Annotated in this window: 56 protein-coding genes, 2 tRNA genes and 1 riboswitch (2 of these 59 running past the window's edge); of the genes, 39 read left to right on the forward strand and 19 right to left on the reverse strand. The window is 65.9% G+C overall.

Going from position 1 to position 56144, the window contains the following annotated elements:
* The 3 genes in view from ACZYZF_RS27925 to ACZYZF_RS27935 are tightly spaced (at most 35 nt apart) and all read left to right on the forward strand, a layout consistent with a single transcriptional unit that may run on beyond the window.
* Window positions 1-544, forward strand: the final stretch of a protein-coding gene (locus ACZYZF_RS27925; RefSeq protein WP_463747303.1) for a fatty acid synthase subunit beta domain-containing protein. It extends 8708 nt beyond the left edge of the window; 544 of the gene's 9252 nt are visible here — the last part of the coding sequence; its start codon lies beyond the left edge, outside the window; the stop codon is at window positions 542-544.
* A 35-nt stretch (window positions 545-579) separates the two neighbouring features.
* Entirely contained in the window at window positions 580-972 is a 393-nt protein-coding gene (gene acpS / locus ACZYZF_RS27930) for a holo-ACP synthase AcpS (RefSeq protein WP_044522422.1), read from the forward strand.
* Window positions 973-1004: 32 nt separating this feature from the next.
* Window positions 1005-2348, forward strand: coding sequence for a M20/M25/M40 family metallo-hydrolase (locus ACZYZF_RS27935; RefSeq protein ID WP_463747302.1), 1344 nt, complete (start codon window positions 1005-1007; stop codon window positions 2346-2348).
* On the opposite strand, the gene bcp is transcribed toward ACZYZF_RS27935, so the two are convergent.
* Entirely contained in the window at window positions 2345-2818 is a 474-nt protein-coding gene (gene bcp / locus ACZYZF_RS27940; protein WP_463747500.1) for a thioredoxin-dependent thiol peroxidase, read from the reverse strand. The genes ACZYZF_RS27935 and bcp overlap by 4 nt on opposite strands.
* A 105-nt stretch (window positions 2819-2923) precedes the next feature.
* Between bcp and ACZYZF_RS27945 the strand changes: the two genes are divergently transcribed.
* Both ACZYZF_RS27945 and ACZYZF_RS27950 read left to right on the forward strand, forming a co-directional pair.
* Window positions 2924-3151 carry a DUF3618 domain-containing protein gene (locus ACZYZF_RS27945; RefSeq protein WP_463747301.1) on the forward strand — a complete coding sequence of 76 codons (228 nt, stop codon included), beginning with the start codon at window positions 2924-2926 and terminating at the stop codon, window positions 3149-3151.
* 1052 nt (window positions 3152-4203) lie between these two features.
* On the forward strand, window positions 4204-4383 hold the full coding sequence (locus ACZYZF_RS27950) for a hypothetical protein (protein ID WP_463747300.1): 180 nt from the start codon (window positions 4204-4206) through the stop codon (window positions 4381-4383).
* A gap of 68 nt (window positions 4384-4451) precedes the next feature.
* On the opposite strand, the gene ACZYZF_RS27955 is transcribed toward ACZYZF_RS27950, so the two are convergent.
* A tRNA-Lys gene (locus tag ACZYZF_RS27955) sits at window positions 4452-4527 on the reverse strand.
* A gap of 146 nt (window positions 4528-4673) precedes the next feature.
* Here ACZYZF_RS27955 and ACZYZF_RS27960 point away from each other — a divergent pair.
* Together ACZYZF_RS27960 and ACZYZF_RS27965 are read left to right on the forward strand one after the other, a co-directional pair.
* Window positions 4674-5894 carry a L,D-transpeptidase gene (locus ACZYZF_RS27960; protein WP_463747299.1) on the forward strand — a complete coding sequence of 407 codons (1221 nt, stop codon included), beginning with the start codon at window positions 4674-4676 and terminating at the stop codon, window positions 5892-5894.
* A gap of 85 nt (window positions 5895-5979) precedes the next feature.
* A complete protein-coding gene (locus tag ACZYZF_RS27965; protein WP_463837412.1) occupies window positions 5980-6387 on the forward strand; it encodes a nuclear transport factor 2 family protein in 408 nt (135 codons plus the stop codon).
* On the opposite strand, the gene ACZYZF_RS27970 is transcribed toward ACZYZF_RS27965, so the two are convergent.
* Together ACZYZF_RS27970 and ACZYZF_RS27975 are read right to left on the reverse strand one after the other, a co-directional pair.
* Window positions 6344-6823, reverse strand: coding sequence for an SRPBCC family protein (locus tag ACZYZF_RS27970; RefSeq protein ID WP_463747297.1), 480 nt, complete (start codon window positions 6821-6823; stop codon window positions 6344-6346). The two genes, ACZYZF_RS27965 and ACZYZF_RS27970, sit on opposite strands and share 44 nt — an antisense overlap.
* Window positions 6823-7506 (reverse strand): DUF899 domain-containing protein, encoded by a 684-nt coding sequence (locus ACZYZF_RS27975; protein WP_463837461.1) that lies wholly within the window; start codon window positions 7504-7506, stop codon window positions 6823-6825. The genes ACZYZF_RS27970 and ACZYZF_RS27975 overlap by 1 nt, the downstream gene beginning before the upstream one ends.
* Before the next feature lie 155 nt (window positions 7507-7661).
* Here ACZYZF_RS27975 and ACZYZF_RS27980 point away from each other — a divergent pair, with 155 nt between their 5' ends.
* Together ACZYZF_RS27980 and ACZYZF_RS27985 are read left to right on the forward strand one after the other, a co-directional pair.
* Window positions 7662-8435, forward strand: coding sequence for an SDR family oxidoreductase (locus tag ACZYZF_RS27980; protein WP_463747296.1), 774 nt, complete (start codon window positions 7662-7664; stop codon window positions 8433-8435).
* 334 nt (window positions 8436-8769) lie between these two features.
* Window positions 8770-10293 (forward strand): PPE domain-containing protein, encoded by a 1524-nt coding sequence (locus ACZYZF_RS27985; protein WP_463837414.1) that lies wholly within the window; start codon window positions 8770-8772, stop codon window positions 10291-10293.
* A 59-nt stretch (window positions 10294-10352) separates the two neighbouring features.
* Here ACZYZF_RS27985 and ACZYZF_RS27990 read toward each other — a convergent pair whose 3' ends face one another.
* Window positions 10353-10835 carry a MarR family winged helix-turn-helix transcriptional regulator gene (locus ACZYZF_RS27990; protein ID WP_463747294.1) on the reverse strand — a complete coding sequence of 161 codons (483 nt, stop codon included), beginning with the start codon at window positions 10833-10835 and terminating at the stop codon, window positions 10353-10355.
* 98 nt (window positions 10836-10933) lie between these two features.
* Here ACZYZF_RS27990 and ACZYZF_RS27995 point away from each other — a divergent pair, with 98 nt between their 5' ends.
* Entirely contained in the window at window positions 10934-11566 is a 633-nt protein-coding gene (locus tag ACZYZF_RS27995) for an NADPH-dependent F420 reductase (protein WP_463747293.1), read from the forward strand.
* 34 nt (window positions 11567-11600) lie between these two features.
* The gene (locus ACZYZF_RS28000; protein ID WP_463747292.1) at window positions 11601-12545 is read left to right on the forward strand and encodes an SDR family oxidoreductase; all 945 of its coding nucleotides are present in this window, start codon (window positions 11601-11603) and stop codon (window positions 12543-12545) included.
* Window positions 12546-12796: 251 nt separating this feature from the next.
* Here ACZYZF_RS28000 and ACZYZF_RS28005 read toward each other — a convergent pair whose 3' ends face one another.
* The gene (locus ACZYZF_RS28005; RefSeq protein WP_463747291.1) at window positions 12797-13399 is read right to left on the reverse strand and encodes a TetR/AcrR family transcriptional regulator; all 603 of its coding nucleotides are present in this window, start codon (window positions 13397-13399) and stop codon (window positions 12797-12799) included.
* Window positions 13400-13525: 126 nt separating this feature from the next.
* Here ACZYZF_RS28005 and ACZYZF_RS28010 point away from each other — a divergent pair, with 126 nt between their 5' ends.
* From ACZYZF_RS28010 to ACZYZF_RS28020, 3 genes are all read left to right on the forward strand, one after another.
* Complete coding sequence (locus ACZYZF_RS28010) at window positions 13526-14260, forward strand: SDR family NAD(P)-dependent oxidoreductase (protein WP_463747290.1); 735 nt, start codon at window positions 13526-13528, stop codon at window positions 14258-14260.
* An 11-nt stretch (window positions 14261-14271) separates the two neighbouring features.
* A complete protein-coding gene (locus tag ACZYZF_RS28015; protein ID WP_463837415.1) occupies window positions 14272-14697 on the forward strand; it encodes a nuclear transport factor 2 family protein in 426 nt (141 codons plus the stop codon).
* A gap of 135 nt (window positions 14698-14832) precedes the next feature.
* The gene (locus tag ACZYZF_RS28020) at window positions 14833-15459 is read left to right on the forward strand and encodes an NADPH-dependent F420 reductase (protein WP_463837416.1); all 627 of its coding nucleotides are present in this window, start codon (window positions 14833-14835) and stop codon (window positions 15457-15459) included.
* 30 nt (window positions 15460-15489) lie between these two features.
* On the opposite strand, the gene ACZYZF_RS28025 is transcribed toward ACZYZF_RS28020, so the two are convergent.
* From ACZYZF_RS28025 to orn, 3 genes are all read right to left on the reverse strand, one after another.
* Complete coding sequence (locus ACZYZF_RS28025; protein WP_463837417.1) at window positions 15490-15888, reverse strand: DUF7715 family protein; 399 nt, start codon at window positions 15886-15888, stop codon at window positions 15490-15492.
* 118 nt (window positions 15889-16006) lie between these two features.
* Window positions 16007-16079 (reverse strand) — tRNA-His (locus ACZYZF_RS28030).
* Window positions 16080-16119: 40 nt separating this feature from the next.
* Complete coding sequence (gene orn, locus ACZYZF_RS28035) at window positions 16120-16767, reverse strand: oligoribonuclease (protein WP_463837418.1); 648 nt, start codon at window positions 16765-16767, stop codon at window positions 16120-16122.
* A 118-nt stretch (window positions 16768-16885) separates the two neighbouring features.
* Here orn and ACZYZF_RS28040 point away from each other — a divergent pair, with 118 nt between their 5' ends.
* Window positions 16886-18457 (forward strand): helicase HerA-like domain-containing protein, encoded by a 1572-nt coding sequence (locus ACZYZF_RS28040; protein ID WP_463747285.1) that lies wholly within the window; start codon window positions 16886-16888, stop codon window positions 18455-18457.
* Between the two features lie 145 nt (window positions 18458-18602).
* Here the strand turns inward: ACZYZF_RS28040 and cmrA are convergent, their stop codons facing one another.
* Complete coding sequence (gene cmrA, locus ACZYZF_RS28045) at window positions 18603-19409, reverse strand: mycolate reductase (RefSeq protein WP_454791102.1); 807 nt, start codon at window positions 19407-19409, stop codon at window positions 18603-18605.
* 43 nt (window positions 19410-19452) lie between these two features.
* Between cmrA and ACZYZF_RS28050 the strand changes: the two genes are divergently transcribed.
* Window positions 19453-20751, forward strand: coding sequence for an MFS transporter (locus tag ACZYZF_RS28050; protein ID WP_463747284.1), 1299 nt, complete (start codon window positions 19453-19455; stop codon window positions 20749-20751).
* A gap of 20 nt (window positions 20752-20771) precedes the next feature.
* On the opposite strand, the gene ACZYZF_RS28055 is transcribed toward ACZYZF_RS28050, so the two are convergent.
* Complete coding sequence (locus ACZYZF_RS28055; protein ID WP_463837419.1) at window positions 20772-21527, reverse strand: MmpS family transport accessory protein; 756 nt, start codon at window positions 21525-21527, stop codon at window positions 20772-20774.
* Between the two features lie 104 nt (window positions 21528-21631).
* Between ACZYZF_RS28055 and ACZYZF_RS28060 the strand changes: the two genes are divergently transcribed.
* The gene (locus ACZYZF_RS28060) at window positions 21632-23509 is read left to right on the forward strand and encodes an alpha/beta hydrolase family protein (protein WP_463747282.1); all 1878 of its coding nucleotides are present in this window, start codon (window positions 21632-21634) and stop codon (window positions 23507-23509) included.
* On the opposite strand, the gene ACZYZF_RS28065 is transcribed toward ACZYZF_RS28060, so the two are convergent.
* Window positions 23506-24099 carry an SACE_7040 family transcriptional regulator gene (locus ACZYZF_RS28065; RefSeq protein WP_463747281.1) on the reverse strand — a complete coding sequence of 198 codons (594 nt, stop codon included), beginning with the start codon at window positions 24097-24099 and terminating at the stop codon, window positions 23506-23508. The genes ACZYZF_RS28060 and ACZYZF_RS28065 overlap by 4 nt on opposite strands.
* Before the next feature lie 70 nt (window positions 24100-24169).
* Here ACZYZF_RS28065 and ACZYZF_RS28070 point away from each other — a divergent pair, with 70 nt between their 5' ends.
* From ACZYZF_RS28070 to ACZYZF_RS28105, 8 genes are all read left to right on the forward strand, one after another.
* Window positions 24170-25723, forward strand: coding sequence for a carboxyl transferase domain-containing protein (locus ACZYZF_RS28070; RefSeq protein ID WP_463747498.1), 1554 nt, complete (start codon window positions 24170-24172; stop codon window positions 25721-25723).
* A gap of 14 nt (window positions 25724-25737) precedes the next feature.
* On the forward strand, window positions 25738-27735 hold the full coding sequence (locus ACZYZF_RS28075; protein ID WP_463837420.1) for an acetyl/propionyl/methylcrotonyl-CoA carboxylase subunit alpha: 1998 nt from the start codon (window positions 25738-25740) through the stop codon (window positions 27733-27735).
* Window positions 27732-28892 (forward strand): acyl-CoA dehydrogenase family protein, encoded by a 1161-nt coding sequence (locus ACZYZF_RS28080; RefSeq protein WP_463837421.1) that lies wholly within the window; start codon window positions 27732-27734, stop codon window positions 28890-28892. Before ACZYZF_RS28075 ends, ACZYZF_RS28080 begins: the two co-directional genes overlap by 4 nt.
* On the forward strand, window positions 28889-29389 hold the full coding sequence (locus tag ACZYZF_RS28085) for a MaoC family dehydratase (protein ID WP_463837423.1): 501 nt from the start codon (window positions 28889-28891) through the stop codon (window positions 29387-29389). Before ACZYZF_RS28080 ends, ACZYZF_RS28085 begins: the two co-directional genes overlap by 4 nt.
* Entirely contained in the window at window positions 29389-30201 is an 813-nt protein-coding gene (locus tag ACZYZF_RS28090; protein WP_463747277.1) for an HpcH/HpaI aldolase/citrate lyase family protein, read from the forward strand. Before ACZYZF_RS28085 ends, ACZYZF_RS28090 begins: the two co-directional genes overlap by 1 nt.
* 251 nt (window positions 30202-30452) lie before the next feature.
* On the forward strand, window positions 30453-31556 hold the full coding sequence (pdhA, locus tag ACZYZF_RS28095) for a pyruvate dehydrogenase (acetyl-transferring) E1 component subunit alpha (RefSeq protein ID WP_463747276.1): 1104 nt from the start codon (window positions 30453-30455) through the stop codon (window positions 31554-31556).
* A gap of 83 nt (window positions 31557-31639) precedes the next feature.
* Complete coding sequence (locus tag ACZYZF_RS28100) at window positions 31640-32647, forward strand: alpha-ketoacid dehydrogenase subunit beta (RefSeq protein WP_463837462.1); 1008 nt, start codon at window positions 31640-31642, stop codon at window positions 32645-32647.
* Window positions 32644-33831, forward strand: coding sequence for a dihydrolipoamide acetyltransferase family protein (locus ACZYZF_RS28105; protein ID WP_463837424.1), 1188 nt, complete (start codon window positions 32644-32646; stop codon window positions 33829-33831). The genes ACZYZF_RS28100 and ACZYZF_RS28105 overlap by 4 nt, the downstream gene beginning before the upstream one ends.
* Before the next feature lie 8 nt (window positions 33832-33839).
* Here ACZYZF_RS28105 and ACZYZF_RS28110 read toward each other — a convergent pair whose 3' ends face one another.
* The gene (locus ACZYZF_RS28110) at window positions 33840-34592 is read right to left on the reverse strand and encodes an enoyl-CoA hydratase (protein WP_463837425.1); all 753 of its coding nucleotides are present in this window, start codon (window positions 34590-34592) and stop codon (window positions 33840-33842) included.
* A 106-nt stretch (window positions 34593-34698) separates the two neighbouring features.
* Between ACZYZF_RS28110 and ACZYZF_RS28115 the strand changes: the two genes are divergently transcribed.
* Window positions 34699-35244, forward strand: a complete 546-nt coding sequence (locus ACZYZF_RS28115; protein WP_463837426.1) for a signal peptidase II — start codon at window positions 34699-34701, stop codon at window positions 35242-35244.
* On the forward strand, window positions 35231-35629 hold the full coding sequence (locus ACZYZF_RS28120) for a hypothetical protein (RefSeq protein ID WP_463747272.1): 399 nt from the start codon (window positions 35231-35233) through the stop codon (window positions 35627-35629). The genes ACZYZF_RS28115 and ACZYZF_RS28120 overlap by 14 nt, the downstream gene beginning before the upstream one ends.
* Before the next feature lie 72 nt (window positions 35630-35701).
* On the opposite strand, the gene ACZYZF_RS28125 is transcribed toward ACZYZF_RS28120, so the two are convergent.
* The 4 genes from ACZYZF_RS28125 to ACZYZF_RS28140 all read right to left on the reverse strand — a co-directional run bounded on the left by ACZYZF_RS28125 (window position 35702) and on the right by ACZYZF_RS28140 (window position 38459).
* On the reverse strand, window positions 35702-35980 hold the full coding sequence (locus ACZYZF_RS28125) for a hypothetical protein (protein WP_463837427.1): 279 nt from the start codon (window positions 35978-35980) through the stop codon (window positions 35702-35704).
* A gap of 251 nt (window positions 35981-36231) precedes the next feature.
* Window positions 36232-36957: a hypothetical protein gene (locus ACZYZF_RS28130; RefSeq protein WP_463837429.1), complete on the reverse strand. Its 726-nt coding sequence runs from the start codon at window positions 36955-36957 to the stop codon at window positions 36232-36234.
* Between the two features lie 31 nt (window positions 36958-36988).
* Window positions 36989-37675, reverse strand: a complete 687-nt coding sequence (locus tag ACZYZF_RS28135; RefSeq protein WP_463747269.1) for an MspA family porin — start codon at window positions 37673-37675, stop codon at window positions 36989-36991.
* A gap of 91 nt (window positions 37676-37766) precedes the next feature.
* Entirely contained in the window at window positions 37767-38459 is a 693-nt protein-coding gene (locus tag ACZYZF_RS28140; protein ID WP_463837431.1) for an MspA family porin, read from the reverse strand.
* Window positions 38460-38950: 491 nt separating this feature from the next.
* On the opposite strand from ACZYZF_RS28140, the gene ACZYZF_RS28145 reads away from it, so the two are divergent.
* The 3 genes from ACZYZF_RS28145 (at window position 38951) to metE (ending at window position 42887) form a co-directional block, all read left to right on the forward strand.
* Window positions 38951-39472, forward strand: coding sequence for a hypothetical protein (locus ACZYZF_RS28145; protein ID WP_463837432.1), 522 nt, complete (start codon window positions 38951-38953; stop codon window positions 39470-39472).
* A gap of 52 nt (window positions 39473-39524) precedes the next feature.
* Window positions 39525-40205, forward strand: coding sequence for a sensor domain-containing protein (locus tag ACZYZF_RS28150; protein WP_463837434.1), 681 nt, complete (start codon window positions 39525-39527; stop codon window positions 40203-40205).
* Between the two features lie 76 nt (window positions 40206-40281).
* Window positions 40282-40486: riboswitch (cobalamin riboswitch) on the forward strand.
* A 127-nt stretch (window positions 40487-40613) separates the two neighbouring features.
* Window positions 40614-42887, forward strand: coding sequence for a 5-methyltetrahydropteroyltriglutamate--homocysteine S-methyltransferase (gene metE, locus ACZYZF_RS28155; protein WP_463837436.1), 2274 nt, complete (start codon window positions 40614-40616; stop codon window positions 42885-42887).
* A gap of 94 nt (window positions 42888-42981) precedes the next feature.
* Here metE and ACZYZF_RS28160 read toward each other — a convergent pair whose 3' ends face one another.
* Window positions 42982-43791: a class I SAM-dependent methyltransferase gene (locus ACZYZF_RS28160; RefSeq protein ID WP_463837438.1), complete on the reverse strand. Its 810-nt coding sequence runs from the start codon at window positions 43789-43791 to the stop codon at window positions 42982-42984.
* A gap of 191 nt (window positions 43792-43982) precedes the next feature.
* Here ACZYZF_RS28160 and ACZYZF_RS28165 point away from each other — a divergent pair, with 191 nt between their 5' ends.
* From ACZYZF_RS28165 to ACZYZF_RS28200, 8 genes are all read left to right on the forward strand, one after another.
* Window positions 43983-45452 carry a PPE domain-containing protein gene (locus tag ACZYZF_RS28165; protein ID WP_463837440.1) on the forward strand — a complete coding sequence of 490 codons (1470 nt, stop codon included), beginning with the start codon at window positions 43983-43985 and terminating at the stop codon, window positions 45450-45452.
* An 81-nt stretch (window positions 45453-45533) separates the two neighbouring features.
* On the forward strand, window positions 45534-46403 hold the full coding sequence (scoE, locus tag ACZYZF_RS28170) for a (3R)-3-[(carboxymethyl)amino]fatty acid oxygenase/decarboxylase (protein ID WP_463747262.1): 870 nt from the start codon (window positions 45534-45536) through the stop codon (window positions 46401-46403).
* Between the two features lie 2 nt (window positions 46404-46405).
* On the forward strand, window positions 46406-46960 hold the full coding sequence (locus ACZYZF_RS28175) for an FcoT family thioesterase (RefSeq protein WP_463747261.1): 555 nt from the start codon (window positions 46406-46408) through the stop codon (window positions 46958-46960).
* Between the two features lie 18 nt (window positions 46961-46978).
* Entirely contained in the window at window positions 46979-48553 is a 1575-nt protein-coding gene (fadD10, locus tag ACZYZF_RS28180) for a fatty acid--CoA ligase FadD10 (protein ID WP_463747260.1), read from the forward strand.
* A gap of 4 nt (window positions 48554-48557) precedes the next feature.
* Entirely contained in the window at window positions 48558-48791 is a 234-nt protein-coding gene (locus ACZYZF_RS28185) for an acyl carrier protein (RefSeq protein ID WP_463747496.1), read from the forward strand.
* Complete coding sequence (locus tag ACZYZF_RS28190) at window positions 48778-53013, forward strand: AMP-binding protein (protein WP_463747259.1); 4236 nt, start codon at window positions 48778-48780, stop codon at window positions 53011-53013. Before ACZYZF_RS28185 ends, ACZYZF_RS28190 begins: the two co-directional genes overlap by 14 nt.
* Entirely contained in the window at window positions 53004-53363 is a 360-nt protein-coding gene (locus tag ACZYZF_RS28195) for a cation transporter (protein WP_463837442.1), read from the forward strand. The genes ACZYZF_RS28190 and ACZYZF_RS28195 overlap by 10 nt, the downstream gene beginning before the upstream one ends.
* Before the next feature lie 80 nt (window positions 53364-53443).
* Window positions 53444-54910 carry a PepSY-associated TM helix domain-containing protein gene (locus ACZYZF_RS28200; RefSeq protein ID WP_463837444.1) on the forward strand — a complete coding sequence of 489 codons (1467 nt, stop codon included), beginning with the start codon at window positions 53444-53446 and terminating at the stop codon, window positions 54908-54910.
* Here ACZYZF_RS28200 and sigC read toward each other — a convergent pair.
* Window positions 54907-55473 carry an RNA polymerase sigma factor SigC gene (gene sigC, locus ACZYZF_RS28205; RefSeq protein WP_463747256.1) on the reverse strand — a complete coding sequence of 189 codons (567 nt, stop codon included), beginning with the start codon at window positions 55471-55473 and terminating at the stop codon, window positions 54907-54909. The genes ACZYZF_RS28200 and sigC overlap by 4 nt on opposite strands.
* Window positions 55474-55583: 110 nt before the next feature.
* Between sigC and ACZYZF_RS28210 the strand changes: the two genes are divergently transcribed.
* A protein-coding gene (locus ACZYZF_RS28210; RefSeq protein WP_463747255.1) for a heavy metal translocating P-type ATPase crosses the window boundary here: on the forward strand, window positions 55584-56144 show its start. 1728 nt of this gene lie beyond the right edge of the window; 561 of the gene's 2289 nt are visible here — the first part of the coding sequence; the start codon lies at window positions 55584-55586; its stop codon lies beyond the right edge, outside the window.

A 56144-nucleotide genomic window follows, 5' to 3' on the forward strand; every position in this document is an offset into this window, starting at 1 on the left:
GCTGGCGGACTCGATGGGCCGCTCGCAGGGCGCGCCGCTCTTCATCGTCAGCCAGAAGACGCTGACCGGTCACGCCAAGGGTGGCGCGGCGGTGTTCCAGATGATGGGCCTGTGCCAGATCCTGCGCGACGGCGTCATCCCGCCGAACCGCAGCCTGGACTGCGTGGACGACGAGCTGGCCACCTCAGGCCACTTCGTCTGGGTGCGCGAGGCTCTCGACCTGCGCGGGAAGTTCCCGCTCAAGGCCGGTCTGGTCACCAGCCTCGGGTTCGGCCACGTGTCGGGTCTGGTTGCCCTGGTGCACCCGGAGGCGTTCATCGCGGCGCTGGATCCGGCCGAGCGCGACGATTACCGCAAGCGTGCCGAGCAGCGCACGCTGGCTGGTCAGCGCCGGTTGGCCGGGGCGATCGCCGGTGGGCGTCCGATGTACGAGAAGCCCGCCGATCGCCGGTTCGACCACGATGTACCGGAGAAGCGTCAGGAAGCCGCGATGTTGCTGAATGCCGACGCCCGACTCGGTGACGACGATCTGTATGTGCGGTGACGGCGTGCACGGAGAGGTGAGCTAGGTTCGCTTGCATGGCGATTGTGGGAGTAGGCATCGATCTGGTTTCCATACCCGATTTCGCCGAGCAGGTGGACCGGCCGGGAACTGTATTCGCCGAGACGTTCACGCCTGGTGAGCGCCGGGACGCCGCGGACAAGAGTTCGTCGGCGGCCCGGCACCTGGCGGCCCGGTGGGCAGCCAAGGAGGCTGTGATCAAGGCCTGGTCGAGTTCACGGTTCTCGAAGCGACCGGCCCTGCCGGAGGGGATCCACCGCGACATCGAGGTGGTCACCGACATGTGGGGTCGTCCCAAGGTGCGGCTGTCCGGTGAGATCGCCAAGCACCTTGAGAGCGTGACGATTCACGTGTCGCTCACCCATGAGGCCGACACCGCCGCCGCGGTGGCGATCATCGAGGAGCCCTAACCTTTCTCCGGCGAGCAACTACGCTCGTCAGCATGAGTGACGTGGTGGCGCGGGTGCAGCAGGTGTTGCCGTCGGTACGGTCCGATCTGGAGGATCTGGTCCGCATCCAATCGGTATGGGCCGATCCGGCGCGCCGGGACGAGGTGCACCGCAGCGCCGAGGCGGTCGCAAAGCTGTTGTCCGACGCAGGTTTCCCCGACGTTCGTATCGTCAGCGAGGGCGGTGCGCCTGCCGTCATCGCGCACTACCCGCCCCCTGCAGGGGCGCCGACGGTGCTGCTGTACGCCCACCACGACGTGCAGCCCGAAGGGGATCCAGCCCAGTGGAACTCCGCGCCGTTCGAGCCGACCGAGCGTGACGGCCGGCTCTACGGTCGTGGCACCGCCGACGACAAGGCCGGGATCGCAACACATCTGGCCGCGATACGCGCCTTCGACGGCAAACCGCCGGTGGGCGTGACGGTGTTCGTCGAGGGCGAGGAGGAATCCGGATCGCCGTCGTTGGCAGCACTGCTCGGTGCTCATCATGAGGCGCTGGCGGCCGACGTCATCGTCATCGCCGACTCCGACAACTGGAGCACCGAGATCCCCGCCTTGACCGTGACCCTGCGTGGCCTGGCGGACTGTGTCGTCGAAGTGGCCACCCTGGACCACGGCCTGCATTCGGGCCTGTGGGGCGGGGTGGTGCCGGATGCGTTGAGCGTGTTGGTACGACTGCTCGCGAGCCTGCACGACGACGACGGCAATGTCGCGGTCGCCGGTTTGCACGAGGGTCCGCGGCCGGCCGCCGGGGACAATGGGGCGGACCGCGGTCCCGACTGGGTCCGGCAAGAATCCGGCCTGCTGGACGGCGTGTCCGAAATCGGTTCCGGCTCAGTGGTGCAACGCATGTGGGCCAAACCCGCCGTCACCGTCATCGGCATCGACACCACACCCATCGACAAGTCGTCGAACACCCTTATCCCACGCGCCCGCGCCAAGATCAGCATGCGGGTCGCGCCCGGCGGCGACGCGCACGCGCATCTGGACGCGTTGACCCGTCACCTCGAAGCCCATGCGCCCTGGGGTGCCCAGGTCACCGTCACCCCGGGCGACGTCGGTCAGCCCTATGCGATCGACGCCTCGGGGTCGGTGTACGACGCGGCGCGCACGGCGTTCCGCACCGCCTGGGGCACCGATCCGGTGGACATGGGCATGGGCGGATCGATTCCGTTCATCGCCGAATTCGCCGAAGCCTTCCCGGCCGCGACGATTCTGGTGACCGGTGTCGAGGACCCCGGAACCCAGGCGCACAGCGTGAACGAAAGCCTGCACCTGGGCGTGCTGCACAAAGCGGCGACGGCCGAAGCGCTCCTGCTCGAAGCGCTGGCCCCCTAGACCGAGAGGTCGCGGCGCAACTTGGCGACGTGACCGGTGGCCCGCACGTTGTACTGCGCGACGGCGATCTTGCCCTTCTCGTCGACGAGGAAGGTGGAACGGATCACGCCCTGAACGGTCTTGCCGTACATGGTCTTTTCGCCGAACGCACCCCAGGCTGTCAGTACCTCGCGGGAGGGATCGGACAGCAACGGGAAGGTGAGCTCCTCCTTGTCGCGGAACTTGGCAAGCTTTTCCGGCTTGTCGGGGGAGATGCCCACGACGTCGAGGCCGGCGCCATTGAGTTCGGCGAGGCTGTCACGGAAATCGCACGCCTGCTTGGTGCATCCGGGCGTGGACGCAGCGGGGTAGAAGTACACGATGACCTTGCGGCCCTTGTAGTCGGAGAGTTTGACGACGTTGCCGTCGGCGTCGGGCAGGCTGAAAGCGGGGGCGGTGTCTCCAACCTCGAGGCGCGGGGTTGCCGGCATGTGTAGGTATCCCTTCTTGTCGACCGGTTCCGTCGTCACGGTGCCGGCTGATCTAGGGTAGTGCGGCAGGGCAGCACGACATGGAGCGGCTTGGAGGAGCAAACAGTGGCGAACCGGGACCCGGAGAGCATCAAGCGGGACATCGATCAGGCTCGCGATCAGCTGGCGGTGACTGTCGACTCCCTGGCAGAGCGGGCCAACCCCCAGCGTCTGGCCGACGATTTCAAGTCGGCAGTGGTCGGCTTCATCAAGAAGCCTGCGGTGACGGCGTCATTGGCCGGTGCAGGACTACTGGTGGTGGTCGTCGTCGTGCGACGGATCAAGCGGCGCTGAGCAGATCCGCAGGGCACGTCGTGTGCCCTGCGGTGATTCGCCGCTCAGCGGCTCGCGCTGAATACGCCGCTCAGCGGCTCGCGCTGAATACGCCGCTCAGCGGCGGCGGAACAGGAGCCAGTCCGCCAACGAGAAACTCGGGGGATTGGCGACGCGACCCAGGCGGCTGCAGGTGTACACCATGACGGGCTGGTTCGCAGCAACAAACGCGGCGGTTGATACAGCTGTGAGATCGGCGCCATCTGCGGTAGCCATCAGCTAACACCCCTCATCTTGACGCAATCGTCACGCGGTACCGGATCACAATAAATCAGCTAACTTGAGATTAACACGGTTTCTGCCGTCTGACCAGCGGAAGTGCTGGAGTCTGATACTCAGCAGTAACTTACGACTACGTCAACAATTCAGCCTCGTCAATAATTGCCAAGTTGCGTGACGGCTATCAGCACACCATCGTGATATGTCGTCGACGGGCTGCGGGCTGTTACAGGGACCGCTCACCGCAAATTCGACGGGCGCCGCTGGTGGCGGATGGAAGCGCGCGCGGGTGAAATTCTTTCTTGCAGTGAGAAGTTTGCTGCGTTGTTGGCGTCACGCGACGCGCCGACGGCCTCTCTGCCCTGATCCACGCTGATTTCGTGGGGAAAACGATTGGCAAACACGGGTCCGTCTGGTAATCGCCGGTCCTCTGCGCAACTCGGCGCCGAATGGGCGCGGTAGCTGAAATCTGCTGCATAGCAGGGCGGGAACGGCTCTTTCTCGCCGAACCGGTTGCTAGTGCATAGGTGTCCAGCTAAGGTCGAGGTCGGGTCAGGATCGGGGAGGCGGGCCTGGGTCTCGATCCAGACCGCAACACGGGACGATCGCGTGACAAGGGGGTATTGCGTTGCAGCTAACTTATTTTCCGTTTGCCAGGATTGCTGCATGGGCTATCGCCGGTAGAGCGAATCCCGACGGACTCGTCGTCGGGATTCGCTGATAACACCCGATGGCTCATGTCGAACCTCCAAATGGCGATGTGGGCCGTGGTCACACCGACTGGAGGTAGCCATATGGCGCATGTGAGTGATGAAACCCTGGGAGACCTACGCAGGGAGCTCGACCGATTCAAGAGCGAGCAGTACCGGGATCACGGCTACGCTGCCGCGCATCTGGCGGGTGCCGTGGAGATGTTGTTGGAAGAGGCTGAATCCAGTGTCGGTGACCGGCTGGCCGAGAGGTACCGAGCCTGATAGATGCACGGTCCCAGTAACTCTGAAACGCTGAAACGCAAAAACCCTGCCGAGGCAGGGTTTTTGGTTGGTGCGCCGTCAGGGTTTCGAACCCCGGACCCGCTGATTAAGAGTCAGCTGCTCTACCAACTGAGCTAACGGCGCGCGTGAGAGACAATAACAGGAGTTTCACTCAACAGTGAAATCCGCTGGTGGCGGCCTTGGAGCCAGGTTCAGGTCGGCCCGATCCCGTCGGAACCCTTAGACTATTGCCAAGATTTGCTATCGACCGTTCGAGGGGTGGGACGAACATGGGGCAGGCCCAGACGCTGACCCGTCCGTATCGGGGTGTGTTCCGGCGGGCGGTGGTTGCCATGGTGCCGGCGATGATGTTGGGCCTGACGGCATGCGGGGGCGAAAACCCACAGGGGCCTCCGCCGGTGATCACTGACAAGGGCACGCCTTATGGCGACTTGTTGGTGCCCAGGGTGAATGCGTCGGTGACAGACGGCGCCGTCGGGGTGACCGTCGACGCGCCGGTCACGGTGAGCGCTGAGAACGGCGTGCTCGGTGGGGTCACCATGACCAATGAAGAGGGCGCCAGCGTCGCGGGGAAGTTCAGTGCCGACGGGCTGACGTGGTCGACCACCGATCCGCTCGACTACAACGAGCAGTACACCCTCAACGCGCAGTCACTGGGACTCGGTGGCGTCGCCAACCGCCGGCTGCGGTTCGAGACGCATTCGCCGGCCAATCTGACGATGCCTTACCTCCTGCCGAACGACGGGGAAGTGGTCGGGGTTGGTCAGCCGGTGGCAATCCGCTTCGACGAGAACATCTCCGACCGCCTGGCCGCCCAGCGCGCCGTCACCGTCAAGACCAATCCGCCGGTCGAGGGTGCGTTCTACTGGCTCAACAACCGCGAAGTGCGCTGGCGCCCAGCCAAATATTGGAAGCCCGGCACCTCGGTGGACGTGACTGTCAACACTTACGGCGTCGCGTTGGGTGACGGGCTGTTCGGCCAAGGGAACGTCACGACCCACTTCACGGTCGGCGACGAGGTGATCGCGTCCGCCGACGACACCACCAAGACCCTGACCGTCAGGCGCAACGGCGAGGTCGTCAAGGCGATGCCGATCTCCATGGGCAAGAACAGTTCTCCGACCAACAACGGGGTCTACATCGTCGGTGAGCGCTTCGACCATCTGGTGATGGATTCGTCGACCTACGGGGTGCCGGTCAACTCGCCCAACGGTTATCGCACCGAGGTCGACTTCGCGACCCAGATGTCTTACAGCGGTATCTATGTGCACGGCGCCCCGTGGTCGGTCGGCAGCCAGGGGTACAGCAATGTAAGCCACGGATGTCTGAATGTCAGTACGTCCAACGCCCGCTGGTTCTACGAGAACACCAAACGCGGCGACATCGTCGAGGTCGTCAACACGGTGGGCCCGGTGTTGCCGGGCACCGAGGGCCTGGGGGACTGGAACATCCCGTGGGACCAGTGGCGCACCGGCAACGCCGCCACCTGAGCCGATTACCCCTGCGGTAATCGACACCCCGCCGCGAATCGGTGAATCTGACTGAGTCCCAGTCAATTACCGTGAAAGAGGCGATATGGCCGAGCTCAACGACACCGTTACCGCGTACCTCGACACCTGGAATGCCACCGATTCTGGCCATCGGCGGGCCCTGTTGGAACGGCACTGGTCACAGGGCGTCACGTACACCGATCCGCTGGCCGAGGTGAGTGGACACGACGGGCTTTCCGCTGCCATCGACGCGGTCCACTCCCAGTTCCCGGGATTCGTGTTCTCACTCGTCAGCGGGCCCGACACCCACCACCGGCAGGCGCGATTCCAGTGGGGGCTGGGGCCGAGCGACGCCGATCCCGTGGTCGTCGGATTCGATGTGCTCGCCACTGACGGCGACGGCCGGATCCAGACCGTGCTGGGCTTCCTGGACCAGGTGCCCGCGGAGACTATTCCGCCGCGCGCCCAAGCGCCGCAAGCGATTCAGCGATGAAGTCGGTGCCGAACGGTGGCATCCCGCCGATCTGGTCGCGGAAGCTCTGCGGGGTGTCGGTCCAGTCGTAGGTGATGGTGACGTCGGTCTGTTCGCCGTTCGGGGCCAGGTCGTAGCGCCAGGACCAACCCCCCGGGGCGTGGTGGCCGTCTTCGTCCAGCTGACCGGGCAACCATTCGATGGTGCGATCCCGGTCGAAGACGGTCACCAGGTTGTGCATGACGTAGTGGCCGCCGGCGGCCGGCAGGAACATGTTGATCGCGAAGATCTGGCCGGTCCCGGTGATCGGCTGGGGATCGATCGCGTCGCGCACCCAGTCGCCGGGCTCGGTCTCGCAGTGGCGGGCCGGGTCGGCCAGGACGGCGAACACCTCCGCCGGCGAGGCCGAGATGGTGCGGGTGAGAACGTAGCGCTGTTGGTCGGTGGATGCGGTCATCAGGAGTCCTTTCCATACAGGCGGGCGATGTCAGGGCTGTCCAACCAGCCCGAGTATGTGGGGCGCGACGGCCACCCTTCCGGCGAATCCAGCCATTCCTCTTGGCGGCCGTAGGGCAGCAGGTCGATCAGGGCGAAGGAGTGGCTGAGTTGCTCGGTGCCACGGCCATTTGTGTGCCAGGTGCGATACACGGTCTCCCCGTCGCGCAGAAACACGTTGACGGCGAAACCGTCGTTCGGTGCGGCGTCGACGTCGGTGCCGAACGAACTCTCCGGCGACGAGTACCACTCCATCCGGTTACCCACCTTGTCGCGATAGGTCAGCGCCTCCTCGATCGGACCGTTGGTGACGATCACGAAGCGGGCGTCATAGTTGTCCAGGAAGTCGAGTCGCGTGAACTGCGAGGTGAAGCCCGTGCAACCGCCGCACTGCCATTCCGCGCCGTCGGTCCACATGTGGTGGTAGGTGATCAGCTGCGTGCGGCCGTCGAACACGTCGGCCAGCCGCACCGGGCCGTCCGCGCCGATCAGCGTGTAGTCGGGCAACTCCACCATCGGCAGTCTCCGTCGCGCTGCGGCGATCGCGTCCAACTCCCGGGTGGCGGCCTTCTCCCGGCGCCGCAAGTCGCCGAGCGCGGTCTGCCAGGTCTGCGGGTCGACTATCGGAGGCTTTCCTGTCGTCATCTCGGTCGTCATTGTGGGCTCCTCGACTGGCATCTGGTGAAAACACGGTCTCTCAAGTGGACCCACCGCGCGGCCGGAACTCATCGCACCCGGTAATGTCCGACGAGCGAAGGGTGACCTAACACCTCGAGATGAACCATGGAGGTTGATCCAGAATGAGCGGTCAGCGAGCCGATGCAGCTGGGCTGCGTCTCCTCGTCGTCGGTGCCTCGTCGGGCATCGGCCACGCTGTTGCGGTCAGTGCCACCGAACGCGGTGCCAAGGTTGCCGTGGCCGCGCGACGTATCGACCTGCTGAATTCCCTGGCCGATGCCATCGGTGGCTTCGCCTACGAACTTGACGTCGAGGACTCCGCAGCCATCGGTCGCGTGGTCAACGAGGCGGCGGATGCGCTGGGCGGTCTGGATGCCGTGGTGTTCACCAGCACGGTGATCCCCTTCGCCCACATCGAGGACACCGACGTCGCTACCTGGTTGCACGCATTCAGCGTCAACACCGTCGGTGCCAACAACGTGCTGCGTGCCGCGGAGCCCCGACTGACCGAGAACGGCGTGGTCCTGGTCGCCTCCAGTCATGACGTGGGCCGGCCACGAGCCGGCGTAGCGGCCTACAGCGCGAGCAAGGCCGCTCTCGACGAGATCCTGCATTCCTGGCGCAGTGAGCATCCGGAACTGTCGTTGATTCGGGTGGGCATCGGTCCGACCGACGACACCGAGATCCTGCGTGGCGCCGACCGTGACCTGCTGGATCAACTGCTCAAGACGTGGGTGGCCCAGGGCGCACTGCCGGCCCGGATGTCGGCCCTGCGCGATGTCGCCAACACTTTGGTGTCATTGGTGACCACTGCTTACGAGAATCCGACTGTGGTGCCCGAGATCGTGCAACTCGCCCCGCGGATCAAGAAGGGCACAGGGCGCGCGTCGAAGTAGCGCTCAGCCGGGCTGTCCCGGTATTCGGGCAAACACATTTTGCACTGCCCGACTGTTGGCGGTGAACCGTTGGTGACCGCTGTGGTCGGCCGTATGCCTATCGGGCGAGGCTGACGCCTGGGGGCTCCTTGCCTCACGACTCCGCGTCCATAGCCAGATGCCTTGAACCGCAGCAACTGTCACTGCTCCTTCTGGGTGCGGAGCTGTGGCGATCTCGCAGAATTTGAACCTGCTTCCGGCCGGCGTTTCTATGAGTTTCGCCAGATTCATTGATAATGACAATCATATTCAATAATTTGGACGCTTCGGGTAGACGGTTACAAGGAGGGTTCTGATGGCCGCGGTATGGATGGCGTCGCCGCCGGAGGTGCACTCAGCCTTGCTGACCAGCGGCCCGGGCCCGGGTCCGATATTGGCTGCCGCCGGCGCTTGGTCCTCGTTGAGCGTCGAATATTCCACGGTGGCAACAGAACTCGCCGTGATTCTGGGCGGGGTACAGGCGGGTGCGTGGCAAGGCCCGAGTGCCGAACGATACGTCGCCGCACATTTTCCCTACCTGGCGTGGTTGCGCCAGGCCGGCACCGACACAGCGGCGATCGCCGCCCGGCACGAAACCGCAGCCGCGGCGTACGCCAGCGCATTGGCGACGATGCCCACCCTGGCCGAACTGGCCGCCAATCATGCCCGGCAGGCAGTCCTGTTGTCCACCAACTTCTTTGGTATAAACACGATCCCGATCGCGGTGAACGAGGCCGACTACGTGCGGATGTGGATTCAGGCGGCAACCACGATGACCGTCTATCAAGGGGTGTCAGAAGCGGCGGTGGCATCCACCCCGTCGACGCCGATGGCGCCGCGGATCCTGCACGGCGAGGACGACCACGATCACGACGATCATGACGACCACGACCACGACCACGACCACGACCACGACCACGACCACGACCACGACCACGACCACGACGACGACCATGGGCATGGAGACTTGAGCCCACTCGACCCGCAGTGGTGGCTGGAAGTCGGCCAAGAGCAGATTGAGAACATCCACCTCCTGATCGACAATCTGCTCAACGATCCCGCTGCGCTGCTGACCAATCTGCCGATGGTATTGGCCGACATGGCTTTCCATGCGGCACAGCTGTTGCAGGTCGTTGTTCAATTGTCCCCGGCGCTGATCCAGCCGGCCCTGAGTGTCGTGATTGCCAACCTGGGGTGGGCGATCACCGGTCTGGCCGCAATTCAGCCGCCTGCATCCGGTGTCGCGGAGATTCCGGCCGGCACCGACTCCGGATCCTGGCCGGCGGCCGGGAGCTCATCGACGGTGTCGAGCAGCTCACCGGCTCCGACTGCGCCGACGGCTCCCGCGGCGCCTTCGGCCGGGGTGGCGGCGAACGCAACGGGCGCCGCCGGACCGGCGCCCTCGGCTGCCCCGGGCGGTGGACCAGGTTTCTTCCCGCCCTACTTGATCGGTGCGCCCGGCGTCGGCGTCCCTGCCGCGGCGCGGGCCAACGCCGCGGCCGCCGCCAAGAAGAAAGCCGCAGAACCCGATATCGCTGTGGCGGCGGCCGGCGAATCAGCCCGCGAGGCGCGGGCCCGCCGTCGTCGGCGCGCAGCGATCCGGGAGCGCGGACACGGCAACGAATACATGGACCTCCAAGCCGATCCGCCGGGGGATGCCGCTCCGGACATATCGCCGACGGCCTCGGACCGCGGTGCGGGGCCGGTGGGCTTTTCCGGCGTACTCGACAAGGCGGATGCGACGACGGCGGGATTGACGACGTTGGGCGGTGCCGGGTTTGATGCCGGCTCGGCAGTGCCGCTGTTGCCGTCGACCTGGGATCCAGACCACGAGGACTGAGCGGCAGATCCCCGCCTGAAAGCCTGGGATGGAGCTGACACCCATACTGCTGGCGGAGGTTACGACGGTCCGTCTTCGGCGGGGGAGATGTCGTCTTTGGCCAGGTGGTGCAGGACTCGTTCGTTGAGGGTGGCGAGCGTGTCGAGTTCAGCCGGGGTGAACAGGTCGATGAAGTTCCGGCGGACGTCCTCGACGTGCCTCGGTGCCGCCTTCTTGATGGCGGCGAGGCCGGCCGGCAGCAGGCGGACGACGGTGCTGCGGGCGTCGTCGGGATTGGGCTCACGGCTGACCAGCCCGTCCTTCTGCATGCGCCGCACCTGATGTGAGAGGCGGCTTTTCTCCCAGCCCAGTGCGTTGCACAGGGCGTGGGAGGGTAAGCGGTTTTCGTCGACCGCCGAGAGCGCCGCCAAGACCTCGTAGTCGGTCCCGGACAGGTCCGATTTCTGCAGACGTCGGCTGAGGTGGACCTCGATCTGTTGATGCGCGTGTATGAAGGCCCGCCAGGCGCGGTCCTCGCGGGAGTTCAGCCAGTTCGCTTCCATCGGCCTCCATGCTACCTCGATTGGTTGACGCGTCACCAATAATCGGCATATGGTTGATGTATCAACCTTTCCATTCGTCAGCCAAGACGGGACACCACATGAACAGCATCAGCATCGTCGGCCTGGGAAACATGGCCAGCGCACTGGCCGAGCGAGCACTCGCCGGCGGCAACGCAGTCGAGATCGTCGGTCGCGACCCGGTCAGAGCCAAGGAATTGGCCACCGCGCTCGGTGGCGCCACTTTCGGGACGCTGGGCACCACCCCGGTGGGGGACATCGTCATCCTCGCCGTGCCGTATGCCAACGCGGCGGCGGTGGTCAGTCAGTACGGGGAGGCATTACACGGCAAGGTCGTCGTCGATATCACCAACCCGGTCTCCCCGGATTTCATGGGATTCGTTACCCCCGAGGGTAGTTCCGGCGCGCAGGAGATCGCCAAGGCTGCCCCCAGCGGCGTGCATGTCGTCAAGGCGTTCAACACCCTGTTCGCCAATGTTCTGGCAGCGGGCTCAGGCGAGGGCCACCCATTGGACGTGTTCATCGCCGGCGACGACGCGCAGGTAAAGGCACGGGTGTCGGCGTTCATCGAGAGCCTGGGACTGCGCCCGATGGACGCCGGGCCGCTGCCGATGGCACGGGCACTGGAGAACGCGGGTCTGCTGCAGCTCGGCCTGATGACCCACACGGTCAACCACACCAACTTTGCCCTCGGCGTCAACATTCTCAGCTGAGTAAGCCCCCACCTACCTCCAAAAGGACAGTCACATGCACGTTTTCATCACTGGCGGGACCGGCCATTCCGGTTCATGCATCATCCCCGAGCTCATCGCTGCCGGGCACGAAGTGACCGGCCTGGCCCGCTCGGACGCCTCCGCAGCGGCCTTGTCCACCCTCGGCGCGAGTGTGCGTCGCGGCAGCCTCGAAGATCTCGACGGGCTCAAGGAGGCAGCCCGGGACTCCGACGGCGTCATCCACCTCGCGCACCGGCAGGACCTGCTTCCGTCCGGCGGAATGGACGCCGTGGCCGCCGCGGAACTGCCGATCATGCTTGCCTACGGCGAGGCGCTCGCGGGAACCGGAAAGCCACTGGTTGCGGCGGGCAGCATCGGCTCGCCGGGAAACCTGGGCCGGCCGGCCACCGAGGAAGACCCGGCCCTTCCCGGCGGGGAGGAGCACAAGGGGACGCTGCGGGCTCGTAACATCGTGGAAAGGACGGTAATTGGCCTCGCCGAGCAGGGAGTGCGGTCGTCGATCGTACGGCTTCCGCTCATCGCCCACGACATGACGGACCACGCTGGCTTCCTGCCGGGGCTGATCGGGCTCGCCAAGGAGAAGGGTTTCGCCGGCTACCCCGGAGATGGCATGAATGCGTGGAACGCCGTCCACATTCGCGATGTCGCCTCCCTGTTCCGCCTGGCGTTGGAGAAGGGTCCGGCGGGTAGATATTGGCACGCGGTTCAGGATGGGGCCATCCCATTCCGCGACATCGCCGAGGCCATCGGCAGCCGCCTGGGCCTGCCCGCCGTGAGTGTTCCCGTGGATGTCCTGATGCTGCCGGGATATTTCGGGATGTTCACGAATCTGGTCACGATGGACCTTCCGGTCTCCACTCTGATCACTCGCCAGACCCTCGGCTGGGAACCCATCCAGCCCAACCTTTTTGCTGATTTGGACAACGGCCATTACTTCTCCGGGCAGCTGACGGCCTAGGCGCACCAATCGAATTCACACTACGAAATTCACACTACGAGGAGTAGGCATGGCCATGTTCGCCCCGCACCGCGGCACCTTGGAGTCCTTCGTCGACTGCATCAACAGCGGCGCAGACAAAGACACCCTCACCCGTTTGCTCGCACGCTGCCGTCCGGCGTCGCGCTGCAAAGGAACCTTGCGGATGTAATCGGCATGCAGCCCTGGGAACTTCGTACAGATGGGGAGTGACATGGAAGGCGCATGGCGGATTAGCTCCCGCCTGTGCCGGACAGTGTCGCTGTCGCGGGGATGGCGTTGTCGATGAGGACGGCCGCGATGGCGGCGGCGGTGGCGGTGGCGTAGGTGTCGGCGTCGAGGACTCGGTTGCGGGCCGAGGCGCCGTCGAGGAGCAGTGCCAGTTGTTCGCCGAGCTGTTCGGGGTCGGCGGCGCCGGCCTCGCGCGCGGTCTCGGTGAGTCGTGCGGCAAAGGCCTGCTTGTAGTCGCGGGCGTGTACGCGTGCCGGGTGGTCCGAGTCGTGGAGTTCGACGGCCGCCGCGATGAACGGGCACAGCGGTCCCTGAATGTCGAAGACGGCGAGGAGCCGCTCACGGGGCGTGAGGTCGGTGCAGTCGAACACCTCGGGAAGGACCTCGGGATCGAATCTGCGTAGGTGTTCGGCGATCAGCTCGTCCTTGCTGGAAAAGTGTTGGTAGAACGTGCGTTTGGACACCTGCGCCTCGGCGCAGAGCTGGTCCAGGCCGGTGCTGTTGATGCCCTGATCGCGGAACAGTCGTCGTGAAGCGCCGAGGATGCGCTCGCGCGCGCCCCGGCCGCGGCGCAGGCCTTGCGGCCCCTTCTCCAACTCCGTCATATGTCCAGCGTAGCCCAGTTTGGTACGGATCGGTGTACATAGCTTGCGCATTGCCCGGTCACGGGCTACGTTAAGTACTCAGATCGGTGTGCTTAACATCGACATCAATGAATGAATGGAGCGATCATGGGAAAGCTCGATGGGAAGGTCGCGGTAATCACCGGCGCGACCAGTGGTCTGGCACTGGCAGGTGCCAAGTTGTTCGTTGACGAGGGAGCTCACGTTTTCATCTCGGGTCGACGGAAGGACGCGCTGGACGAAGCCGTCGAACTGATCGGGCGGAACGTCACCGGCGTACAGGGCGATTCAGCCGATCTCGACGATCTGGACCGCTTGTTCGACACCGTCAAGCAGGAAAAAGGCGCGATCGACGTGTTGTGGACAAGCGCCGGGATGGGCAAGCAGGGCAGGCTCGGCGAGATCACCGAGGAGGACTTCGATGCCACCTTCTCGCTGAACGCGCGCGGCACACTGTTCACGGTCCAGAAGGCACTGCCGTTGTTCAACGACGGTGGCTCGATCTTCATGACGGGGTCGAACGCGTCGCTCAAGGGCTACCCCGAGTGGAGTGTGTACGCGGCGAGCAAGGCAGTCCTCCTCGCTTACGCACGGGTGTGGGTATCCGAGTTGAAGGACAGGAACATCCGGGTCAACGTGCTGACCCCCGGCCAGGTCGCCACTCCCATCCAGGAGGAACTGTTCGACGAGGCGACGAAGGCGCAGTTCGAATCCCTGATCCCGCGGGGAAAGATGGGCCGCCCCGAGGAGATCGCGTCGGTCGCGTTGTTCCTCGCCTCGGACGACTCGAGCTATGTCAACGGCATGGAGTTGGTTGTCGACGGCGGCGTCGCGGCGATCTGAAGGAGCCAGCCATGACTACCTTCGCCCCGCACCGCAACACCGTGGAGTCCTTTGTCGACTGCATGCACGGCGGCGCAGACAAAGCCGCTCTTGCCGGAATCCTCGCCGAAGACGTGGTGCTGTACGGCCCGCTCGGCGATGAGCCGCTCACCGGCCGTGAGGCAGTCCTGGAAGCCATCCGGGCGGTCGGCACGGTGGCGACCGACCTCACCTACACAGAAGTCCTGAGCGGCGAAACGCACCACGCCGCGCACTTCCGGCTGCAGATCGAAGACACCGTGGTCAACGGGATGGACTACATCCGGCTCGATGCTGACGGCAAGATCGCCGAGGTGACCATCTGGTGGCGCCCATTGCCGTCCGGCGTCCAGATGCAGGGTCACCTTGCCGGTCTCCTCGGCATGCAGCCCTGGCAACTTCTCACGAACGGGCAGTAACGACGAAGGTCGTGCCCGCCGAGCGTACGGCCCGGTTCCATCGACCTCCACATTGCCGGATTGGTTGATGCACAGACCAATCCGCACATGGCGGAGCCGTCAACCCTTTATTCAAACCAAAACATGGGACACCTTATGAGCAACATCAGCATCATCGGCACCGGGAACATGGCCCGCGCGATCGGCGCGCTGGCCGTAGCGGGCGGCAACACCGTTGAGATCATCGGCCGCGATGAGTCCAAGGCTGCCGACCTGGCCAAAGCGCTCGGCGGCAGCGCCACGACAGGAGAGTTCGGCGCAGTCCCGGCCGGGGACATCGTCATCGTGGCCCTGAGGTACGCCGATGTAGTTCCGGTCGTCACTCGGTACGGAAACGCTTTGGCGGACAAAGTCATCGTCGATATCAGCAACCCCTTCAATGCCGCGGCCGACGGGCTCGCCATTGCCGATGACACCTCGATCGCACAGGAAGTCGCCAAGGCAGCTCCGGCCGGCGCCCGCGTGGTGAAGGCGTTCAACACCGTCTTCGGTCATGTTCTGGAGAAGGGCCGGACGCCGGATGTGTTCTTCGCCGGCGACGATGCGCAGGCCAAGGCACGCGTAGCGGAGTTCATCACGAGTCTCGAGCTGCGCCCGTTGGACGTCGGCGGCTTGAACATGGCGCACTGGCTGGAGGGAACGGGCCTGGTCCTCATGGGTCTCGCCCGTCATGGGGTGGGGAACTTCGACGTCGCCCTCGGCGCCACCGAATTTCCCGACTGAGCCGCACCCCTGGACTGAAGTAGTCGCAGGTCAACCCGGCGGCTGGTAATCCCAGCCGCCGCGGTGCCGGTTGAAACTCATGCGCAACAACGTTCCGGCGGGATGGTGTGTGGCCGCGTCGCACATGTCGGTGACGAGGTCCTCAGCGATGAGGTCCAGTTCAGCAGGTTCATTGACGACCCCGGCCCATGCGCTGGCCGCCAGATGCGTCCGGCAGGCCGTGATCAGGTCGTCTGGTGCGGCCGCGACCTCACGGACGACAGTCAGGGTCGAGTAGCCGTGCGATGTGATGCCCTGGTGGACGATGTCGCATCCGCACGTCACGTCATCGCAGACCAGTGGCGCGACGACGATCTCGCCATCGGTGGCAGACCAGCGGTCGGTCGTGGCCAGGGGGCGTGAGGGACGCTTGGCCACAAGCACTTTCATGTTTGCGACGGTAAGGCTCGGAAGCTCCGTGGGCAACGCCCGGTGCGGGGGAGTACGTCTATGACGGGCCGAAACCAGAAACGCCGCCTGCTTGCGCAGACGGCGTTCCCGATATCGGGGTGGCTGACGGGACTCGAACCCGCGACAGCCAGGATCACAACCTGGTGCTCTACCAACTGAACTACAGCCACCATCGCCGCGCTGCCTTTCGGCATATGCGGCTCGTAGATACTAACTGCTCGGGTGCTGTAGTGCCGAATCGGTTTCGGTCGGGTCGTTGCTCGGCGGGCCGAGCTCGGCGGCGATCGCAGCGATATCGCTGGTAGACGGGCCGGGCTGTGCGACGAACGCCGTCGAGCGGTAGTACTTGAGCTCGCGGATCGACTCGTGGATATCGGCCAGGGCGCGGTGTGCCAGACCCTTCTCCGGCTGGCCGAAGTAGATCCGCGGGTACCAGCGGCGGCACAGCTCCTTGATCGAGCTGACGTCGATCATCCGGTAGTGCAGGTAATCGTCGAGTTTGGGCATGTCGCGGGCGATGAAGCCGCGGTCGGTCGCGATCGAGTTGCCGGCCAGGGGAGCGGACTTGGCGGTCTTGACGTGTTCGCGGATGTAGTCGAGCACCATCTGTTCGGCGGTGGCCACATCGACGGTCGACGCCCGGACTTCTTCTGTCAACCCGGACCGGCTGTGCATCTGTTTGACCACGTCGACCATGGAGGACAGCGCGTCGTCGTCGGTGTGAATGACCACGTCCAGGCCGTCACCGAGGATGTTCAGGTCAGCGTCGGTGACCAGAACCGCGATCTCGATCAGCCGATCGGACTTGAGGTCCAGGCCGGTCATCTCGCAGTCGATCCATACCAGTTCGTCTCGCACGAAGATCCACATTATTCCCATACCGGTCGACGAGCCGCGACACCCACCGCTCGCGCCGCCTGACAAGTAGTGTCAGACCCCGATTGGCTCGTTCGCGCAAACTGGGAGGACCGCGGCAATGACCACCGAATCGACAGCCACCCCCGCGCAGCAGATCGCTGCCGGCTACGCAGTCGAAGGCCAGGCACTGGAATTGGGAACGGTCGTCGTAGACGGCGCTGTCGACCCGACCGCGCAGGTCCGTATCCCGTTGGCCACGGTCAACCGGCACGGGTTGATCGCGGGCGCCACCGGTACCGGCAAGACCAAGACGCTGCAAGTGATCGCCGAGCAGCTCTCGGCTGCCGGCGTTCCAGTGGTGATGGCCGATGTGAAGGGTGACCTGTCGGGGTTGTCGAAGCCCGGCGAGGCCAATGACAAGACCGAGCAGCGCGCCAAGGACACCGGTGACACCTGGACGCCGACGGCGTTCCCGGTGGAGTTCCTGTCACTGGGCACCGAGGGCATCGGTGTTCCGGTGCGGGCCACGATCACCAGCTTCGGCCCGATCTTGCTGTCGAAGGTGTTGGGTCTGAATGCAACCCAGGAGTCCACGCTCGGCCTGATCTTCCACTGGGCCGACCAGAAGGGCCTGCCCCTGCTGGATATCAAGGACCTGCGCTCGGTGATCCAGTTCCTCACCGGCGATGAGGGCAAGCCCGAACTCAAGGCGCTGGGCGCGGTGTCGACCACGACAGCGGGCGTCATCCTTCGCGCCTTGGTCAACCTTGAGGGCGAGGGCGCTGATTCGTTCTTCGGCGAACCGGAGCTGGAGCCCAAGGATCTGCTGCGCACCGACGCCGAGGGGCGCGGCATCATCAGCCTGCTGGAGTTGGGTTCGCAGGCCGCGCGGCCGGTGATGTTCTCGACGTTCCTGATGTGGGTGCTGGCTGATCTGTTCACGTCCCTGCCTGAGGTCGGCGACATCGACAAGCCCAAGTTGGTCTTCATCTTCGACGAGGCTCATCTGCTTTTCACCGATGCGTCCAAGGCGTTCCTGGAACAGGTCGAGCAGACCGTCAAACTGATCCGCTCGAAGGGCGTCGGCGTGTTCTTCTGCACGCAGCTGCCCACCGATGTGCCCAACGCGGTGCTGTCGCAGCTGGGTGCCCGGGTGCAGCATGCGTTGCGCGCGTTCACCCCGGACGACCAGAAGGCGCTGTCGAAGACGGTGCGCACCTACCCGAAGACCGATGTCTACGACCTGGAGAAGGCGTTGACGTCGTTGGGGATCGGCGAGGCTGTGGTCACGGTGCTCTCGGAGAAGGGCGCGCCGACGCCGGTGGCCTGGACGAGGATGCGGGCGCCGCGGTCGTTGATGGACACCATCGGGACCGACGCGATCACCGCGGTCGCCAAGGCCAGCCCGCTGCAGGCGACGTACGGCCAGACCATCGACGGGGATTCGGCCTATGAGCGGCTTGCCGCGAAACTGGCGCCGGCGCCGTCGCCCGAGGACCCAGGTGGTTTCGGCGGCGTCGAGGCCTCGGGTGAGATCGAGGCGATGCCCGCCCCGGCGCAACCGGCAGAACCGGGGATGCTTGAGCAGGTGCTCAAGAGCTCGGCGTTCAAGAGCGCGATGCGCTCGGCGGGCACCGTTCTCGGCCGTGAGATAACCCGCAGTATTTTCGGGACGGGCCGCCGCCGCTGAGCGGCGAATCAGGCTTGCGCCGCTGAGCGACTAGTCCACGAATCCGCCGAAACGGCATTCCGGCAGGGCGTTACTCGATGTTTCGCTGCTGGAATGCCGTTTCGCCGCAGAGGGCCGCAGAGGGCCGCAGATGGGTGCCGAGAAATTAGCCGCCGCCGAGCTTCTTGTAGACGGCGCCCACAATCGGGGTGACGATGGCCCGCGGCGCGTAGCCGCTGGCCATCGACATGGCCTTGGAGGTCACCCCGGGCACCACCCGCATCTTGTTCTTCTCCAGGCCGTCGAGCGACAGCTTGGCGGTGTATTCGGTTGAGATCCACAGGAAGTCGGGGATCAACCGCTCCACCAGGGATTGGTCGGACGTGTCGGGCAGGTCGGTGCGCACCGGTCCCGGCGCCAGCACAGTGACGTGCACGCCTGCGCCCTTGAGCTCGCCGCGCAGCGACTCGCTGAACGTGTTGGCGAACGCCTTGGACGCCGCGTACGTGGAGTTGTTGGGGATCGGTGAGTTGCCTGCCGCCGATCCGGAGGTCAGGATCCCGCCGGATCCGCGTTTGACCATCCCCGGCAGTACGGCCAACACCAGATCGTGCACGCCGAGAACGTTGAGCTGTACCTGTGCCTTCTCGCCGGCCGGATCGAGATCGATGACCGGACCGAACGTGGCGGTGCCCGCGTTGGCGCACAGGATCGAGATCTCGCGCTGGGCCAGTTCGTCGCACAGGACGCCTCTGGCGGTGGGGTCGGTGAGGTCGACGGCGCGCACCTCGACGGTTACGCCGTAGCGCTCGGTGAGGCGCTGGGCCAGTGACGTCAGCACGTCCTCGCGTCGCGCAGTGATGATCAGGTGGTGGCCGCGGGCAGCGAGTTCGGTGGCCAACGCTTCGCCGATGTTCTGTGAGGCGCCGGTCACGACGGCACGGGCATCCGGACTGGGTGCGGGTACTGGCATGCGGCCAATCCTAGAAGGCGCCCGAACCCATAAGGTGTCGGTCATGACTAACCCCCGGCGGGCGAGTGTGCTCGCGTGGGCACTGTGGGACTGCGGCGCGACTGGGCTGAACGCCATCGTCATCACGTTTGTGTTCTCGGTGTATCTGACGAAAGGCGTCGGATCGGACCTGCCCGGCGACACCTCGCCGGCCAGTTGGCTGGGCTGGGCCATGTTCGCCGTCGGTCTCGCGGTGGCTCTGCTGGCGCCCGCCGTCGGGATCTGGGTCGACGCGCCGCAGCGGCGGCGTCGGGTGCTGGCGGTGATGACGGGTGCCGCCGTGGCGTTCACCGCGGCGATGAGCCTGATCCGCGACGATCACCGTTACCTGCTGCCGGGGTTGATCCTGTTGGCCTGCACCGCGGCCTGCAACGAGCTGGCCACCGTGCCCTACAACGCCATGCTGCGACAGCTGTCCACCCCTGAGACGTCAGGGCGGATCTCCGGGCTCGGCCTGGCGATGGGCTACGGGGGCAGCGTCGTGCTGTTGCTGCTGGCCTACGTCGGATTCATGGCCGGTGACGGGGGGGTGCTGGGCATCCAGACCGAAGACGGGCAGAACGTGCGAGCGGTGATGCTGCTCACCGCGGTCTGGTTCGCGTTGTTCGCGCTGCCGATGTTCGTGATGGTGCCGCCGGTGACCGATGCGCCCCCTGTTGAGCGGGTCGGCTTCTTCGGCGCCTACCGCAAGTTGTGGTCCGAGATCCGCAGCGAGTGGCAACGGGACCACAACGTGGTCTACTACCTGCTGGCCAGCGCGGTGTTCCGCGATGGGCTGGCCGGGGTGTTCACCTTCGGCGCGGTGCTGGGGGTCAGCGTCTACGGCATCTCCGAGGCAGACGTGCTGTTGTTCGGTATGAGCGCCTGTGTGATCGCGGCGGTCGGTGCGGTGGTGGGGGGCATGCTCGATGACCGGGTCGGTTCCAAACCCGTCATCGTCGGATCGCTGGTCTCCCTGATCGCGGTGGGGCTGGCCTTGCTGGTGCTGTCAGGACCGGTGGCCTTCTGGGTGTGCGGCCTGTTGCTGTGTCTGTTCATCGGGCCGACGCTGGCCTCGTCCCGCAACCTGATGCTGCGGATCACCGCGGACGGCAAGGAAGGCGTGGCGTTCGGGCTCTACACCACCGTCGGACGCGCAGCGTCCCCCCTGGCGCCGTTGCTGTTCTCCATTTTCATCAATGTGTTCGGCGCCGACCGCGCCGGGATGGGCGGATTGGTGTTGGTGCTGGCGCTGGGATTGGCCGGCATGTTGGCCGTGCGGGTGCCCGCCCGGCATCCCGGTACCGCCGTCACAACGAGCTGACGGCGTCGCGCGTCGTCAGCTCAGGCCGTACCGACGCAGATGGTGATTCCCGAGCCGGTGCGATGTTGGGTCTGTACGCCGTTGACGGTCACGGTGCAGGCCACCTCGGGGCCGAAATTCACGACGCTCACGCTGGCGGTTTCCGTTGCCGGCTGAGCCAGTTCGACCTGCTTGCTCCACGGCAGCATGACGTTGAACTCGGTCTGGAGCATGTTGCCGGTGTCCAGGTAGGTGATGTTGATGGCCCGGCCCTCGCCGGTGACCTCGTAGGTGACGGATTCGGTGGGCCCAGGCGTGTTCTCACCGGGCGGCGCGGTGGTGGGCGGCGGCATCGGCCTCGGTGCGCGCGAGGTGGTGGTGGTGGGCTTCGGCGACGTGCTGAAGCTGGGCTGCGGCGTGATCGGTTGCGGCGCGACCACGGTCTCCTGGCTCGACCCGTTGGCGATCACCAACGCGATGACCAGGCCGAGGGCCACCAGCACCGCCACCGCGGCCAGGACCCACAGCCACAGCCGGGGCCCGTTGCCATCGGGTCCCGGCGGAATGGGTGCGCCCGGCGGATGGCCGGGTGCGCCTGCGTCGTACCCGTGGGGAGGGTAGGGCGGCAGCTGTTGGGTGGGATTCGGGGACGCCTGTGACGTCGAACCGGGCACGGCCGGGTACACGCCCTGATACGGCGGCTGGTTCGAGTACGCCGGATCCGGATAGTCCACGGGGTAGCCGCTACCGAAAGATTGGGTCGGTTCGGACCCGTCGCGGCGTGGTGAATCGGTCATGCCCACCTCATGGCTGCGAGGGTACCTGTGCGGATGCTCAGTCCGCTGCGGCCGAGGTCCCAGCGTTCGAGCGGGAGTGAGAGATGCTTCAGTGGACTGCGGAAGTGACGGGAGGACACGAGGTGGCCGCAGACCGGCATGTGCGGGTGAACTACGGGGCGTCGTTGTCACCGGATGCGACGGCCTTTGCCCACTTGGTCGACGATGGCGGCTATCCGCGCGCGGTGCAGCGCTTCCTGCGCGGATGGCGGGCCAGTTCCTCGCGCGACGTCGAGCTGCCCGTGGTGGGCCCAGTGACGAAGGTCATCCATTCCGCCGACGGCCATTGGCTGGCCTGCGAGGTGGCTCCCGAGGGCAGGACCCGCAGCCAGATCTGGGTGGTGACGACCGATCCCGACGACCGTGATGCGCGTCGGATCGACTATTGGCCGGGCGACGCGGAGGGCACCGCGGAACTGATCAGTTGGGACGGCACCCAGGTCGCGGCGATCCTCACCGGGGAGGACGGCGTCGGCAGCTCCTGTCTGATCGATCCGGCCACCGGGGAGACAGTTGTGCTCGACCGGCGCTCGGGCGGCCGGCTGGTGGACGCATGGGCGGGAGCCTCGCTCGTGCGGGTCGGCCCGCGGGGGTACCAGGAGCTCATCATGCTGTGGGGGCTCACCGAAATCGCGCTGCTGCCATCGGATCCCGGATCGGTCACCGATTTCGGGGTGATCCTCGACGATCACACCCCGCGCCGGCTCCGTAGCGGCTTCGAAGGCGAGACCACGCTGTACCACCCGGCCAGTACATACGGGCCCGGCAGCACCGAAGGCTTTGTGCGGGCATTGATCCGCAGTGACAACGGCGCGGCCCACGCCCGGCTCCTGGAGGTCACGGTCACCGCCGAGGGCGTGACCTATCACGTGGTCGCCGAGCGGGCCGGTTACGAGCTCGACGAGTTCGTGGTCAGTGACGATCTGTCCGCTGTCGCGTTGTTGTGGAACATCGACGGCCGCAGCGAGTTGCAGATCCTGGAGTATGCCGACGAGACGCTGTCCGTGCCGATTCCGCTGCCCGGCCCGGTCGCCGGCGAGCTGAGCATCAGCGCGGGCGGGTCCATGGTGGCGGTGACCGTGCAGGGGCCGTCACTGCCGCGCACCGTCGAACTCGTGGATCCGCGCTCGCTGGAGTGGGAGCGCATCGACCGGGAGCCGAGCCGCGGTCCGCTCACCTCGATGCCGACGCTGGAACGGATCACCGCGCGCGACGGTTTGGAGCTCACCGGGTGGCTGTACCGGCCGCCGGTCGAAGTGGTGGGCGCGGTGATGTTCCTGCACGGCGGGCCCGAGGGGCAGGCGCGGCCCGGATACAACGAGATCTTCCCGGCCCTGCTGGATGCGGGTTTCGCGGTGCTGACGCCGAATGTGCGTGGTTCGGGTGGATTCGGCCGGGCGTTCGTGCACGCCGACAACAAGGAGTTGCGGTTCGCCGCGATCGACGACGTCGCCGATTGTGCGAAGTATCTGGTCGACCGGGGCATTGCGCCGGCCGACCGGCTGGCTTGCACGGGCTGGTCGTACGGTGGCTACCTGACCCAGGCGGCGCTGGCTTTCCATCCGAAGCTGTTCGTGGCCGGCATCAGTATCTGCGGGATGAGCGACCTGAACAGCTTCTATCACACCACTGAGCCGTGGATCGCAGCGGCGTCCTATCCCGAATACGGTCATCCGGTGGCGGATCGTGATCTGCTGGAACAGCTTTCGCCGTTGCCGAAGGCAGATGCGGTGATCGCCCCGTTGCTGCTGGTGCACGGTGGAAACGACACCAACGTGCCGCCCGACGAATCGCGTCAGATGTACGAAGCGCTGGTGGCGCTCGGGCGCACCGTCGAACTGCTGATCTTCGACGATGACGGCCACGAGATCGTCAAACGGGAGAACCGCGCGGTGTTGGTCGATGCCGCGACCCGTTGGCTGTCCAAGGCGTTCGGTGCCTAGTCCGCGGTGAGCGCCGCCAGCGTCATCCGGCGCAGAAGAGCGCGTGAATGTGTTTTGGGGACAGCAGGTCTCACGCTGTAAGGCGTGGAGTTCAGCAGGCCGAATGCGGCGTGTGCCATCACGCGGGCGTCGTCTTCGGACAGATCGGGGTTGAGCTGGGTCAGGACCGCCACCCAGATCTCCACGTACTGCCGCTGAGAACGCCGCACCTGACGCCTGGCGGCGTCCGGCAGATGGGCCAGATCGCGGTCCTGGATGCGGATCAGGTCGGGTTCGCCGAAGACGAAGTCGAGGTGGAAGTCCACCAGGCCGTTCAGGGTGTCTGCGGGCGGGGCGTCCCGGGCGGCGACCTCCTGTGCGCCGGCGAGCAGGCGGGTACTGATCCCGACGAGCAGTTCGACCAGTAGCGCCTCCTTGTTGGGGAAGTGCCGATAGATGGCCGGTCCGGAGATCCCGACAGCCGAGCAGATGTCCTCCAGGCGCACGGCGAGGTAACCGCGTTCGGCCACAAGCCGTTCGGCGGCAGCGATCAGCTGGCTGCGGCGGTCGGACTTGGCCTGACTGCGACGGGTGACGGCGCTGTCGGACATGGCGTCTCCGGGGGTAGACAACTCAGTTAATGGAAACTAACCTACCATGAGTTAGTTGTCATTAACCGAAATGAGGGCTGCCTTGTCATCGCACCGCGACGACCATCTGGCGCTGGTTGGGCAGTTGCGCGCCAAGCTCGCCACCGCTGCCCTCGGCGGCCCCGAGCGGGCCCGTCAACGCCACGTCGACCGGGGTAAATTGCTGCCTCGCGACCGGGTCGACGGCCTGCTGGACCCGGGCAGTCCGTTCCTGGAGATCGCCGCACTGGCCGCCGACGGGATGTACGACGACGAATGTCCCGGCGCCGGGATGATCGCGGGCGTAGGTCGGGTCTCGGGCCGCGAATGTCTGATCATCGCCAACGACGCGACCGTCAAGGGCGGCACCTATTACCCGGTCACCGTCAAGAAGCATCTGCGCGCACAGGAGATCGCGTTGCAGAACAAGCTGCCGTGCATCTACCTCGTGGACTCCGGCGGGGCCTTCCTGCCGCGTCAGGACGAGGTGTTTCCCGACCGTGAGCACTTCGGCCGGATCTTCTACAACCAGGCCACGATGAGTGCGCAGGGGATTGCCCAGATCGCCGCGGTGCTCGGCTCGTGTACCGCCGGCGGGGCCTACGTTCCGGCGATGAGCGACGAGGCGGTCATCGTGCGCAACCAGGGCACGATCTTCCTGGGTGGCCCGCCGCTGGTGAAGGCTGCCACCGGTGAGGTCGTGACCGCCGAGGACCTCGGCGGCGGGGATCTGCATTCCAAGACCTCCGGCGTCACCGACCACCTGGCCCACGACGACCGTGACGCGCTGCGGATCGTGCGCAACATCGTCGCCACCCTGGGGCCGGCCGAAGCCCCGCCGTGGGCTGTGACGCCCACCGTGGACGCCGTCGCCGACCAGAGCGAGCTCTACGACGTGGTTCCGGTCGACGCCCGCGTCCCCTATGACGTGCACGAGGTGATCACCCGTATCGTCGACGGCGGCGAATTCAGCGAATTCAAGGCCGAGTACGGCACCACGCTGGTCACCGGGTTCGCCCGCATCCACGGCCACCCCGTCGGCATCGTCGCGAACAACGGTGTGCTGTTCGGCGAATCCGCGCTCAAGGGAGCACATTTCATCGAGCTGTGCGACAAACGCAAGACGCCGCTGTTGTTCCTGCAGAACATCGCCGGTTTCATGGTCGGCCGCGACTACGAGGCCTCGGGCATCGCCAAGCACGGCGCCAAAATGGTCACTGCGGTGGCCTGCGCCCGGGTGCCGAAGCTGACCGTGGTGATCGGCGGCTCCTATGGCGCGGGCAACTACTCGATGTGCGGTCGCGCGTATTCGCCGCGGTTCCTGTGGATGTGGCCCAACGCCCGCATCTCGGTGATGGGCGGCGAGCAGGCCGCCTCGGTGCTGGCCACCGTGCGCGGCGAGATGAGCGCCGAGGAGGAAGAACAGTTCAAGGCGCCGATCCGCGCCCAGTACGAGCACCAGGGCAACCCGTACTATTCGACCGCCCGGCTCTGGGATGACGGCGTGATCGATCCGGCGGATACCAGAACCGTGCTCGGACTTGCTCTTTCGGTTGTCGGCCAGGCTCCGCTGGAGCCGGTCTCCTACGGCGTATTCCGGATGTGATGATGAGCTCAACGATGTTCGATACAGTCCTCGTCGCCAACCGTGGCGAGATCGCGGTACGGGTCATCCGCACCCTGCGCGCCATGGGCATCCGGTCGGTCGCGATCTTCAGCGATGCCGACGCCGGCGCGCGTCATGTCGCAGAGGCGGACGTGGCGGTCCGTATCGGACCCGCCGCGGCCCGGCAGAGCTACCTCGATATCGGCGCAGTGGTCGCAGCCGCACAGCGCACCGGAGCGCAGGCCGTGCACCCGGGGTACGGATTCCTTTCCGAGAACGCAGAATTCGCCGCCGCGCTACAGGCCGCAGACATCGTGTTCATCGGCCCGCCGGCTACGGCAATCGCCACGATGGGCGACAAGATCGCGGCCAAGGCCGCGGTGTCGGCGTTCGGTGTCCCTGTCGTACCCGGCATCTCGCGTCCGGGTCTGACCGACGAGGACCTGATCGCGGGGGCGCCCGAGGTGGGTTTCCCGGTACTGGTCAAGCCGTCTGCGGGCGGCGGGGGGAAGGGCATGCGGGTGGTCGAGCAGGCCACTGATCTGCCTGCCGCACTGATGAGTGCGCGCCGCGAGGCCGCCTCCGCCTTCGGCGACGACACCCTGTTCCTGGAACGATTTGTGTTGCGGCCCCGCCATATCGAGGTGCAGGTGCTCGCCGACGGACATGGCAATGTGATCCACCTGGGCGAGCGGGAATGCAGCCTGCAGCGCCGGCACCAGAAGGTCATCGAGGAGGCGCCCTCGCCGCTGTTGGACCCGGCCACCCGGGCCCGCATCGGAGCGGCCGCGTGCGATACCGCGCGTAGTGTCGATTACACGGGTGCCGGCACGGTGGAGTTCATCGTGTCCGCCGATGCGCCCGACGAGTTCTTCTTCATGGAGATGAACACCCGGCTTCAGGTGGAACACCCGGTCACCGAGATGGTGACCGGTGTCGACCTGGTGGAACAACAGGTCCGCATCGCGGCCGGGGAGAAGCTCGCGATCGGCCAGGACGACATCGTCATGACCGGGCATGCGGTGGAGGCTCGGGTCTATGCCGAAGATCCCTCCAACGGCTTCCTGCCTACGGGCGGGCCCGTGCTCGGACTGCGTGAGCCCAATGGACCAGGTGTTCGGGTGGATTCCGGTCTGACTACGGGCACGGTCGTCGGCAGCGACTACGACCCGATGTTGTCGAAGGTCATCGCCCACGGCGCCGACCGCGCGGCGGCGCTGCACAAGCTGGACCGGGCGCTGGCCGATACCGCGGTACTGGGCCTGACCACCAATACCGAGTTCCTGCGCTTCCTGCTGGCCGATCCCGATGTGGCCGCGGGACGGCTCGATACCGGCCTGTTGGACCGTCGGGCCCCGGATTTCACACCCCAGGCAATCGACGATGCGGAGTTGATCGCGGCGGCGGCCTACCAGTGGATCAGCAACTGGACGGAGGCTGGCGACGACCTCTGGGCCCGTCCGACGGGATGGCGGGTGGGGGAGCGTGCCCCGGCGGCCTTCCGGCTCCGGGCCGGCGACCGCACCGATCACGTCTACCTCACCGGCACTCCCGACCAGGCCACCGCGGCGGTGGAGAACGGTGAAACCCACACCGTCAGCGCGTCTTTCGTCGCGGATCGGTTCATCCTCACGCTCGACGGAATGCGTGCCGAGTACCTGGTCGCCACCCAGCTGAGCGGTGGGACCGGCCAACTCTGGCTCTCCGGTGCCGGGCGCAGTTACGTCGTCGAGGAGGTACGAGAGGCTCCGGTGCGGCCCGACGACGAGCACAGCGGCGACGCCGAACTGGTCAGCCCCATGCCGGGATCGATTGTCGCCGTGGGTGTTGCGAGCGGCGCCGAGGTGGCTGCCGGAACCATGGTGGTCACCGTGGAGGCGATGAAGATGGAGCATGCCCTGACGGCACCCACCGCGGGTGTGGCCGAACTACTTGTCGCCGTCGGCGACCAGGTCAAGGTGGGCCAGCCGTTGGCCCGGATTACCGCTGCAACACAGGAGAACGAGCAATGACGGACTTTCTGTCCACCGGCACTCTGCCGGATCACTACGCGGAACTGGCCAAGACCGTCCGCGACTTCGCGCAGAGCGTCGTCGCTCCGGTGGCCGCCAAACACGACGAAGAACACTCGTTCCCGTACGAGGTCGTCTCCGGCATGGCCGACATGGGATTGTTCGGCCTGCCGTTTCCCGAAGAATACGGCGGCATGGGCGGCGACTACTTCGCGCTGTGCCTGGCCCTGGAGGAACTCGGCAAGGTCGACCAGAGCGTGGCCATCACCCTGGAGGCCGGGGTTTCGCTGGGCGCCATGCCGATCTACCGCTTCGGAAACGACGCCCAGAAGCAGGAGTGGCTGCCGCTGCTGGCCAGCGGCAAGGCCCTCGGTGCCTTCGGGCTGACCGAGGCGGGCGGTGGCAGCGACGCCGGCGCCACCAAGACCACCGCGAAAATTGATGGGTCGAGCTGGATAATCAACGGCTCCAAGCAGTTCATCACCAACTCCGGCACCGACATCACCAAGCTCGTCACCGTCACCGCGGTCACCGGGGAGGCGGGCGGCAAGAAGGAGATCTCGTCGATCCTGGTGCCGGTTCCCACCGAGGGATTCACCGCCGAACCCGCCTACAACAAGGTCGGCTGGAATGCGTCGGACACCCACCCACTGAGCTTCGACGATGTGCGCGTACCCGCCGAGAACCTGCTCGGTGAGCGGGGACGCGGCTACGCCAACTTCCTGCGCATCCTCGACGAGGGCCGCATCGCCATCGCGGCGCTGTCGGTCGGTGTCGCGCAGGGCTGCGTGGACGAATGTGTCAAGTACGCCAAGGAGCGTCAGGCCTTCGGTGCGGCCATCGGCACCTATCAGGCCATCGCCTTCAAGATCGCCCGCATGGAGGCCCGCGCCCACACGGCCCGCGCCGCCTACTACGACGCGGCCGCGCTGATGCTGTCCGGCAAGCCCTTCAAGAAAGCCGCCTCGGTGGCCAAGCTGGTCTCCAGCGAGGCCGCGATGGACAACGCCCGCGATGCCACCCAGATCTTCGGCGGCTACGGATTCATGAACGAATACCCGGTGGCCCGTCACTACCGCGACAGCAAGATTCTCGAAATCGGCGAGGGGACAACGGAAGTGCAGCTGATGCTGATCGCGCGGGAGGCGGGCCTGTGAGAGGATCAGAACAGTCGGAGAAAGTTGTTGTGCAACGGGGGCTCTGGTTCGAGGAGTTCGAGATCGGGGTGCGCTACCTGCACCGCCCCGGCCGCACCATCACCGAGGCCGACAACGTGCTGTTCACCACGCTGACCATGAACACCCAGGCGCTGCACCTGGATGCGGCGTTCGCCGATGCTTTGCCGCCGTTCAACGCCCGCCTGGTCAACTCGATGTTCACCCTGTCGACGCTCGTCGGTCTGTCGGTGGCGCAGCTGACCCAGGGCACCATCGTCGGTAACCTCGGATTCTCCGACATCGCCTTCCCCAAACCGCTTTTCCACGGTGACACGCTGTACGCCGAAACCGAGATCACCGAGAAGCGGGCGTCGAAGAGCCGGCCGGGTGAGGGCATCGTGACGTTCGCCCACACCGGCCGCAATCAGCACGGCGACATCGTGGCGACGGCCTCGCGCAAGACGATGGTGCGGATGCGCCCGGAGGGGGAAGCCTGATGGCTTTACAGACAACCGGCCCGGGCTGGCTGTTCTGCCCGGCCGACCGCCCCGAGCGGTTCGAAAAGGCCGCGGCGGCAGCCGATGTGGTGATCCTCGACCTCGAGGACGGGTGCGCGGCCAAGGACCGTCCCGCGGCACGGCAGGCCCTGATCGACACCCCGCTCGATCCGGCCCGCACCGTGGTGCGGGTCAACCCGACCGACAGCGCAGATCATGAGCTGGACCTGAAGGCGGTCGCGGCCACCGACTACACCACCGTGATGCTGGCGAAGACCGAACATGCCGACCAGGTACGCGCGCTGGCGCCCCTGGCTGTCGTGGTGCTGATCGAAACGCCGCTGGCCGCACTGAACGTGGTGGAGCTGGCGCAGCCGGCTAACGCCTTCGCGGTGATGTGGGGAGCCGAGGATCTGTTCGCCGTCACCGGTGGCACCGCCAACCGCTGGCCCGACGGCACCTATCGCGACGTCGCTCAGCATGTGCGGTCACAGACCCTGCTGGCGGCCAAGGCCTACGGGAAGCTCGCGCTGGATTCGGTGTATCTCGACATCAAGGATCTCGACGGGTTGCGGGCGGAGTCCGACGACGCTGTCGCCGTCGGTTTCGACGCCAAAGTGGCGATCCACCCGACGCAGGTCGCGGTCATCCGGTCGGCCTATGCGCCGACCGATGAGCAGATCGCCTGGGCGCGCGCGGTGCTCGATCGGGTGGCAGGTGAACGTGGCGTATTCCAGCACGACGGCCTGATGGTCGACGCTCCGGTGCTGCGCCGTGCCGAACGGATCGTCGCCCTGGCTCCACGGGGCTGACCTGGTCCGCGGGCCGGCCGCATCCGACACGCCTCCATTCCGTTATCTGTGATGGCGGTAGCTGCCGCCGGTTCGGGCGCATAATGGCGATATGCCCCAGTGCTGCGACGGGCCGAGCGGATCGTCCGGCTAGCGCCATACCCAGGCACCTAGCCGGAGGCCTCTCACCAGGGGTTTTGCACGTACCGCCGCTGCCCTGAGCACCTCGTGGAATGGCGGCGCAACATGCCGTCACCAGAGAAGGAGGCGGTATGGCTGAGTCATTTGCAGGGCCGGCCCCGGCACATCTCAGTGTCGATCTCGAGCCGGTGTGCTTGGTGGACGCCGACGGGTCACCCACCACAGAGACTCGCTACAGCCGCGATCTGCCTCAGGAGACTCTGGCTTGGCTGTACGAGTCCATGGTGGTCACCCGTGATCTGGACACGGAGTTCATCAACCTGCAACGCCAGGGTGAGCTGGCGTTGTACGCGTCGTGTCGCGGCCAGGAGGCCGCGCAGATCGGGGCGACGGCCTGTCTGCGCAAGACCGACTGGCTGTTCCCGCAGTACCGGGAGATCGGCGCTTTCCTGCTGCGCGGGATCACCCCGGGTCAGATGGGTGCGGTGTGGCGGGGCAAATGGCACGGGGGCGTGGAGTTCGTCAGCCGTTGCGTCGCCCCGATCGCGATTCCGATCGGCACCCACGGGCTGCACGCGGTCGGCGCGGCGATGGCCGCCCAACGCCTCGGTGAGGATTCGGTGACCGTCGCCTTTCTCGGTGACGGCGCAACCAGCGAGGGCGACGCGCACGAAGCGCTCAATCTGGCATCGGTGTTCCACACGCCATGCGTGTTCTTCGTGCAGAACAATCAGTGGGCGATCTCCGTGCCGGTGAGCCGGCAACAGGCCGGCCCGTCGATCGCACATCGGGCGATCGGGTACGGCATGCCGGGGATCCGCGTCGACGGCAACGATGTGCTGGCCTGCTTTGCCGTGATGGCCGAGGCGGCCGAACGGGCGCGCCGCGGCGGCGGTCCCACGCTCATCGAGGCGGTCACCTACCGGATGGGTCCGCACACCACGTCCGACGATCCCACCCGCTATCGGTCGGCGAGCGAGCTCGACGACTGGCTGGCCCGCGATCCGATCGCGCGTTACCGCACCTACCTGCAGACTGTCGGCGTGCTCGACGACCGCCTGGACCAACGTGTGGCGGCGCGGTCACACCGGCTGTGCACCGAGCTCCGCGACACCATCGTCGGTGCCGCCGACGCCGATCCGGCCGAGCTGTTCGACTCCGTTTATGCCGAGATCACCCCGGATTTGGCACGCCAACGCGATCAGTTGTTGGCCGAACTGGCGAAGGAGGCGTGAGACCCATGACTCAGATCATCGATCGTCCTGCCGCTCAGGGTGATTCACCGGAACCGTGGGAGCCTGCCCTGACTCCGCTCAAGATGCCCCCGTCGGCGGGGTCCATGCCGGTGGCCGCCGAACTGACGATGGCCGCCGCGATCAACCGGGCGCTGCGCGACGCCATGGCGGCCGATGAGCATGTGCTGGTGTTCGGCGAGGACGTCGCCACCCTCGGCGGAGTCTTCCGGGTCACCGAGGGACTGGCCGAAACGTTCGGTCCCGACCGGTGCTTCGACACTCCACTGGCCGAATCGGCGATCATCGGTGCCTCCATCGGCCTGGCCATCCGCGGTTTCATCCCGGTGCCGGAGATGCAGTTCGACGGATTCAGCTACCCGGCCTTTGACCAGATCGCCAGCCACCTGGCGAAGTACCACATGCGCACCCACGGCGACGTGAACATGCCGGTGACGGTGCGAATTCCGTCGTTCGGCGGCATCGGTGCAGTTGAGCATCACTCAGAGTCCACCGAGTCGTACTGGCTGCACACCGCCGGCCTCAAGGTGGTCGTGCCGTCCACCCCGTCGGATGCCTACTGGCTGCTGCGGTACGCGATCAGCAGCCCGGATCCGGTGATCTTCCTGGAGCCCAAGCGGCGCTACTGGTCCCGCGAACTCGTCGACACCAGCGCGCCGGCGCCGCCGATCGGCCGGGCCGCTGTGCGGCGCAACGGAGCCGATGTCACGGTGATCACATATGGCGGGCTGGTGGGCACCGCGCTCAACGCCGCGGACCTGGCAGCCGAGCGGGGCTGGAGCCTCGAGGTGGTGGATCTGCGCTCGCTCAACCCGCTCGACTTCGATACCGTCGCGGCCTCGGTGCAGCGCACCGGGCGTGCCGTGGTGATGCACGAGGGGCCTCGGACCTTGGGCTTCGGGTCCGAGCTCGCCGCCCGGATCTCCGAGCAGTGTTTCTACGACCTTGAGGCACCCGTGTTGCGCGCCACCGGGTTTGACACGCCGTACCCGCCGGCCCGGCTGGAGAAGGCGTGGCTGCCCGGCGTCGACCGGTTGCTTGACTGCGTCGAGCGTGCGCTGGAACAGCCGTGAACCGGGAGTTCCTGGTCCCTGATCTCGGCGAGGGGCTGCAGGACGCCACCATCACCAGTTGGAGTGTCGCGGTGGGCGATACGGTCGAGCTCAATCAGACGTTGTGCACCGTCGAGACCAACAAGGCCGAGGTGGAGATCCCCAGCCCGTTCGCCGGGCAGGTGCTCGAACTCGGCGGTGCAGCGGGGGATACCTTGACCGTCGGCTCGCTGCTGGTCCGGATCGAGGCCGGTGAGTCGGCCGCCGTACCCACCGATACCGCGAAAAATGGTGCGACACCACGCAAATCGGTACTGGTCGGGTACGGCGCCGACGACAGCATGGATGCCAGCAGACGCACACCGGCGCCGGGTAGCTCCCGGGCCCGTGCCAAACCACCGGTGCGCAAGCTGGCGGCCGACCTGCACGTGGACCTCGACGCGCTCCCCCCTGGGTCCGGGCCCGAGGGCATCGTCACCCGCGACGACGTCTTGGCCGCCGCGGGCAGTTCGGAGATTCTGGACGTCGGTGGGGTGCAGGCCGCCATGGCGCGGCGGATGTCTCTGTCACACAAGGAAATTCCCGATGCCCACGCCCGTGTAGACGTCGACTGCACCGCATTGTTGGAGCTGCGCGACCGAATCCGGATCGTCGATGCGGAGTTGCCCGTCACGCCGTTCGTCCTGACATTGCGGCTGCTGGTGCTGGCGCTGAGACGGCATCAGCTACTGAACTCCACGTGGCTGGAGACCACGGAAGGCGCTCAGATTCACCGGCATCCGGCCGTGCATCTGGGCTTCGGGGTGGCTGCACCGCGCGGCCTGCTGGTCCCTGTGGTCCGCGACGCGCAAGCGATGACGACCCGGCAGTTGGCCGGCACGGTGGCCGGCCTGGTGGAGCAGGCCAGAGCGGGCACGCTCAGCCCGGCCGAGCTGAGTGGATCGACATTCACCGTGTCGAACTTCGGCGCTCTCGGGCTGGACGACGGTGTGCCGGTGATCAACTATCCGGAGGCGGCGATTCTGGGCATGGGCTCGATCAAACCGCGCCCGGTCGTGGTGGACGGCGCGGTGGTGGCCCGCCCGACCATGTCGTTGACCTGTGTCTTCGACCACCGCGTCGTCGACGGTGCTCAGGCCGCCGCGTTCCTGGGCGACCTGCGCGCGCTGCTCGAAGCGCCCGAGCTGGCCGTGATCGACCTCTGAGGCGGAGGCTACTTGCGCTTGGCGGCAGCCAAACGCGCTGCGAATTCCGGGGATTCGATGGAGCGGGCCTGCGGACCGAGTTCGATGTCGACGGCGGCCCCATGTTGGTCGATGTCGACTGTCCCGGGATTGGTAGTGGCCCGCATCGAAGCTTTCGTGGCGATCACCACGTCGCGTGGAGCGCCGGCAGGGCCTGCGGCAAGCATGCGTGCAGCGCCCACCGGATCCTCGGCGATCGACAACGCCAGCCCGTGGCGCACCGCGGATTCGGCGTCGAAGCGCATCCCGAACAACAGCGCTGCCCGGGCTACCTGCGGACCGACGCCGCGCTGCAGCATCCAGGTGGCGCCGCCGCCGGGATGGATGCCCAGCTTCTGGAATCGTGGATCGAACAATGCCGCCGGGCCGGCGATACGCACATCGGCAGCCAGCGCGAGGTTCAGGCCCGCGCCCACCGCTGCGCCGTTGACCGCGGCGATCGTCGGCAGGGTGCAGTGCGCGACTGCCAGAAACCCGTCGTAGATCTTGCGCAGCCCGTCCTCGGTGGCTTCGCCGAGAGCGGTCAGATCGGCGCCGGCGCAGAACGCCTTGCCGGCGCCCGTGACGATGACCGCGTGCACGTCGGGGTTGGCCTCGGCGGCCTCGACCGCGGCGCGCAGGGCCGCCGACATCTCGAATGTCACCGCGTTGCGGCGATCGGGATCGTTGACGGTGATGACTGCGATGTGATCGTCGACGCTGACCAACACGGAATCCGACACCAGGTCACCCTAGCGCGCCCCTGCCGGGGGTGGTGACCACCGATGTTCATCGAAACGTCAGCCGTGTGGTCCGGCGGTCCGGTCGGTGCGAGTGGACAATGATTCGATGACGGCTGACATTGCCGGTATTTCTGGCGCCCGGTCGACGCAGCCGACGCGGCACCGATTGCTGTTGCTGGCGGCCGGATCGATCTTTGCGGTCGACGTGGGGACCAAGACGCTGGCTGTGGGCCTGCTCGAACCCGGTCGCGCGGTGCCGTTTACCGGCGACTGGTTGACGGTCGAGCTCACCCGCAATTCTGGTGCCGCGTTGTCGATGGCTGCCGACCGTACCGTGATGTTGACCATCGTGGTCCTTGCGGTCGCCGCGGTCATTGCCTGGATCGGCGTGAATGTCCGCTCACCGTGGTGGGCGCTGGGCCTCGGAACGATCCTCGGCGGTGCCGCGGGCAACCTCATCGATCGCTTCTTCCGAGCCCCAGGACCATTGCGCGGTCAGGTGATCGACTTCTTGGCAGTCGGCCCGATGCCGGTGTTCAACGTGGCGGACCTGGCTGTGTTGGCGGGCGTGGTGTGGCTGATCGCGTTGTCGCTGTCTGGTTTTCCGTTCAACGGTGCCGCCCGGACCTCGGGGTCGCATGCCGGACGTTGATCGAGACCACCGGGTCGGTTCAATCGAGGACCCGCCGAGTACGCCGTGGCACGAGACCCCCGCGGCGATGGTCGTTGCGGGCATCGGCGGCGTGGTGGCCGTCGGCGCGTTGGTTTTCGCGATCCTGATGACGTCGCACCACTCGGTACTGCCTCCTCAACCTGATCGACTCACCCCGGTGACACCCCTCAAGCCATCGTCGCGGTCGTTCACAACCAGCACGAGCACTTCGCCACGGACGCCGGTGAGCACCAGCGAAGACATCGGAACATCAAGCGCGCCAACGCCACCGCAGGAAGCTCCGGTGGAGACCACCACACCGGCGACCACGACCATGTCGAATCCCTACGCCACCACCTCGGCGCCCAATGCCGGGGCATTCTGAAGTGAGCCGACCGGATGGCCCGAGGCGAGGTTCAGCCGGATCCGGTTCCGGCCACCGTGACTGGCGGCAGGGTCACGAATTCGAGCTCTCGTCTGGGCATTGCACATCCACGTAGACCGTTACCGCTGACTTGGGCAAGGCCGGTACTCCCCGGTTCGGATTGTGGATCGCATTGACCCGGCATCTGTCCAGCGGCAATGTGCTGGTGCCGCCCACCCAGTTGATCGCGACGGTGTAGCCCTCGGCACTCAGGGCCGAGATGGTCTCGTCGGCCCGCTGACTGCCGGGAGTCGGGTCGGCCGCGGCCAACGGGATGCCCCCCATCCCAATGACGGGGATGAGCACGGCCATACCGGCGGCTTTCGAACATCGAGCATGAGTGAGCATCTCGATCCTCCCGGCGGTCGGATCTCATGCTGTCGCTCTCACCGGTAGCCCCGACCGTCGCCAGTCAGTGTATTCCCGATGTATGCAAAGTTAACGGAAAGTTACGAAAATTCGTCCAACTGGCGGCACCGGGCTCGAGTTCGGCTGACCGGGTGCCGGGTGGGTCAGAAAGCAGACGGGCAGCGTCCGGCATAGCCGGACGCTGCCCGAATGTCTTACGGAGCAGGCGCTGGCGGAACCGGATCCGCCGGGGGGAGCGGTGTTCCCGGTGCCGGCGGCGGAGCTGCCGGATCGGGGAGGTTCTCGCCGAGCCCCTGCGGAATGTTGGTCCCGGGCAGCGGGGCGGTGCCCGGAAGTGGTTCACCCAGTTGCTCTTTGGGCATCTGGCCAAGCGCTGCGCCACGGAGGTTCCCGTTGCGGTACATCGTGTGCATCTGTCGCATCCAGTCGAGCCCGGAGATGTCCGCATTCTCCTGACCCGGTGCGACGCCCACCATGGTGCCCTGTCCGGGCGCCGCCGGCTTCTCGTTCTGCGGGAAGAAGTTTCCGTTGTTGAACGCCCGGAGGTTGGGCGCCTGGGTTGGTGGCGGCCCTCCCGGCGCCGACGGAGCTTCATACTGGCCCAGCAGCGCGCCGGGACTCATGTCAACCCCGTTCGGGACGCCGAGTCTGCCGGGTGCCGTGTCGTTGCCGGTCTGGCCCAGAACCGACAGGCCGCTCGGCCCGAGCGGTGCCCCCATGATGGGTACCGTCGGTCCGGGCGGTGCCGGTTCAGGAGCGGGGGCGGCCACCGTGGGCGCACCTGGAACCTCCGGCGGTGCCGGGTCGGCGGCGGCGGTTGCCGAGCAGGCAACCGCCGCGCCGACCACGAACAATCCGGCTGCGGCGAGGGTGGCCATCGCGTTCTTGACCGCGAATGTGCTGTCCGGGTTCTCGCTCATGCCTTCGTGTTTCGCTCTCACGTCCAGCCCGTCAGACTGCCTTGGTGACGCCGTAGTAAGCCACCACATCGTCGGTGTCGGTGGTGGAGCTCGTCAGCGTCGCGTACGAGCGCAGGAAGGACTGGCCCACGCAGCCGTCGATCTTGATGTGGACGTCCTTCACCGTGACGCGCACCGGTGCCGCCTTGAACGACTTCTTGTTCACCGAGACGTTGGTGACGGTGCCGGGCTTGGCGTGGATCTCGATGGTGCCCGACATCGGCATGCTGACACCGGTCGGAATGATGCCGGCCAGCGTCGAGCCCGATGTACTCAGGCCGATCGAACCGATGAGGCGGACCTGACCGAGTTCGATCCCGCAGCCGATCTGGTAGCCGGTGTCGAGTGTGCCGCCGTTCAGCGACGTCGACCCGCCGCCGGTGACGGTGCCGGTGAACGTGGCCGCGACAAGGTATTCGCGAGACGATGCGGCGGTGGTCAGCGGCGCCACGGGCAGCTGGCTCTCGTCTTTCGCCGAGACCGTGAGTTTCCAGCCGTCCGGGGTGGTGACGACGCCCGGCTCGGCGGAGGCGACGAGTCCGTTGTCCGGCGGTGGGCCGGCATCCACCGGTGCCGCGGGGTCCGGCGGCGGTGGTGGCGGGTCGGCGGACGCCAGCGGCGCCCACGCTACCGGGGCCAACAGGCAGACAGCAGCCAAGGTGGCGAAACGATTCAACATGCGGGAACTTGTGCCTCTCATGGGTTTCGAATCAGAGGGATCGACGTCGTGATCAGTGGGATACATGGTCGGTGTCGTCGCCGGGCCGCGGTCAGACGGCCTTGGTGACGCCGAGGTACGTGATGACGTCGTCGGTGTTGTCGGTGGAGCTGGTCAGGGTCGCGTAGGTGCGAATGAACGACTGCCCCGCGCACTGATCGAACTTGATCCGAACGCCCGTGATGGTCACGCGGGTACCCGTGCCCTTGAACGACTTCTTGTCGATCGGGACGATCGTGACCGTTCCCGGCTTCAGGTACACCTTGCCCTGCAAGCTGATACCGGTGCCGGCGCCGACATCGCCCGCGGACCCGGTGAACGGAATCTTGAGGCTCGGGGAGAAGCTGAGACCGGGGTTGATCTCCGCCTCGTCGCTGATGATGCCGCAACCGATCTGAGCCCCGGCCTCAAGCGTGCCGCCGGTCAGTTTCGTCTTGCCACCGCCGGAGACCTTGCCGTTGAAGGTGCCACCGACGAGATACTCGCGTGACGAGATCGCAGTGGTCAGCGGTGCGACCGGCAGCAGGGTCTCGTTAGAGCCGACCACGGACACGTGCCAGCCGTCCGGGGTGTCCAGGACGCCGGGAGGCGAGGACGGCACCGCGCCGGTGTCCGGTGGGGGTGGGGCAGGCGCGGCGGCAACCGCGGGGTCCGGCGGGGGCGGGGGATCCGCTGATGCAAGGGGCGCAATCGCTACAGGGGCCAACATGCAGACTGCAGCCAGGGGGGCAAAACGACTCAACATGCGTGAACTTGCGCCTCTCGTGGTTCTGGACCCAGTCCTTCTGCGACGCGCCGTGGTCGTCAGAAGCCAATGGGCCCAAGGAATCTGTCGCGACGAATCATTAACCGGTTGCGTTTCGATTCGGTGAACAACGCCCCAACAACTGCCGCCGCGTTTCCGTCCAGCTGAAGTTCTCGAACCTGTGAGGTTGCTGGGAAACGCCCTGCGCCGCAGCGCATTACATATATGAGGCATCGGCGACGGCGGCCGACGCACAATGGACGACCGCCAGGGGGAACGGGTTGGCCGGGTGTTCACCTTTTGGACATGTGAACCCCCGACCGTGTGGTGATCCGGGGGGACGGCAGATGCGTCGATGAGACGCAGACGTCAACTGTGGCGCCCGGCGCCGAACTGCTATCCGACTGACGGAGGAATCGTTGAGGTCGTCTCAGGTGTACGAACGAGGGATTGCATCGCTGCTAGTTGCCTTCAGCATTGGGCTCGGTGCCATGCCCATGGCACTTGCCGAACCTGGTGACGAGGCCGGCACGCCGGGGCCGGCGGCGCCTGGGACGCCCGAGCTACCTCCGGTGACGGCTGGGGCGCCGGTGGCGGGTCCGGTCCCGGTACCGGTTGCGAGCACGGATGACCCCGGCGTGCCTGCGGTTACGGCGTGCTCGACGTTTGCCGACGCTCTCGATTCGGCCTCGACCTTCTACGGCGATTTCGCGGATTCCATCGAAGGTGTGGAGCGCCCCGACTATGGGGATCCGACCATCAGCACCACGAACACGAGCGGCCGGACGGCGCTGCGTGAAGCTGCCTCGTCGGCGATGAATGCCGCGGGCACGCCGGGGCTCTCGCCCGACATTGCCAACCCGATGCGGTCGTGGTCTTTCGGTGCCACGAAGCTGCTGCTGAAGATGGGCCTGCGGACCGGCGGTCAATCGCTCAACGACACGGCCACCCAGCTGAACACCGACGCCAACAACGCTCAGATGGCCTGCGCCGCCGCAGGCACGCACGCCTGACGGAAACTCAATCGTGTTGGAATGCGCGGTGCGCCGTGCCTTCAGTAAAGGAATGCCCGTGATCCGGCTTGTGATCTCGTTGGTTGCGCTCGTGCTCGTGGCAACCAGCTGTACCGGAAACGGTGACGAGGCCCAGGGGCCGCCGAGCGACGTACCCAAGTCGGCACTAGAGGGACTGCTGCTCAGCACTGAAGAGGTCAACACCCTGATGGGGACCGATGGGATGACGGCGCATCCCGCGGTCACCCAGATGAACGACCACCGCAACCTGCTGCCCAATCTGAATTGCCTGGGGGCGTGGCAGGTCGACGAGGCCGCCATCTACGGGGATCACTGGGCCGCGATGCGTCAGGTCTTGCTCAGGGCTCCGGACAACGACAACTGGGACAACCTGCTGGTGCAGTCGGTGGTGATCTTCCCGTCCGCGCAGGACGCCACCGACTTCCTCAATCAGTCGGCCGACCGCTGGTCCAAGTGCACCAACCACCACGTGAACATCACTCTCAACGGGGAACGGCTGCCCAAGTGGACGAGCGGCGATCTCACGAAGACCGAGTCCGAGCTCACGCTGCCGTTCACCCGCGTCGACGGGGATCAGACGCGCGACTGCCAGCGTGCGTTGGCCGTTGCCGCCAATCTCGCCATGGACATCCAGGCGTGCAAGCCGGACGGTTCATCCGTGACCCAGGCCGCTGATGTGGTGGACAAGATCAAGGCCGCGATGCCGCGCTGACCGGTGCCCGCCGGCGTGCTGCGGGTAGTCTCAGGCTCGCAGCTGGTTTGTCGGTGCCGGGGTGTTTGCGGTGCCGACATCGAGCGCCGCAGGCTGGTTCAGATGCGACGTGAGAGGGAACCCGGTGAGAATCCGGGACTGTCCCGCAGCGGTATGCAGGAACGACCGCCGTCATCAGCACTGGCACGCAGGGATCTGCAGCTGGGAAGCGACGGCCAGTAGGTGCACGGTCTCCGTGCGTGCCTGTGAGTCCGAAGACCTGCCAGCCGTACCGGGCGCGCCGCGCCCGGTGGTTCATCGCCTCGCGGAATAGGCAGTGGCCGAAGGCGGGTCACTCGTGTCGGGTGGCTGCGTTCGGTTCGACGTCTCTTGGCGGTGGCCATCCCCCGCACGCTGAAGGACGTCGTCATGAGCACAACCGCAACACCTTTCGTCGCCACGATTCTGGGGTCGCCCCGCATCGGTCCCAACCGGGAACTCAAGCGCGCCGTCGAGAAATACTGGGCCGGACGGATCGATCGCGATGAACTCGAGTCCGTCGCTGCCACGCTGCGCCGCGACACGTGGGCATCGCTGGTCGCGGCCGGGCTGGACTCGGTCCCGGTCAACACCTTCTCGTACTACGACCACGTGCTCGACACCGCAGTGCTGGTCGGTGCACTGCCGTCCCGGGTCCACGGCATCGCCGATGATCTCGAGCGCTATTTCGCTGCCGCGCGTGGAAACGACGACATCGCGCCACTGGAAATGACCAAGTGGTTCGACACCAACTACCACTACCTGGTGCCGGAGATCGGACCGGACGCCAACTTCGCGCTCAACCCGGCGAAAGTGCTCGGCGAGCTGGAAGAAGCTGCAGCCCAGGGTGTCCCGGCTCGACCGGCGATCGTCGGCCCGATCACCTTCCTGGCGCTGGCCAAGGCGGTCGAGGGGGCTGACGCGCCGATCGAACGGTTGGACGAACTCGTCGATGTCTATGCCGAATTGCTGGGACTGCTGGCCGACCACGGAGTGGAGTGGGTCCAATTCGACGAGCCCGTGTTGGTGACCGACATCCTGGACAACGCTGCCGAGCTTGCCGAGCAGACTTACTCGCGACTCGGTGCGCTGAACAAGCGGCCTTCGGTGTTCGTCGCGACCTACTTCGGCGAGCTGACGGACGCGCTGCCTGCCCTGGCCGGGACTCCGGTCGAGGCCATCGGTATCGATCTGGTGGCCGGCACTGCCGAGAGCTTGGCAGCGGTTCCAGAGCTGAAGGACAAGCTCCTCGTGGCCGGTGTGGTCGACGGCCGCAACATCTGGCGCACCGACTTGGCGGGGACGCTGGGAACCCTGGCCACGCTGCGGGAATCAGCCGCGGCGATCGCAGTTTCCACGGCGTGCTCGACGCTGCATGTGCCTTATACGCTTGACGCGGAGTCGGATATCGATGGGGCGCTGCGCAGTTGGCTGGCTTTCGGGTCCGAGAAGGTCGACGAGGTCGTGGCCCTGGCGCGCGGTCTCGGTGAGGGGCAGGACGCGATCGCGGCCGAAGTTGCCGCCTCCGACGCGGCCATCGCTTCACGCAAGTCCGATCCACGACTCGACAACGGAGAAGTCCGGGCGCGGATCTCGGCGATCGTCGCCTCGGGCTCCACACGCGGACCGGCCGACCAGCGTCGTGCTGTACAGCAGGACCGCCTGAAGCTGCCGTCCCTGCCGACCACCACGATCGGGTCCTACCCACAGACCTCGGCCATTCGTATCGCCCGTGCGGACTTTCGATCCGGCAAGATCGATGCCGCCGAATACGAACGCCGGATGAAGTCGGAGATCGCCGATGTCATCGGATTGCAGGAGCAACTGGGCCTCGACGTGCTGGTCCACGGTGAGCCCGAGCGCAACGACATGGTGCAGTACTTCGCCGAACAACTCGACGGGTTCTTCGCCACGCAGAATGGCTGGGTGCAGTCCTACGGCAGTCGCTGCGTGCGCCCGCCGATCCTCTACGGGGATGTGGCACGACCCGAGCCCATGACCGTTGAGTGGATCACCTATGCCCAGTCGTTGACCGACAAGCCGGTCAAGGGAATGCTCACCGGTCCGGTCACCATCTTGGCTTGGTCCTTCGTCCGGGATGATCAACCATTGTCCGACACCGCTTTTCAGGTGTCCCTGGCCATCCGAGACGAGACCGTGGACCTGCAGTCGGCGGGCATCGCCATCATCCAGGTCGACGAGCCCGCGTTGCGCGAACTGCTCCCGCTGCGCACCAAGGACAAGGCGGCGTACCTACGCTGGGCCGTCGATGCGTTCCGGCTGTCCACCTCCGGCGTCACCGACTCCACGCAGATCCACACCCACCTCTGCTACTCGGAGTTCGGTGAGGTGATCGGGGCGATCGCCGACCTGGATGCCGACGTGACCTCCATCGAGGCGGCCCGGTCTCACATGGAGGTGCTCGCCGACCTCAATGCGGCCGGGTTCTCGAACAGCGTCGGTCCGGGTGTCTACGACATCCACTCACCCCGGGTGCCAGGCGTGGAGGAGATTGCCATATCTCTGCGTGAAGCACTCAAAGCGGTTCCTGCCGAACGACTCTGGGTCAACCCCGACTGTGGCTTGAAGACCCGCACCACTGATGAGGTTACTGCGGCGCTCAGGCACGTGGTCAGTGCTGCAGCGGAAGTTCGCGCGGGATAGCGGCGTTCAGATCGCCGAGCGTGGGTCTCATGCGCGCGATGGGTTCGATCCCGTGCGCAAGACCCACGTTCGGTGCCGCCTACTCTTCCGGGTATCAGCCGAACTCGATGACGTTGGTTGGTGCGCGGAAACGTTCGAGTGAGCGCGATCGGTAGACGAGTGCCGCGGCGCGCGACAAGACCTTGCCCCGCCCTCCTGGCATCGCAAGCTCGTGTACCGCGAGAACTCCTGGTAGAGAACGGAGCTCGCCGTACCGGTCGGCGGTGAATGAGAACGGCATCGGCGGAGCGGTGTACTGCTTGCTGAGTCTGATGCCGCGTCTTTGCGAGTACCAGCTCAGAAAGCGGGGAACGCTGTCGAAGATCAGCTGTCCGCCCGGAAATCTGTTGGCGCAGATGGCAATGAGATCGAACACCGCATCGTGGTCGAGGTACTGGAACAGGCCCTCGGCAGTGATGAGCACGCCGTTGGCGGTGTCCACCTGATCCATCCAGGAGTAGTCGAGGGCGGACTGCGCCAGGTGGCGGAGTCTGTCGGGTGCCGGCAGCAATTCTTGACGCAGACGCACAATCGGATCCAGATCCACTGAAAGCCAGTTCATCTCGCCATTGTCGAGACGCCAGAAACTGGTTTGCAGCCCCTCGGCGAGCGCGACCACGGTGGCACGCGGGTGCGTCTGGAGATATCGGCGAGTAGCGTTGTCGAATGCCAGGGACCGCAGGGCGGTGGCTTGATGGGTGCGGCCGAAATGCTGATAGTCGTACCCGAGGCCATCGCGCAACGTGATCGCCATCGGGTCGTCGATGATGCCGCCGCGCCGGGCCGCCTCGGTAGCTCGCTGGTGCAGTGTCAGTAGCGCGGTCTCTGAGATCGCGGTCAGGTGACGAGCGTCGATGACTGGCATGCGCCGACCGTACCCGGCAACGCACAAGCAGCGGCACACGTGCCATGCCGTCGAGAGTCATTGCCCCGGTTGACCGGTCATTGCCGACATCTCGGGAACTTTCCGGCACTCCTGCCCGACTAGCTGAATTACGAGGCAACGCGTACCGGCCTGTGTGGCCGCAATCAACGCTCATGCGAGGAGGTGATGACGTGACCGCACCGCTCTGGTTTGCGGTGCCTCCGGAGGTGCATTCGGCGTTGTTGACTGCCGGACCGGGTCCCGGATCACTGATCGCGGCAGCTGCCGAGTGGCAGGGCTTGAGCGCGCAGTACAGTGCAGCGGCTGCCGAACTCACGCAGATCCTGGCCGAAGTTCAGGCCGGGAGTTGGGAAGGTCCGAGCGCCGCAAGGTATGTGGCAGCCCACGGCCCTTACCTGACGTGGCTCGAGCAGGCCTCGGCCGACAGTGCGGTCACCGCCGCGCAGCATGAGACCGTCGCGGCCGCGTACAGCAGCGCCCTGGCGACCATGCCTACCCTGGCTGAGCTCGCTGCCAACCACGTCACCCAAGGCGTGCTGTTGGCCACCAACTTCTTCGGAATCAACACCATCCCCATCGCACTCAACGAAGCCGATTACGTGCGAATGTGGCTACAGGCCGCCGAAGTGATGATGATCTACGAAGCGGTGGCGGCGAGCGCGTACTCGGTGGTTCCGCCGACCCGGCCGGCTCCGTCGATCCTGGCGCCGGGCGGTGAAGGGCGAAGCGAGCAGCAGGATGCCTCCGGCACAACCTCGGGCAACCTGCAACTGAGCGACATCTGGAAACTGATTTCGGAGCTCATTTCGGGAGCCGGAAATCCCCAGCAGCTCCTCGAGACGTTCCAACAGTTTTTCGGGCAACTGGGATTCAACCCGGCCGAGACCGCCATACTCGCCGCAATCGCGCTGGTGCTCTACGACATGCTCTGGTACCCGTACTACGCCTCGTATTCGCTACTTCTCCTACCGTTCTTCGCGCCGGCGCTCAGTGCTCTCAGCGCGCTCAGCGCACTGGCGCTGCTGCAGAACCAGGTTCCGGCATCTGGGCTGATACCAGGACCCGCCGAGGTCCACGTGGGTCATCGCGCCGGCGGGTCAGCCGATATCGGCGTGCCACCGCCCCTGTCCACTGCCTCGACAGCAGTTCCGCAGACCGGTACGGGGTCAGGTGTGTCCACCCCGAGCAGTCCGGGCGCCGCGGGCGGGCCGCCAGGCCCATCCGTCGTCGGCTACGCCGTACCGGGTTTGGATCCGCCGGCGGTGGCCGCAGGGCCCGGGGCGGGCGCGAAATCCCCTGATGGAATGGCAGATACCGTCACCGCCGTCGCGGCGGCCAGGGCAGCGGTCGTCGCGCGTAGCCGTCGAAAGCAGGCTGGGCGCAACCGAGACCGCGCCAGGAGCTACCGCTACGAATTTCTGGACGACCCCGACCCGGTGGAGCGCACCGAGAGCGGCCGGCCCGCGTCACCGGCATCCAGTGAGCAGGGGACAACCAGTCTCGGGTTCTCCGGGGTCGCTGCGGTCGCCACGAGTGCGCCCGCGGCGGGGATGGTCCAGTGCGCGTCCGACGGCGCCGGGGAATCCGTTCCCATGCTGCCCGCCACCTGGGCGGGCAGTTCGCCGGAGACCCGCGAATAGCGGGAACTTTCAACCGGTTTGATTCGACCAATCCGATAGTCGCACCACCGGCGCTGTGCAGTGCCGAACGAGGGAGAAGAGTTGACGCTGAATGTGTTGGGGGAGGGGCTCGGGGCGCAAGTCACGGGAATCGACCCCAAGAACCTCGGTGACGTCACCAGGGACGAGATCCGCGAGATCGTCTACCAGAACAAGCTGGTGATTCTGAAGGATGTCCATCCGACTCCTGAGGAATTCCTTCGACTGGGCCGCATCGTCGGTGATGTCGTCACGTATTACGAGCCGATCTATCACCACAAAGACCACCCAGAGATCTTCGTCTCCTCGACGGAGGAGGGGCACGGAGTACCCAGGACCGGTGCGTTCTGGCACATCGACTACATGTTCATGCCCGAGCCATTCGCTTTCTCGATGGTGGTGCCACTTGCGGTGCCCGGGAGTGACCGCGGGACTTACTTCATCGACCTCAACAAGGTGTGGGAGTCCCTTCCCGACGCTGTGCGCGACCCGGTGCGTGGCACGTTCGCGACTCATGATCCGCGGCGCCACATCAAGATTCGCCCGCACGATGTGTACAAGCCGATCGGCGAGGTGTGGGACGAGATCTCCGGCACCACGCCTCCGATCGCCTGGCCGACGGTGATCAGACACCCGCAGACCGGGCAGGAGATTCTCTACATCTGCGCGTCGGGCACCACGAAGATCGAGGACGGGAACGGGCGTGTCTTGGATCCCACCGTGCTGCAGGAACTCATGACTGCCACCGGACAACTCGATCCGGATTTCACCTCGCCGTTCATCCATGCCCAGCACTACGAGGTCGGCGATGTCGTGTTGTGGGACAACCGGGTTCTGATGCACCGGGCAAAACACGGCACGACACCAGGCACTGTGACGACACATCGGCTGACCATGCTGGACGGCCTCACAACACCGGGATATGGGGTATGAGCATGAGCACCGCCGAAACACTGTCTGTGGTCACGAGTGGGTACGACATCGCCCGCATGACGCCGATCCCCGAAGATCTGCTGGTGAAGGTGCTGGAGCCGTACTCCTACAAGGGGTGCCGCTATCTTCTCGACGCGGAATACGAGGCTACCGAGAGCTCGGTATCCGCCGTCGGGAACTTCAGCATCAAAGAGCCCGCATACATTCGGGATACCGGCCACTTCAACGCCGCCGAGTGGGTGCTGTGCTTCAACCAACTCGCCTACAGTGCGTTCGCACCGGCCATCCTCAACGAGGTGATACCCGAATTCCGGGGTTGGTCGATCGAGGACTACTTCAACTACCAACTCCCCAGCATGTTGATCAAGACGACCAAATCGCGGTTCAAGCGTCCGATCAAGTCGCAGAGATTCTCGGCGCGGTTGCTGTGCAAGGACTTCGAGGTTGTCGACCGAACGATTCGCTATCTCAAGATTCCGTGCACGGTCGAATTCTGGGATGAGGACGGCGGCGCCGCATCCGGCGAAGTCGAACTGGCAGCCCTCAACATCCCCTGATTCCCGTACAAGAGCGGTATGGCTATGACACCCCCACCATCCACGGTGCTGGAACGTATCGTCGAGCGGGCACGGCAACATCCCGAGACGATCGCCCTACGCCGCTGCGACGGAACCAGTTCCATTCGCTACCGAGACCTCATGGTCGAAGTGGACAGGCTCGCAGCCGATCTCGTCTCCCGATCGGTCGCTCCGGGAAGTCGTGTATTCGTCATCTCGGACAACGGGCCCGAGACGTACCTGGCGGTGCTGGCCTGTGCGGCAGTGGGCGCCGTCGCGGTCATGGTGGACGGCACCCTGCCCGCCGCAACCATTGACCGGTTCGGTGAGATCACGACGCCCAGTGCGATGCTGATCGCGGCGCGCTGCCGGCTGCGCACCGCCGACCTCGGGACTCTCCGGTCGATCCCTGCCATCAACGTCGCCATCACGGCCGGAGCAGCTGTCCGCGCCGACCGTCCGGTCTCAGGACCATTACCCAGCACTCCTGTTGGAGGAGCAGAACACCCGCTGGCAATGATCTTCACCAGTGGTACGACCGGTATGCCGAAAGCCGTCCTGCTCCCGAATCGGACCTTCTACTCCGTTGCCGACATTCTGCGGCGCGAGCAGCTGAACTGGATCGACTGGATCGTCGGCGAGACCACGTACTCGCCGCTGCCCGCGACGCACATCGGTGGGCTGTGGTGGATCCTCAATTGTCTGATGCAGGGCGGGTCGTGCATCACCGGTGGCGAGAACACGTCGTCCATCGCCGAGATCCTCACCGTGAATGAGGTAGCGACAACATGTCTGGTTCCCACGCTACTGACCCGGCTGGTGTCCGAACTGCGGTCCACCGGAACTCCGGTCCCGCCGTCGCTACGCATGGTGGGTTATGGCGGATCTCGCGCGGTCGCCTCCGACGTCAGCTTTGTCGAAGGGGCGGGGGTTCATACCGCGCAGGTCTACGGCCTCAGCGAAACAGGGTGCACCGCACTGTGCCTCCCCACCGATGACGGGTCGATCGCCAGAATTGCGGCGGGTGCGGTGGGACGGCCGTATCCCGGCGTGGAAGTTCACCTGGATGATGACGGCAGCGGCCCGCCGCCTCGGTCCGGCCGTGGTTCGGCTTCCTCGGGCACGCTGTGGATCAAGTCCCCGGCGAACATGTTGGGGTATTGGGGCAATCCCGACCGTACCGCGGAAGCTCTGGTTGACGGGTGGGTGAACACCGGGGATCTTCTCGACCGCCACGACGACGGCTTCTTCTATATCCGGGGAAGATCGTCAGAGATGATCATCTCGGGTGGGGTGAACATCGTGCCCGATGAGGTTGATCGGATCGCGGAGAGTGTCGCCGGCGTCGACGAGGCAGCCTGCTACGAAATCCCCGACGACGAGTTCGGTGCGCTGGTAGGTCTGGCGGTGGTCACGTCGACGATGCGGGATGAGTCAGCGGCAAGGAAGCTCAAACACGCTATTGCGGCACGGTTCCGGCAGGAGTCGGAACCGATCGCCAGGCCCTCGACGATCAGGTTCGTGCAGGAGATTCCGCGAACCAGGTCGGGCAAGGTCATGCGGGCATCACTGGGCGTGACGACCGGTGGATGAGTGTCTGAGGGGCAGACTGCTCGCGGCCCTCTCGGAGGTGCTCTACGTCGATGAATCGGATTTCGTCGACGGCGATGCGACAGACCTGCGAGATCTCGGGCTGGACTCGGTCCGGTTCGTTCTGTTGATGAAGCGGCTCGGCATCGATCGGGAGTCAGACCTACCGCGGCGACTGGCGGAGAACCTGTCGATCACCGGCTGGGTCCAGGAGTTGGAGAAGCTGGGTGAACCTGTCTGAAGGTCCTCAGGCACTGCGTATTCCGCTGAGCCGGTCACAACAGAACATCTACAACGGAGTGTTGCGGGACGATGATCCCCACCTGTACCTGATCGGTAGGCGCTACCGGTTGCGGCCGATGGTGCAAGCCGAATTCCTGGCCGCTCTGCGGAAGACCGTCCTCGCCAACCCCGTTCAGCTGTGTGTTCTGGTGCCGCCCCCCGATGACGGCGGATATCCCGTCCTCGTGCCCCAGTTGGATGTGGATGACATCGTGTACGTGTCGGACGATGACCACAGCACAGCGCTGACCCAGGAGTGGCGATCGGGCATCGTCGCAAAGCCGTTGGCGCGCTACACCGTGCATCTCGACGGCAACGGCCTGGTGTGTGGCCTCGATGCCCAAGCGCATCACCTCCTGCTCGATGGGGGAGCGATCGGCATCATCGAGGCCCACCTCGGGCGCGCGCTCGCGCACGGCGGCCCGGCTGATACCGCCGGTGTCCGTGATGGCCTGACCGGTGTCGCCACCGCGCATCGTCGGGAGTCGAGCCGTATCGACGAATCACTTGAGCGGCTCACCATCGCTGTGCAACAGGAGCTCACCGCGGCCGCAGCGGAGGGTGGCCACGGACATGCGGATGGCGAGGCCCCGGTGTTCGCGACCAGGGGGACCCTCATCGAAACCTCGGTGATCCTCGGCGAAGATTACGACCGGATCCTTGAACTGTCCGACCGCGAGAACATTCCGCTGAACGTGCTCGTCGCGGCGGCGGCAACGGCAGTGGACGCGAGTATTCGTCGCACCACCGAGTGCCTTCTGGTGCACGCGGTGGACAACCGGTTCGGCGACCCCGATCTCGATGTCGCGACGTGCCTGGTCAACTCGGTGGCGCAGCCGGTCCGGTTCCTGCCGTATGCATCGGTGGCGGACGTGGTGCGCGCGGTGGACCGGGGCTACGTCAAGGCCGGTCGGCGCCGCTGGCTGCGCGAAGAGCACTACCGTCGAATGTATCTGGCGATCAATCGGACAACCTCCGTAGGGACGTTGGCGCTCAATTTTCTCCGTGAGCCCTGTGCTTCTGAGCTGGCGCCGTTCTTGTGTGACGCACCCGTGACGTCGGATATCGGCCCGATCGAGGGCGTCACCGTTGCTGCGGTGCTCGATGAGCAACGACGCACGCTCACCCTCAACATCTGGACTCGGCCCGATCTGCCGCGCCTGAATGCTCCGAACGTGGCGTTGCGGGTCGCGGCTGCGCTGAAATCGATGACAGCGATGTGGGATTCCCCGATCGCGATGACGGTCGGGGCATGGCGGCCGATCGCGAGTGACGGGACGCCGCGTCCGATATCGGAAGCGCCAAAGCCGGAGCATCCGGTGCCTCTCGCGTGGTTCCTCGGCCGCGCCGGGGCCGTCGGCGAGTGTCGTCGACAGCGTCTCCATGTCGACTCCTGGATCACCTGGCTGCTCGAAAACGATGTGACACCAGGAGATGTGGTGGTTCTCACCGATGATGGCACCGACAAGACGATCGATCTCTTGATCGCGTGCCACTTGGCGGGCTGCGGCTACAGCGTCTGCGACAGCAAGGATCAGCTGGGAGTGCGGGCTCGTCGGATCGACGAGTACGGCAACGGCATCTCAACGCACATCGTCGATGTCTACTCGGCTCCCGTCCGGCAACTTCTCGACGACGGTCATCGGCGGCGGGTCGAGGCGCGTATCGACGAGGCGACAACTGACCCGCACCTCGCGGCCAGGACTGCATACTTCATGCCCACGTCCGGATCGACCGGGGAACCCAAACTCGTGCAGGTCAGCCATGGTTCGCTGGCGGTGTTCTGCGCTGGAGTGACCCGCTCGTACGGCTGGGGGCCGGATGACACCATCCTTGAATGCGCGCCGCTGACATCCGATATCAGCGTCGAAGAAATCTTCGGTGCAGCTTTCAGCGGCGCGGCAATCGTGCGTTCCGCTGCTCTGAAAGCCGGTGATCTGCAGGCACTCTGCACCGATCTGGTGGCGGCCGGGGCCACCATCGTCGATCTGCCCACCGCGGTGTGGCAGCTATGGTGCGACGACGTCGACGCGATGTCGGTTGTTCGCGAATCTGGTCTGCGACAGATCGTGATCGGCGGTGAGCCCGTCCGTGCGACTGCCGTCGACAAGTGGATCAAGACCGCCGGCGCCGAGAACATCTCACTGGTGTCGAGCTATGGTCCGACAGAAACCACGGTCGTGGTGACCTACCTGCCGATCGTTGAGGGCGGTGAGGTGCTCGCGCACGGTGCGCGACTTCGACTGGGACGACCGCTCGTTCCGAATACGGTGGTGATCGCCTTCGGCGAAGTCGTGGTGATGGGGCAGATGGTGGCCGACGGCTATCTCGGCGTGGACAGTGCCGGTTTCGGATTGGTCACCACGCCCGGCGGGCGGCAGCAGCGTGTCTTTGCGACCGCCGACCGGGTAACGATCGACGGCGACGGATACCCGATCTTCGCGGGCCGTAAGGATGCGCTCGTCAAGATCTCCGGCAAGCGGGTGGACACCGCCGAGATCACCCGACGGATCGTGGCCGACCCGACGGTGGTGGACATCGCCGTTGAGCTTCACAACGGCGGTCTGGGCATCTGGTTCGAGACTCGGCGGACCCGCGATGGTGGCGAAGACCCCGCGGCGGCAGCACGGATCAGGCGCATCCTGGTCGATGCGCGGGTCCCGTCGTTCGCAGTTACCAGCGTCGCCGCCGTTCCGCGAAAGCCCGGTGGGAAGATCGACACCGCAAGGCTGCCGGCATCTGCCGCATCCGGACAAGGAACCCACGCCGACGAACCCGGAGAGTCGGCGGCCGGTCTCGCCACTCTGTGGAGCGTCCGCCTCGACCGGCCCATCACGCCGCACGGTTCGCTCCTGCAGGGAGGCGTCGGGTCGCTGGATCTCGCCCGGATCCTGCCCGATACGCGCAGATATCTCGGCCGGCAGGTGTCGATTTTGGACCTGATCAGCGCCGACACCGCGGCAAACCTGGTGCACGACATGTCGACCACAGACAGCTGGATGGACGCCGACACCGCGGCAGAGATCGAATGTGACGTCACCACACTGTCGATGCGGCGTGCCCGTGCGGTGTCGAACCCACCGCAATCCTCAGCTCATGGAGCTGAGCCAATCCTGGTGGTGGGTGCGTCGGGAGTGCTGGGCACCGGATTCGCCGAGGCGATTCTGGAGCTGACGCGGTCGGGGGTACCGCGTCCTGACGTGGTGCTGGCGATGAGGTCGGCCCCACCTGATACCCGGATCTGGACGGAGCTGCGCGGCATGCCGGGTATCCGGATCGAGCCCCTCGTCCCCGGTTTCGGTCCGGTCGAGTTGGAGGCGCTCATCCGCGAGACCGGCACCCGGACCGTTGTCAACTGCATCGGGAACACCAACGTGGTGGTTCCGTACCGTGAACTTCGTTCGGCCAATGTGGAATTGGTGGCGGCCATGGCGCGGGCGTGCGTTGCTTCGGGTGCCCGGCTGGCCCACCTGTCGACGTACGTCGTCAATGCGGACGTCGACGCGCCTCACGTGGTCGACCCGCGTCAGGCTCCGTACCCGTACGCAGCGTCCAAGGCACTCGCGGAATTGGCGGTGGCCGGGGCGGGCCGAGAACTCGACTTCACGATCGTGCGCTTGCCCCGGGTACTGGGGACCCCCGAACAGGTACGCGGGTCCGCCGACATCCTGGTGTCCGTAGTCGATGCCTGCCATGCGCTGAAGGCCTACCCGGCGGTGGAGTTGACCGAGGATGTGACGACCGGCCGCGCGGCGGCGGAGAGCATCCTTCGCAGGTTGTCGCAGTTCGGTGGACCCGACGAGCTGGGATCGGGGATCGATGTGATGCGCGGGCAGACCGTGGCGTACCGGGAATTACTCGGCGCGGTTGCTTCCGAAGATATCGACAGTCACGAGTGGAAGCGCCGGCTGGATGAAAGTGACTGGGCGAGGGCCAATCCGCGGCGTTGGTCGGTGATCGACGCATGGATCGGCCTGGGCCGCAAGCTCGATGGACGTTCCTACGCGGAATACCTGGCCGAGTATCCGACACTTCCATTGGACATCGACACCGTCGGCCAAATCGTGGCGAGATCGCCGTCGTTGCAGAATCTGCTCGCCCAGGGATGTTCTCGGGAACTGAACACCCGTGCCCAACGACTTATCAACCAGACGCCGTTAGACAGTGAGGGATGGCAGTGACAGACGTAGCCGCACACCGTACCGAGGCAACAGGTACCCGACGGATCCGACTCGATGTGACCGGAATGTCCTGCGGAGCGTGCTCGCGCCGGGTCGAGAACGCGCTTAACAAGATCGACGGAGTGCGCGCCTCGGTGGCCATCTCCACCAAGATCGCGACCATCGATGCCCGTCACGACGTCAGCATCGCTGACCTGTGTGCCGCGGTCGAACAGGCCGGTTACCACGCCGAAGAGCGCACCGCCGTCGACGACGACGCGGCATCCCCGTCTGAAGCGCCGCCCCAGGAACCCTCCTCGCTGGTGTCGAGGGCCATCCGCTGGGTGACCGTGGGACACATGGGGGGCTGAATTACTGAATGTCCATCGGGAACTGTGGACGCGGTCCGAACGACCACTCTTATCGAGGACCGTTCGACCGCTGAGGAGCCATGGGCGAGAACCCGTCGACAACCACAGATGAAACCCCGACGCCAACGGGGCCAGCGGCGTCGAATCCGCCACCGGTGGGGACCGCGCCCTACCGTGCGTTCTTGCTGCGCCTGCACTTCTACGCGGGGATCTTCGTCGGGCCCTTCCTGCTGATTGCCGCGATCAGCGGTGGGCTGTACGCAATCGCACCCACCATCGAGCAGTTCGCCTATCGCGATCAGCTTCAATCGGCCAGCATCGGTGACATGCTGCCGGTCGCCGATCAGGTTCGGGCCGCGCAGGCCGAACGGCCCGACCTTCCGGTTACCGCGGTACGTCCAGCGACCGGGCCCGGCGAGACCACCCGGGTGATGTTCGATGATCCGTCATTGGCTGAGTCCGAGCGTCATGCCGTCTTCATCGACCCGGTGACAGCGGCCTCGCGCGGGGAACTGACGGTCTACGGAAGCAGCGGTGCGCTGCCGCTGCGGACCTGGATCGATCAGTTGCACCGAAGCCTGCACCTGGGCGAACCGGGTCGGTTGTACAGCGAACTCGCGGCGTCGTGGCTGTGGTTGATCGCGCTCGCCGGGGTGTTCCTGTGGTGGGGCCGATACCGGCGAAGGCCGCGGCAGGATGACTCGAAGCCCAGACTGCTGACGCTCGACCGCTCTGCCCGGGGCCGGGTGCGGATACTGAACTGGCATGGGGCGGTGGGGATCTGGATCGCCGTCGGGCTGCTGTTCCTGTCGGCGACGGGCCTGACGTGGTCCCGGTTCGCCGGTGACAACGTCACCGCTGTGCGCGCCGCACTGTCATGGACGACACCGTCCGTGTCGACAGCCATTCACGGCCCGCCTGCAGAAATGTCCGGTCATGAAGGGCATCAGAGTGCCCCCGCTGCGGCTGCGGCTCCCCAGGACACCGCACCCATGGTGGGTGACCTCGACCGGGTGCTGGAGGCTGCCCGCGATGCCGGTGTCGGCGGCAAGGTCGAGGTCGGCATTCCCGCCCGCGCCGATACCGCATTCACCGTGGCGCAGACGCGACAGCCGTGGGTGATGTCCAACAACGCGGTGGCTGTCGACGGCGCAACCGGGCGAATCACCGACACTTCGTGGTTCGCCGACTGGCCGTTGGCGGCAAAGCTTTCCGCGTGGGGCATCCAGCTGCACATGGGACTTTTGTTCGGGGTGGCCAACCAGCTCCTGCTGCTGGGCCTTGCGGTCGCGTTGGTCACCGTGATTGTTCGCGGCTACCTGCTGTGGTGGCATCGCCGCCCCATTGCCGGGGGCCGCCCGGTGGGTAGTGCGCCACGTCGTGGTGTCCTGACCGGACTGCCGCCCGGCGCGGCAGTGGCCGTGGTTCTCGTGGCGGCCGCCGTCGGCTGGTTCATCCCGTTGCTGGGGGCAAGCCTGGTCGCGTTCGTGGTCGTCGACGCCATGATCGGGTGGCGGCAACATCGCAGACAGGAGCAGCGGCCCTAGCCGGTCAGATCGTCCCGTTCGGATGCTGCAATCAGATCTTCGCGGGCTCGTGCCACGCGTGAACGAATGGTGCCGACAGGGCAGCCACAGACCTCGGCCGCTTCGGCATAGGACAGGCCGAGGACCTGGGTCAGCAACAGCGCGTGTCGACGGTCGGGGTCCAGTCCGTCCAAAAGGAGACGAATCTCCACCATCTTCTCGAAGCCACCGACCGGGCGGTAGCTGTCGAGGACCTGCTCGACGTCGACTCCGTGCTGGGTGCGCGGCCGGCTCTGCTTGTGGCGAATCTGGTCGACCACGACGCGCCGAGCTATCGACAGCAGCCAGGTACGGGCCGATGACCGGCCACTGAACCGGGGCAGCGCCGTGATGGCGCGCATGAATGTCTCTTGCGTCAGGTCGTCGGCCGACCCGGAATCGCCCAGGTAGGCGACGGTTCGCCAGACATCGGTCTGAGTGGCCCGGATGAATTGCTCGAGCGCCGCCGAATCACCGCGGCCGGCGGCGAAGGCCAACCGCGTAACGTGATCCTCGCTGCGTTCGGTAGTCACAGCCATCGACATTATTCGATGACGCCCGGGAACTCGGCATCGGCCCGGACCGACTAGATATCTGGTGACGTATGTCGCTGACGTAGGCCACCGACGTGGTGAGTGAGCAATTGGGAGTAGTGGTGACAACAGCAACTGTCCCCGACAAAGAGGCGACTCAGCGCATTGCGCTCGACGTCACCGGAATGTCGTGCGGGGCCTGCGCTGCCCGCGTGGAGAACAAACTCAACAAGGTCGACGGGGTGCGGGCGTCAGTGAACTTCGCCACACGCGTCGCCAGCGTCGAAGCCACCGCGGACGTCGGAGTCGAGCAGCTGTGTGCCGTCATCGAGCGGGCCGGCTATCAAGCGGCCCCCCGGACCGAGCGCTCCACGACCGACGTCGACCCCGATGCCGACCATGCCCGCAGCCTGCTCCGCCGGCTGGCGATCGCCGCCGTGCTGTTCATCCCCCTCGCCGATCTGTCGGTGATGTTTGCGGTGGTGCCCGACACCAGATTCGCCGGGTGGCAGTGGGTGCTCACCGCGTTGGCGGCGCCGATCGTGACGTGGGCGGCATGGCCGTTCCACCGCAGCGCGCTTCGCAACGCCCGGCACGGAACCTCCACCATGGAGACGTTGATCTCCATCGGCGTCACGGCCGCCACCGTGTGGTCCATGTACACGATCTTCTTCGACCACCAG

This window comes from Mycobacterium sp. IDUB_24, assembly GCF_055419385.1.

Coding starts and splice junctions, on each gene's coding strand:
- acpS (WP_044522422.1), top strand. CDS start 580: ATGGCGATTGTGGGAGTAGGCATCGATCTGGTTTCCATACCCGATTTC.
- ACZYZF_RS27935 (WP_463747302.1), top strand. CDS start 1,005: ATGAGTGACGTGGTGGCGCGGGTGCAGCAGGTGTTGCCGTCGGTACGG.
- bcp (WP_463747500.1), bottom strand. CDS start 2,818: ATGCCGGCAACCCCGCGCCTCGAGGTTGGAGACACCGCCCCCGCTTTC.
- ACZYZF_RS27950 (WP_463747300.1), top strand. CDS start 4,204: ATGGCGCATGTGAGTGATGAAACCCTGGGAGACCTACGCAGGGAGCTC.
- ACZYZF_RS27960 (WP_463747299.1), top strand. CDS start 4,674: ATGGGGCAGGCCCAGACGCTGACCCGTCCGTATCGGGGTGTGTTCCGG.
- ACZYZF_RS27965 (WP_463837412.1), top strand. CDS start 5,980: ATGGCCGAGCTCAACGACACCGTTACCGCGTACCTCGACACCTGGAAT.
- ACZYZF_RS27970 (WP_463747297.1), bottom strand. CDS start 6,823: ATGACCGCATCCACCGACCAACAGCGCTACGTTCTCACCCGCACCATC.
- ACZYZF_RS27975 (WP_463837461.1), bottom strand. CDS start 7,506: ATGACGACAGGAAAGCCTCCGATAGTCGACCCGCAGACCTGGCAGACC.
- ACZYZF_RS27980 (WP_463747296.1), top strand. CDS start 7,662: ATGAGCGGTCAGCGAGCCGATGCAGCTGGGCTGCGTCTCCTCGTCGTC.
- ACZYZF_RS27985 (WP_463837414.1), top strand. CDS start 8,770: ATGGCCGCGGTATGGATGGCGTCGCCGCCGGAGGTGCACTCAGCCTTG.
- ACZYZF_RS27990 (WP_463747294.1), bottom strand. CDS start 10,835: ATGGAAGCGAACTGGCTGAACTCCCGCGAGGACCGCGCCTGGCGGGCC.
- ACZYZF_RS27995 (WP_463747293.1), top strand. CDS start 10,934: ATGAACAGCATCAGCATCGTCGGCCTGGGAAACATGGCCAGCGCACTG.
- ACZYZF_RS28000 (WP_463747292.1), top strand. CDS start 11,601: ATGCACGTTTTCATCACTGGCGGGACCGGCCATTCCGGTTCATGCATC.
- ACZYZF_RS28005 (WP_463747291.1), bottom strand. CDS start 13,399: ATGACGGAGTTGGAGAAGGGGCCGCAAGGCCTGCGCCGCGGCCGGGGC.
- ACZYZF_RS28010 (WP_463747290.1), top strand. CDS start 13,526: ATGGGAAAGCTCGATGGGAAGGTCGCGGTAATCACCGGCGCGACCAGT.
- ACZYZF_RS28015 (WP_463837415.1), top strand. CDS start 14,272: ATGACTACCTTCGCCCCGCACCGCAACACCGTGGAGTCCTTTGTCGAC.
- ACZYZF_RS28020 (WP_463837416.1), top strand. CDS start 14,833: ATGAGCAACATCAGCATCATCGGCACCGGGAACATGGCCCGCGCGATC.
- ACZYZF_RS28025 (WP_463837417.1), bottom strand. CDS start 15,888: ATGAAAGTGCTTGTGGCCAAGCGTCCCTCACGCCCCCTGGCCACGACC.
- ACZYZF_RS28040 (WP_463747285.1), top strand. CDS start 16,886: ATGACCACCGAATCGACAGCCACCCCCGCGCAGCAGATCGCTGCCGGC.
- cmrA (WP_454791102.1), bottom strand. CDS start 19,409: ATGCCAGTACCCGCACCCAGTCCGGATGCCCGTGCCGTCGTGACCGGC.
- ACZYZF_RS28050 (WP_463747284.1), top strand. CDS start 19,453: ATGACTAACCCCCGGCGGGCGAGTGTGCTCGCGTGGGCACTGTGGGAC.
- ACZYZF_RS28055 (WP_463837419.1), bottom strand. CDS start 21,527: ATGACCGATTCACCACGCCGCGACGGGTCCGAACCGACCCAATCTTTC.
- ACZYZF_RS28065 (WP_463747281.1), bottom strand. CDS start 24,099: ATGTCCGACAGCGCCGTCACCCGTCGCAGTCAGGCCAAGTCCGACCGC.
- ACZYZF_RS28070 (WP_463747498.1), top strand. CDS start 24,170: ATGAGGGCTGCCTTGTCATCGCACCGCGACGACCATCTGGCGCTGGTT.
- ACZYZF_RS28075 (WP_463837420.1), top strand. CDS start 25,738: ATGTTCGATACAGTCCTCGTCGCCAACCGTGGCGAGATCGCGGTACGG.
- ACZYZF_RS28080 (WP_463837421.1), top strand. CDS start 27,732: ATGACGGACTTTCTGTCCACCGGCACTCTGCCGGATCACTACGCGGAA.
- ACZYZF_RS28090 (WP_463747277.1), top strand. CDS start 29,389: ATGGCTTTACAGACAACCGGCCCGGGCTGGCTGTTCTGCCCGGCCGAC.
- pdhA (WP_463747276.1), top strand. CDS start 30,453: ATGGCTGAGTCATTTGCAGGGCCGGCCCCGGCACATCTCAGTGTCGAT.
- ACZYZF_RS28100 (WP_463837462.1), top strand. CDS start 31,640: ATGCCCCCGTCGGCGGGGTCCATGCCGGTGGCCGCCGAACTGACGATG.
- ACZYZF_RS28115 (WP_463837426.1), top strand. CDS start 34,699: ATGACGGCTGACATTGCCGGTATTTCTGGCGCCCGGTCGACGCAGCCG.
- ACZYZF_RS28120 (WP_463747272.1), top strand. CDS start 35,231: ATGCCGGACGTTGATCGAGACCACCGGGTCGGTTCAATCGAGGACCCG.
- ACZYZF_RS28125 (WP_463837427.1), bottom strand. CDS start 35,980: ATGGCCGTGCTCATCCCCGTCATTGGGATGGGGGGCATCCCGTTGGCC.
- ACZYZF_RS28130 (WP_463837429.1), bottom strand. CDS start 36,957: ATGAGCGAGAACCCGGACAGCACATTCGCGGTCAAGAACGCGATGGCC.
- ACZYZF_RS28135 (WP_463747269.1), bottom strand. CDS start 37,675: ATGTTGAATCGTTTCGCCACCTTGGCTGCTGTCTGCCTGTTGGCCCCG.
- ACZYZF_RS28140 (WP_463837431.1), bottom strand. CDS start 38,459: ATGTTGAGTCGTTTTGCCCCCCTGGCTGCAGTCTGCATGTTGGCCCCT.
- ACZYZF_RS28145 (WP_463837432.1), top strand. CDS start 38,951: ATGCCCATGGCACTTGCCGAACCTGGTGACGAGGCCGGCACGCCGGGG.
- ACZYZF_RS28150 (WP_463837434.1), top strand. CDS start 39,525: ATGCCCGTGATCCGGCTTGTGATCTCGTTGGTTGCGCTCGTGCTCGTG.
- metE (WP_463837436.1), top strand. CDS start 40,614: ATGAGCACAACCGCAACACCTTTCGTCGCCACGATTCTGGGGTCGCCC.
- ACZYZF_RS28160 (WP_463837438.1), bottom strand. CDS start 43,791: ATGCCAGTCATCGACGCTCGTCACCTGACCGCGATCTCAGAGACCGCG.
- ACZYZF_RS28175 (WP_463747261.1), top strand. CDS start 46,406: ATGAGCACCGCCGAAACACTGTCTGTGGTCACGAGTGGGTACGACATC.
- fadD10 (WP_463747260.1), top strand. CDS start 46,979: ATGGCTATGACACCCCCACCATCCACGGTGCTGGAACGTATCGTCGAG.
- ACZYZF_RS28195 (WP_463837442.1), top strand. CDS start 53,004: ATGGCAGTGACAGACGTAGCCGCACACCGTACCGAGGCAACAGGTACC.
- ACZYZF_RS28200 (WP_463837444.1), top strand. CDS start 53,444: ATGGGCGAGAACCCGTCGACAACCACAGATGAAACCCCGACGCCAACG.
- sigC (WP_463747256.1), bottom strand. CDS start 55,473: ATGTCGATGGCTGTGACTACCGAACGCAGCGAGGATCACGTTACGCGG.